The 56,812-nt window shown below is 47.7% G+C and carries 56 protein-coding genes and 1 other annotated feature (2 of these 57 cut by a window edge); of the genes, 15 read left to right on the top strand and 41 right to left on the bottom strand.

Annotated features, from left to right (window positions below; genetic code table 11):
* Positions 1–198 carry the final stretch of a sugar O-acetyltransferase gene (locus tag H8710_RS01120; RefSeq protein ID WP_249293547.1) on the top strand. 402 nt of this gene lie to the left of the window's left edge, so the window shows 198 of its 600 coding nt (coding positions 403–600); its start codon lies off the left edge, out of view; the stop codon is at positions 196–198.
* A 260-nt stretch (positions 199–458) separates the two neighbouring features.
* Positions 459–872, top strand: a complete 414-nt coding sequence (locus H8710_RS01115; RefSeq protein WP_249293546.1) for a bis(5'-nucleosyl)-tetraphosphatase — start codon at positions 459–461, stop codon at positions 870–872.
* 55 nt (positions 873–927) lie between these two features.
* Here H8710_RS01115 and H8710_RS01110 read toward each other — a convergent pair whose 3' ends face one another.
* Complete coding sequence (locus H8710_RS01110) at positions 928–1,089, bottom strand: hypothetical protein (RefSeq protein ID WP_249293545.1); 162 nt, start codon at positions 1,087–1,089, stop codon at positions 928–930.
* A gap of 176 nt (positions 1,090–1,265) precedes the next feature.
* On the opposite strand from H8710_RS01110, the gene H8710_RS01105 reads away from it, so the two are divergent.
* From H8710_RS01105 to lysA, 4 genes are all read left to right on the top strand, one after another.
* Positions 1,266–2,363 carry a mechanosensitive ion channel family protein gene (locus H8710_RS01105; RefSeq protein ID WP_249293544.1) on the top strand — a complete coding sequence of 366 codons (1,098 nt, stop codon included), beginning with the start codon at positions 1,266–1,268 and terminating at the stop codon, positions 2,361–2,363.
* Between the two features lie 482 nt (positions 2,364–2,845).
* On the top strand, positions 2,846–5,272 hold the full coding sequence (gene lon / locus H8710_RS01100; RefSeq protein ID WP_249293543.1) for an endopeptidase La: 2,427 nt from the start codon (positions 2,846–2,848) through the stop codon (positions 5,270–5,272).
* Between the two features lie 77 nt (positions 5,273–5,349).
* A complete protein-coding gene (gene yihA, locus H8710_RS01095; protein WP_249293542.1) occupies positions 5,350–5,982 on the top strand; it encodes a ribosome biogenesis GTP-binding protein YihA/YsxC in 633 nt (210 codons plus the stop codon).
* Entirely contained in the window at positions 5,969–7,759 is a 1,791-nt protein-coding gene (gene lysA, locus H8710_RS01085) for a diaminopimelate decarboxylase (protein WP_430413296.1), read from the top strand. Before yihA ends, lysA begins: the two co-directional genes overlap by 14 nt.
* 41 nt (positions 7,760–7,800) lie before the next feature.
* Here lysA and H8710_RS01080 read toward each other — a convergent pair whose 3' ends face one another.
* The 3 genes from H8710_RS01080 to H8710_RS01070 all read right to left on the bottom strand — a co-directional run bounded on the left by H8710_RS01080 (position 7,801) and on the right by H8710_RS01070 (position 11,874).
* Positions 7,801–8,970 (bottom strand): NAD(P)/FAD-dependent oxidoreductase, encoded by a 1,170-nt coding sequence (locus tag H8710_RS01080; RefSeq protein WP_249293541.1) that lies wholly within the window; start codon positions 8,968–8,970, stop codon positions 7,801–7,803.
* Between the two features lie 216 nt (positions 8,971–9,186).
* Positions 9,187–10,128, bottom strand: coding sequence for a tRNA modification radical SAM protein MnmL/YtqA (gene mnmL / locus H8710_RS01075; RefSeq protein ID WP_249293540.1), 942 nt, complete (start codon positions 10,126–10,128; stop codon positions 9,187–9,189).
* Between the two features lie 15 nt (positions 10,129–10,143).
* On the bottom strand, positions 10,144–11,874 hold the full coding sequence (locus tag H8710_RS01070; RefSeq protein ID WP_249293539.1) for an ABC transporter ATP-binding protein: 1,731 nt from the start codon (positions 11,872–11,874) through the stop codon (positions 10,144–10,146).
* Between the two features lie 288 nt (positions 11,875–12,162).
* Between H8710_RS01070 and H8710_RS01065 the strand changes: the two genes are divergently transcribed.
* Positions 12,163–12,369, top strand: a complete 207-nt coding sequence (locus tag H8710_RS01065) for a hypothetical protein (RefSeq protein WP_249293538.1) — start codon at positions 12,163–12,165, stop codon at positions 12,367–12,369.
* Between the two features lie 142 nt (positions 12,370–12,511).
* Here H8710_RS01065 and H8710_RS01060 read toward each other — a convergent pair whose 3' ends face one another.
* The 6 genes from H8710_RS01060 to H8710_RS01035 form a co-directional block, all read right to left on the bottom strand.
* A complete protein-coding gene (locus H8710_RS01060) occupies positions 12,512–13,411 on the bottom strand; it encodes a radical SAM protein (RefSeq protein WP_249293537.1) in 900 nt (299 codons plus the stop codon).
* A 112-nt stretch (positions 13,412–13,523) separates the two neighbouring features.
* Complete coding sequence (locus tag H8710_RS01055) at positions 13,524–14,111, bottom strand: dipicolinate synthase subunit B (protein ID WP_249293536.1); 588 nt, start codon at positions 14,109–14,111, stop codon at positions 13,524–13,526.
* Positions 14,108–14,998, bottom strand: coding sequence for a dipicolinate synthase subunit DpsA (locus H8710_RS01050; RefSeq protein ID WP_249293535.1), 891 nt, complete (start codon positions 14,996–14,998; stop codon positions 14,108–14,110). The genes H8710_RS01055 and H8710_RS01050 overlap by 4 nt, the downstream gene beginning before the upstream one ends.
* 192 nt (positions 14,999–15,190) lie before the next feature.
* Positions 15,191–15,415 carry a helix-turn-helix domain-containing protein gene (locus H8710_RS01045; RefSeq protein WP_249293534.1) on the bottom strand — a complete coding sequence of 75 codons (225 nt, stop codon included), beginning with the start codon at positions 15,413–15,415 and terminating at the stop codon, positions 15,191–15,193.
* Between the two features lie 446 nt (positions 15,416–15,861).
* Positions 15,862–19,077, bottom strand: coding sequence for a carbamoyl-phosphate synthase large subunit (gene carB / locus H8710_RS01040; protein WP_249293533.1), 3,216 nt, complete (start codon positions 19,075–19,077; stop codon positions 15,862–15,864).
* Positions 19,078–19,733: 656 nt separating this feature from the next.
* Positions 19,734–20,231: an SLOG family protein gene (locus H8710_RS01035; RefSeq protein WP_249293532.1), complete on the bottom strand. Its 498-nt coding sequence runs from the start codon at positions 20,229–20,231 to the stop codon at positions 19,734–19,736.
* 97 nt (positions 20,232–20,328) lie between these two features.
* Here H8710_RS01035 and alr point away from each other — a divergent pair, with 97 nt between their 5' ends.
* A complete protein-coding gene (alr, locus tag H8710_RS01030) occupies positions 20,329–21,510 on the top strand; it encodes an alanine racemase (protein ID WP_249293531.1) in 1,182 nt (393 codons plus the stop codon).
* A 147-nt stretch (positions 21,511–21,657) separates the two neighbouring features.
* Positions 21,658–22,812 carry an AraC family transcriptional regulator gene (locus H8710_RS01025; protein WP_249293530.1) on the top strand — a complete coding sequence of 385 codons (1,155 nt, stop codon included), beginning with the start codon at positions 21,658–21,660 and terminating at the stop codon, positions 22,810–22,812.
* Positions 22,813–23,020: 208 nt separating this feature from the next.
* Here the strand turns inward: H8710_RS01025 and H8710_RS01020 are convergent, their stop codons facing one another.
* Positions 23,021–24,907: a leucine-rich repeat domain-containing protein gene (locus H8710_RS01020; RefSeq protein ID WP_249293529.1), complete on the bottom strand. Its 1,887-nt coding sequence runs from the start codon at positions 24,905–24,907 to the stop codon at positions 23,021–23,023.
* 401 nt (positions 24,908–25,308) lie between these two features.
* Between H8710_RS01020 and H8710_RS01015 the strand changes: the two genes are divergently transcribed.
* Complete coding sequence (locus H8710_RS01015) at positions 25,309–26,688, top strand: glycine--tRNA ligase (RefSeq protein WP_249293528.1); 1,380 nt, start codon at positions 25,309–25,311, stop codon at positions 26,686–26,688.
* Positions 26,689–26,797: 109 nt separating this feature from the next.
* Here H8710_RS01015 and galT read toward each other — a convergent pair whose 3' ends face one another.
* Together galT and H8710_RS01005 are read right to left on the bottom strand one after the other, a co-directional pair.
* Complete coding sequence (gene galT, locus H8710_RS01010; protein ID WP_249293527.1) at positions 26,798–27,769, bottom strand: galactose-1-phosphate uridylyltransferase; 972 nt, start codon at positions 27,767–27,769, stop codon at positions 26,798–26,800.
* A gap of 20 nt (positions 27,770–27,789) precedes the next feature.
* Entirely contained in the window at positions 27,790–29,070 is a 1,281-nt protein-coding gene (locus tag H8710_RS01005; RefSeq protein WP_249293526.1) for a galactokinase, read from the bottom strand.
* 180 nt (positions 29,071–29,250) lie between these two features.
* Between H8710_RS01005 and H8710_RS01000 the strand changes: the two genes are divergently transcribed.
* Entirely contained in the window at positions 29,251–30,087 is an 837-nt protein-coding gene (locus H8710_RS01000) for an AraC family transcriptional regulator (protein ID WP_249293525.1), read from the top strand.
* Between the two features lie 119 nt (positions 30,088–30,206).
* Here H8710_RS01000 and H8710_RS00995 read toward each other — a convergent pair whose 3' ends face one another.
* The 9 genes from H8710_RS00995 to rpmG all read right to left on the bottom strand — a co-directional run bounded on the left by H8710_RS00995 (position 30,207) and on the right by rpmG (position 35,428).
* Positions 30,207–30,476, bottom strand: a complete 270-nt coding sequence (locus H8710_RS00995; RefSeq protein WP_249293524.1) for a hypothetical protein — start codon at positions 30,474–30,476, stop codon at positions 30,207–30,209.
* Positions 30,477–30,846: 370 nt separating this feature from the next.
* Positions 30,847–31,728, bottom strand: coding sequence for a DUF4358 domain-containing protein (locus tag H8710_RS00990; protein WP_249293523.1), 882 nt, complete (start codon positions 31,726–31,728; stop codon positions 30,847–30,849).
* Between the two features lie 245 nt (positions 31,729–31,973).
* Positions 31,974–32,351, bottom strand: a complete 378-nt coding sequence (gene rplL / locus H8710_RS00985) for a 50S ribosomal protein L7/L12 (RefSeq protein WP_249293522.1) — start codon at positions 32,349–32,351, stop codon at positions 31,974–31,976.
* Positions 32,352–32,408: 57 nt separating this feature from the next.
* The gene (rplJ, locus tag H8710_RS00980) at positions 32,409–32,912 is read right to left on the bottom strand and encodes a 50S ribosomal protein L10 (RefSeq protein WP_249293521.1); all 504 of its coding nucleotides are present in this window, start codon (positions 32,910–32,912) and stop codon (positions 32,409–32,411) included.
* A 23-nt stretch (positions 32,913–32,935) separates the two neighbouring features.
* Positions 32,936–33,087, bottom strand: a sequence feature (ribosomal protein L10 leader region).
* A 33-nt stretch (positions 33,088–33,120) separates the two neighbouring features.
* Entirely contained in the window at positions 33,121–33,813 is a 693-nt protein-coding gene (gene rplA, locus H8710_RS00975) for a 50S ribosomal protein L1 (RefSeq protein ID WP_249293520.1), read from the bottom strand.
* A gap of 59 nt (positions 33,814–33,872) precedes the next feature.
* Positions 33,873–34,298 carry a 50S ribosomal protein L11 gene (gene rplK / locus H8710_RS00970; protein ID WP_249293519.1) on the bottom strand — a complete coding sequence of 142 codons (426 nt, stop codon included), beginning with the start codon at positions 34,296–34,298 and terminating at the stop codon, positions 33,873–33,875.
* Positions 34,299–34,423: 125 nt separating this feature from the next.
* Positions 34,424–34,948 carry a transcription termination/antitermination protein NusG gene (nusG, locus tag H8710_RS00965; RefSeq protein WP_249293518.1) on the bottom strand — a complete coding sequence of 175 codons (525 nt, stop codon included), beginning with the start codon at positions 34,946–34,948 and terminating at the stop codon, positions 34,424–34,426.
* 37 nt (positions 34,949–34,985) lie between these two features.
* Positions 34,986–35,258 (bottom strand): preprotein translocase subunit SecE, encoded by a 273-nt coding sequence (gene secE, locus H8710_RS00960; RefSeq protein WP_249293517.1) that lies wholly within the window; start codon positions 35,256–35,258, stop codon positions 34,986–34,988.
* Positions 35,259–35,278: 20 nt separating this feature from the next.
* Entirely contained in the window at positions 35,279–35,428 is a 150-nt protein-coding gene (gene rpmG / locus H8710_RS00955) for a 50S ribosomal protein L33 (protein WP_038323165.1), read from the bottom strand.
* A gap of 429 nt (positions 35,429–35,857) precedes the next feature.
* Here rpmG and H8710_RS00950 point away from each other — a divergent pair, with 429 nt between their 5' ends.
* Positions 35,858–36,346, top strand: a complete 489-nt coding sequence (locus tag H8710_RS00950) for a GNAT family N-acetyltransferase (protein WP_249293516.1) — start codon at positions 35,858–35,860, stop codon at positions 36,344–36,346.
* A 57-nt stretch (positions 36,347–36,403) separates the two neighbouring features.
* Here H8710_RS00950 and pduL read toward each other — a convergent pair whose 3' ends face one another.
* From pduL to H8710_RS00910, 8 genes are all read right to left on the bottom strand, one after another.
* A complete protein-coding gene (gene pduL, locus H8710_RS00945) occupies positions 36,404–36,979 on the bottom strand; it encodes a phosphate propanoyltransferase (protein ID WP_249293515.1) in 576 nt (191 codons plus the stop codon).
* A 218-nt stretch (positions 36,980–37,197) separates the two neighbouring features.
* Entirely contained in the window at positions 37,198–37,458 is a 261-nt protein-coding gene (locus H8710_RS00940) for a stage V sporulation protein S (RefSeq protein WP_249293514.1), read from the bottom strand.
* A 213-nt stretch (positions 37,459–37,671) separates the two neighbouring features.
* Positions 37,672–38,439 (bottom strand): TIGR00282 family metallophosphoesterase, encoded by a 768-nt coding sequence (locus H8710_RS00935; RefSeq protein WP_249293513.1) that lies wholly within the window; start codon positions 38,437–38,439, stop codon positions 37,672–37,674.
* Positions 38,440–38,467: 28 nt separating this feature from the next.
* Positions 38,468–39,349, bottom strand: coding sequence for an Hsp33 family molecular chaperone HslO (hslO, locus tag H8710_RS00930; protein ID WP_249293512.1), 882 nt, complete (start codon positions 39,347–39,349; stop codon positions 38,468–38,470).
* 278 nt (positions 39,350–39,627) lie between these two features.
* Complete coding sequence (locus tag H8710_RS00925) at positions 39,628–40,380, bottom strand: class I SAM-dependent DNA methyltransferase (RefSeq protein WP_249293511.1); 753 nt, start codon at positions 40,378–40,380, stop codon at positions 39,628–39,630.
* Positions 40,373–40,666, bottom strand: coding sequence for a YerC/YecD family TrpR-related protein (locus H8710_RS00920; RefSeq protein WP_249293510.1), 294 nt, complete (start codon positions 40,664–40,666; stop codon positions 40,373–40,375). The genes H8710_RS00925 and H8710_RS00920 overlap by 8 nt, the downstream gene beginning before the upstream one ends.
* Positions 40,667–40,845: 179 nt before the next feature.
* Positions 40,846–41,526 carry a lactate utilization protein gene (locus tag H8710_RS00915; protein WP_249293509.1) on the bottom strand — a complete coding sequence of 227 codons (681 nt, stop codon included), beginning with the start codon at positions 41,524–41,526 and terminating at the stop codon, positions 40,846–40,848.
* Positions 41,527–41,543: 17 nt separating this feature from the next.
* Positions 41,544–42,089 carry a GNAT family N-acetyltransferase gene (locus tag H8710_RS00910; protein WP_249293508.1) on the bottom strand — a complete coding sequence of 182 codons (546 nt, stop codon included), beginning with the start codon at positions 42,087–42,089 and terminating at the stop codon, positions 41,544–41,546.
* A 230-nt stretch (positions 42,090–42,319) separates the two neighbouring features.
* On the opposite strand from H8710_RS00910, the gene H8710_RS00905 reads away from it, so the two are divergent.
* Positions 42,320–43,135, top strand: a complete 816-nt coding sequence (locus H8710_RS00905; protein ID WP_249293507.1) for a histidinol-phosphatase HisJ family protein — start codon at positions 42,320–42,322, stop codon at positions 43,133–43,135.
* Positions 43,136–43,251: 116 nt separating this feature from the next.
* On the opposite strand, the gene H8710_RS00900 is transcribed toward H8710_RS00905, so the two are convergent.
* The 4 genes from H8710_RS00900 to H8710_RS00885 form a co-directional block, all read right to left on the bottom strand.
* A complete protein-coding gene (locus H8710_RS00900) occupies positions 43,252–44,739 on the bottom strand; it encodes a DUF1846 domain-containing protein (RefSeq protein ID WP_249293506.1) in 1,488 nt (495 codons plus the stop codon).
* A gap of 147 nt (positions 44,740–44,886) precedes the next feature.
* Positions 44,887–45,099, bottom strand: a complete 213-nt coding sequence (locus tag H8710_RS00895; RefSeq protein ID WP_249293505.1) for a DUF896 domain-containing protein — start codon at positions 45,097–45,099, stop codon at positions 44,887–44,889.
* A complete protein-coding gene (locus tag H8710_RS00890; RefSeq protein ID WP_249293504.1) occupies positions 45,096–45,536 on the bottom strand; it encodes a YaiI/YqxD family protein in 441 nt (146 codons plus the stop codon). Before H8710_RS00890 ends, H8710_RS00895 begins: the two co-directional genes overlap by 4 nt.
* Complete coding sequence (locus tag H8710_RS00885; protein WP_249293503.1) at positions 45,533–45,859, bottom strand: cupin domain-containing protein; 327 nt, start codon at positions 45,857–45,859, stop codon at positions 45,533–45,535. Before H8710_RS00885 ends, H8710_RS00890 begins: the two co-directional genes overlap by 4 nt.
* A gap of 259 nt (positions 45,860–46,118) precedes the next feature.
* Here H8710_RS00885 and H8710_RS00880 point away from each other — a divergent pair, with 259 nt between their 5' ends.
* Together H8710_RS00880 and H8710_RS00875 are read left to right on the top strand one after the other, a co-directional pair.
* Positions 46,119–46,982, top strand: coding sequence for a MurR/RpiR family transcriptional regulator (locus H8710_RS00880; RefSeq protein ID WP_249293502.1), 864 nt, complete (start codon positions 46,119–46,121; stop codon positions 46,980–46,982).
* Complete coding sequence (locus H8710_RS00875; RefSeq protein ID WP_249293501.1) at positions 46,979–48,298, top strand: MFS transporter; 1,320 nt, start codon at positions 46,979–46,981, stop codon at positions 48,296–48,298. The genes H8710_RS00880 and H8710_RS00875 overlap by 4 nt, the downstream gene beginning before the upstream one ends.
* A 68-nt stretch (positions 48,299–48,366) precedes the next feature.
* Here the strand turns inward: H8710_RS00875 and H8710_RS00870 are convergent, their stop codons facing one another.
* The 7 genes from H8710_RS00870 to grpE form a co-directional block, all read right to left on the bottom strand.
* The gene (locus tag H8710_RS00870) at positions 48,367–49,500 is read right to left on the bottom strand and encodes an ABC transporter ATP-binding protein (protein ID WP_249293500.1); all 1,134 of its coding nucleotides are present in this window, start codon (positions 49,498–49,500) and stop codon (positions 48,367–48,369) included.
* A gap of 213 nt (positions 49,501–49,713) precedes the next feature.
* On the bottom strand, positions 49,714–50,178 hold the full coding sequence (locus H8710_RS00865) for a DUF4830 domain-containing protein (protein ID WP_249293499.1): 465 nt from the start codon (positions 50,176–50,178) through the stop codon (positions 49,714–49,716).
* 117 nt (positions 50,179–50,295) lie between these two features.
* Complete coding sequence (locus H8710_RS00860; protein ID WP_249293498.1) at positions 50,296–52,356, bottom strand: elongation factor G; 2,061 nt, start codon at positions 52,354–52,356, stop codon at positions 50,296–50,298.
* Between the two features lie 335 nt (positions 52,357–52,691).
* Entirely contained in the window at positions 52,692–53,312 is a 621-nt protein-coding gene (locus H8710_RS00855) for a hypothetical protein (RefSeq protein ID WP_249293497.1), read from the bottom strand.
* 212 nt (positions 53,313–53,524) lie between these two features.
* Complete coding sequence (gene dnaJ, locus H8710_RS00850; protein ID WP_249293496.1) at positions 53,525–54,685, bottom strand: molecular chaperone DnaJ; 1,161 nt, start codon at positions 54,683–54,685, stop codon at positions 53,525–53,527.
* A gap of 113 nt (positions 54,686–54,798) precedes the next feature.
* On the bottom strand, positions 54,799–56,658 hold the full coding sequence (gene dnaK, locus H8710_RS00845) for a molecular chaperone DnaK (RefSeq protein WP_249293495.1): 1,860 nt from the start codon (positions 56,656–56,658) through the stop codon (positions 54,799–54,801).
* Positions 56,659–56,717: 59 nt separating this feature from the next.
* A protein-coding gene (gene grpE, locus H8710_RS00840; protein WP_249293494.1) for a nucleotide exchange factor GrpE crosses the window boundary here: on the bottom strand, positions 56,718–56,812 show its final stretch. Its footprint extends 463 nt past the window's final position; only the last 95 of its 558 coding nucleotides appear in the window; its start codon lies beyond the right edge, outside the window; its stop codon occupies positions 56,718–56,720.

The raw sequence follows: 56,812 nt of genomic DNA, 5'->3' as shown, positions 1-56,812 counted from the left end.
GGCAATAATGTTTGGATTGGGGCAGGGTCGACGATTCTCGCAGGAGTCACTATCGGAGACCACTCGGTAATTGGGGCGGGAAGCGTAGTAACTAAACCCATCGCCAGCAATGTAGTTGCTGTGGGAGTGCCGTGCAGAGTGATGCGGCAAATCACAGAGGAGGATAAAAACCGCTACCCTGTCTACAAAGGCGATTGAAAACAAGATATACAATTGACGCTGGTGCAAGTTGTTTCTGCGAGTTTTAACGACTTTTTTTAGTCTTAGAATGGGACAGGAGCGTTTATCCGGTAGTCCTGACCCAGAATACAATTGTGATTACTTGACATTGTCCTTTCCCGCCAGATACATATCAAAAGGCAATTCATGTTTTTGTTAATTTACTATTAAAATTTTGATTTTTCCTTTTGTCTGTGATAAAATAACAGTAATTATAACGAGATGAAAGGAATACCGGAATGTCATATGAAAAATCATGTGGTGCCATCGTTTTTAGAAAGTACCACGGAAACACCGAACTTCTGCTGATCAAACATTCGGCGGGAGGGCATTGGTCTTTTCCGAAAGGACATGTGGAAGCGGACGAAACTGAACAGCAAACCGCCTTACGGGAGGTTATGGAAGAAACTCATATCGACGTGGATTTAGATCCTACTTTTCGGGAAGTAGTTACCTACTCGCCCAAGAGGGACGTAAAAAAAGACGTGATTTATTTTTTAGGCCGCGCCAAAAACTTTGATTACATCCCACAGGAAAAAGAAATCGCACAGATTAAATGGGTGGAAATCAATCTTGCTCATTCTTTTTTGTCCTATGACAATGACAAACAACTGGTCAACAAAGCAAAACCCATTATCAAGGACTTTTATTAACTGCCTAGAAGCCCCCAGCGCTAATTGAGCACTGGGGGCTTCGGTGTATATTGGTCTACAAGTCGTCAGCGTCCTGTACGGGAATTTCCCCATATTCGATGGGAAGTCCGGTATACATCCCGTTGGGATCCTCTTTGCTGGGTATCGGGTGTATGATAGAATTGAGAACGCTGCTTTGTTTTAGGACGCTTTTCTTCCGAGGTGTTTTATTATCCATAGGAAGCGCTCCTTTCTTTCGATAGACAGTGAATACTGCAAACACAATTGCTTGCAGCTTTATTATCTCCTTTTGCAGCATTGAAATTCCAAAACCACAATGGTATAATTTGTTTGAAACCAGTTATTTCGCTTTTTTTATTGATAAAATTAATTCCTTAAATGAAAGGGTTGCATATGTTGGAACAACTTTGGGAAATGATTTTGCACCTTTTGCAAAGTCTTACAAAATTTATTGTCCCCGCTGTCTTCGGGCTGGCGGTGCTATTAGCCGTTTTGGTTTTTCGTCGAAAGCTGGTGCGCCTTATCCTGTGCATTATCAAAAAGGTAACCGGCCGGTTCCAAGCGGCATCAGCAATTGCAGACAGCTTCGAAAGGCCCGCCGTTTTTTTTCTGACGGCTTTGTCTGTTTACTTTGGTATCGGTGTCTTTTTCTTCGCCGCAGGACTACGCGTCGAGGCGGCGGGCTTTCTCGTTTTTCTCACGAAACTGCTGAAAATCTGTGCCATCTGCGCCATTACCTGGGGCCTGATGAACGCCGCTCCGCCTATTGTAGAGGCCATCCAAGGCGGCGAAAAGGATGTTGACAAAACCCTTGTGGTATTTTTTTCAAAAATTGTTCGGGTGGTGCTCATCATCATTGCCGCCGTCATCGTCATCGCGGAAATTGGATACAACATTTCAGGGCTCATCACCGGCCTGGGCATCGGCGGCCTCACCGTTGCGCTGGCAGCCAAAGATTCTGCCAGCAATCTATTCGGGGGCCTTATCATCATTGCTGACAAACCCTTTGCCGTGGACGACTGGATCGAAACTCCTGACCTAGAAGGTGTCGTCACTGATATCACCCTCCGCAGCACCCGTATCCGCACCTTTAAAGATGCGGAAGTCATCGTCCCAAACTCCACCTTGGCCAATTCCCAGATCGTTAACTGGTCCCGAATGAAAAAGAGACGGGTTTCCTTTCACCTAGGGCTTACCTATGGCACCCCGAAAGAAAAACTGCAGCAGGCCACCGATGGGATTCGCTCCCTGCTGGAAAAACATCCCGATGTGGACCCGGACGTTATCGTTGTCACGTTTGATAAGTTTGGCGCATACAGTTTAGATTTACAGATCTACTATTTCGCCGTCAAAACCGCCTGGGGCGATTATATGAAGGTAAAGCAAGACGTAAACCTTCAGATTATGAGCTTTCTTAAATCCATCGATGTCGATATCGCCTTCCCCACTCACACCATCATCTCCGGAGATGCAAATAAATCCAGCGTTTAGGATTCTGTCTTAAGATAAGCAAAAATACCGCCCACGGGAATTTCCCGCGGGCGGTATTTATATCTAAACAGACGAAGTTTCCCCTGCGCAGCATGGTACCAAAGACAAAAAGGCTGTTCCTCGGGCTTGCGCCACCCTTTCCCTTCGTCTGTAACTGGATATCGTTTCGATACATCATCATATGCTGCCAGATGGAAAAGTGCCTCTTTTCAATAAAATCTTTTCTGTCCGCCCCATCGGCGAAAAATACCGGAATAAATAGAGAATATAGCCATTAAACCGTCTCTTTCTGCGTCCTAATAGAAAATTTTCCAGCACAGATGTTACAATGCTCTGTCAGTACCGAAAACTTCGGTAAATAGTACCAAAACCGTTTTGGATTTCCTGTATCTGTTTACAATTTAGCTATTGCATGGATAAAGAGCTTTTTGTATAATGGAATATGTATATTTTTATTCCCCGATAGAAAAGAAGGAGCTTTTATGAGCACTGCAAATAAATCGACAGTCACCACTTTTCCCGCCATTGCCATGCGCGGGATTGTCATGTTTCCATCCATGATCCTTCATTTTGACGTGGGACGGGAAAAATCCATCCTCGCCATTAAAGAAGCGATGAAAAAAGACCAGCTTATTTTTTTGGTGGCCCAAAAGGACTACACTGTTGAAGAGCCTCAAAAAGAGGATCTTTATAAAGTCGGCGTCGTGGCCAAAATCGTTCAGCTCTTAAACAGCGGCAGTAACGGCCTGCGCATTATGGTGGAAGGTGTTTACAAGGCTTCCATCACGGATATCACCTCTTTTTCCCCTTACATGGAATGCACTGTTAAGTCTCTTTCCGACTCTCAGCGGACCAACGTTCCCTCTGACGTGGAAGAGGCCATGGTTCGTGCTGTCACCGACTCTTTTGAGATTTACTGCGACCTCGTGCCGAAAATGCCCAAGGAGATTATTTCAAGCGTCCTTTCCCAGAAAACTGCAAAAGGACTGTTCGATAAAATCGTCCAGAACCTTTACCTACCAGTAGAGGATAAACAGGTTCTGCTGGAAGAAAAGAGCTTATATAACCGCCTCCAGATACTGGTGGAAATCCTTCAGCACGAAACCGCTGTCCTCACATGGGAACGGGACATCTACGACCAGGTCAAAGACCAAATGGACAAGAACCAGCGGGATTACTTTCTTCGTGAACAGATGCGGGTCATCTCTGAAGAGCTGGGCGAAGGTGACAATCCTCAGGAAGAGTCCAGCGAATATGCTGAAAAAATTGAGGGCTTTACCAATATGCCCGAAGAGACTAAGGAGAAGCTTTTAAAGGAATGCGAGCGGCTTTACCGCACTCCTTCCCAGTCTCAGGAAGGCCAGATTATCCGCACCTACATCGAAACCTGCATCGAACTGCCCTGGGATGAAATGTCCAAGGAGCAGGCTGACGTGGCTCGAGGCGAACGGATTCTCAACCGGGACCACTACGGCATGCAGAAGGTCAAAGAACGGATTCTGGAACTCATCGCCGTGCGCAAGCTGGCACCCGATATCAAAGGACAGATCCTCTGTCTGGCGGGCCCTCCCGGTGTGGGAAAAACCTCTATCGCCAAGTCGGTAGCTGCTGCTTTAAACCGCAAGTACGTCCGGATTTCTCTGGGCGGTGTGCGGGATGAAGCAGACATCCGCGGTCATCGTAAAACCTATCTCGGTTCCATGCCCGGACGCATTATCAACGCCATGAAACAGGCGGGCACCCGCAATCCGGTCATCCTACTGGACGAAATCGATAAAATGGGAGCGGACTACAAAGGCGACCCCTCCGCCGCCATGCTGGAAGTGCTGGACAGCGAGCAGAATTTTGCCTTCCGAGACCACTATATCGAAGTCCCCTTCGATTTGAGCGAAGTTCTTTTTATTACCACCGCCAACGATGCTTCCGCCATTCCCCGGCCCTTGCTGGACCGGATGGAAATTATCGAAATGGGCAGCTACACCCGGGAAGAAAAGTGGAACATCGCTAAAAAGCACCTTGTTCCCAAACAGCTCAAACGTCACGGCATCAGCGCCAAGGAGCTGAAATTCAGCAAGGACGGCCTCTACGCTCTCATCGATGGGTATACCAGGGAGGCGGGCGTCCGTACCCTAGAACGGGAGATCGCCCATATCTGCCGAAAAATCGCCAAAAAACTGGTGGAGGACGAAATCAAATCCTTTACCGTCACAGAAAAAAATATTACAGAAGTGATGGGAATTGTCCGCTACCTGAACGACGGCGTGCGCCAGGCGGACGAAGTCGGCGTCGTTACCGGCCTTGCCTGGACGTCTGTCGGCGGCGAGACGATGGAGATCGAGACCGCCGTCCTCCCCGGCACCGGAAAGGTACAAATCACCGGGCAGTTAGGCGACGTGATGAAGGAATCAGCCCAGATCGCCGTCAGCTATGTCCGCAGCATCGCGGAGGATTACGGCATCAGCACGGATTTCTATAAGAAAAAGGATATCCACATTCACGCACCGGAAGGCGCTGTTCCCAAAGACGGCCCCTCGGCGGGCGTCACCATGGTCACCGCCATCACTTCTGCTTTAAGTGGCATTCCTGTCCGTAAAGACGTGGCTATGACCGGCGAGGTGACCCTTCGCGGTCGCGTTTTGCCCATCGGCGGGCTCAAGGAAAAATCGATGGCCGCCTATCGCTACGGTGTAAAAACCGTCTTTATCCCAGAGGAAAACAAGAAAGACCTGGAAGAAGTGGACAATGTGGTCAAGGATCATATCACCTTTATACCCGTTTCCCATGTGAGCGACGTGTTAAAAGGCGCTTTGGCCCACTCCCCAAGCAGCAAACGGAAAAAGCCCACACCGCCTTCCACCGCTCCTATTGAGAACGCCCCGGTAAAAATCGACTCTATCTCCATCCAATAACCTTGAATAGTAAGACTTCCAAATAAGGAGTCTTTACCATTGCCGCTTAAAACGTCCAGAAAGGACTATTAATTTTTATGAATTACCACAAAGTATCATTTCTGGCGTCCTATGGGCTCCTGAAGCAGATTCCTCCGTCCTCAAAAATCGAGATTGCCTTTGCGGGGCGCTCTAATGTAGGGAAATCCTCCCTCATCAACAAGCTTTTTAACCGCAAAGGACTGGCGCGAGTCAGCGCGGTTCCCGGAAAGACGGCCACAATCAACTTCTACGATTTGGATGACACGGTTCATATCGTGGATCTGCCGGGCTATGGCTACGCCAAGGTAGCGAAAACCGAAAAGGTCCGCTGGGCCGAGCTGATCGAAGGATATCTGAACGATGAAAGCCGCAGTATGGAGCTCGTTGTGCTTCTGGTGGACAGCCGCCATCCCGCTACCCGACTGGACATTGACATGATCGATTATCTCATCGAAACGGAAAAGCCCTTCATTATCGCCCTCACCAAGATGGACAAGCTCAACAAAACCGAACGGCAAAACCGGCTTTCCTCCATCGCGGACGAAATTCCTTGCGGCGGCGATATCACCATCGTCCCCTTTTCCGCCGAAACTGGAGAAGGAGTAGAGGCTTTACGGGAAATCATCGAGGAAATCGCCTCCTACGACGGCGAAAACGGTGAAGGAGACGCCTCCGATGCTGAAGCTTAGGCATTTTAGAGAGGCGGACACCGACACGCTGATCGCTCTTTTTTACCAAACGGTCCACACCGTCAACGCCGCCCATTACAGTGAAAAACAGCTGGATGCCTGGGCACCGGAAAAACCTTTCCGCGACCATTGGGATGCCGTTTTTCACGGCCGCGCCTTTGTCGTTGCGGAAATTGACGGCGTGATTGCGGGCTTCGGCGATTTAAGCAACATCGGCGTTTTCGACCACCTGTTTGTCCACAAGGACTTTCAGAGACGGGGCGTCGCCTCCGCCATCACCTGCTGTATCGAGCAGATTGCCCTGCGGGAAGGGCTTACCACGCTTCAAACCGAAGCTTCTATTACAGCCAAGCCCTTTTTTGAACGAAAGGGCTACCATGTTATAACAGAACAGAAAAAGCCGTGCCGCGGGCAGGTTTTCCGTAATTACCTCATGGAAAAAACGCTTACGGACAAACGGTTATCCGAGAAAGGGAGATTCGCTATGGACAGAAACATTCAGATTTCCGCGGAAGGCCACCTGATGCTGGGAGGCGTGGACGCGGTTTCTCTTGTAAAAGAGTACCACACACCCCTCTACGTCATGGAAGAGGACGTCATACGCGACGCCATGAAATCCTACCGCAAATCCATCGACGAGTTTTACGGGGGCAAGGGCCTCGTCTGCTACGCGTCCAAGGCCTTCTCCTGCAAGGAAATCTATCGCATCGCCCAAGAGGAACAAATCGGCATCGATGTGGTCTCCGCCGGAGAGCTGTACACCGCCCTCTGCGTGGATTTTCCCATGGAAAAAGTCTGTTTTCACGGCAATAACAAAAGTCCCGAGGAACTTCGGATGGCCCTCGAGCATAATGTTGGCCGTATCGTCGTCGACAACCTGACAGAGCTCTCATCGTTGAGCACCATCGCCAGAGAAATGGGCAAAATCGCCCGGATTCTCCTGCGGGTCAAGCCCGGTGTCGATGCCCATACCCACTCCTTTATCCGCACCGGACAGATTGACTCAAAATTCGGCCTCGCACTGGAAACCGGCGAAGCCATGGAAGCGGTAAAAATCTCCCTGAAAACCGATCATATCGAGTTATTGGGCCTTCATTGCCACATCGGTTCTCAAATCCTCGATGTGGAACCCTTCGTCCACACAGCGGAAATTATGATGGGCTTTATGGCGGACATCCAAAAGGAAACCGGCGCAGTCCTCACCGACCTGAATCTGGGCGGAGGCTTTGGCATCCGCTACAGCGATGAGGATACCCCCGTCCCCTATGTGGAATATATGAAAGAAGTCTCAGCCATGATCCAAAAGAAAGCGGAAGAGCTCAGTTTTCCGCAACCCTTTATTCTCATAGAGCCCGGACGTTCCATCGTCGGAGAGGCGGGAACCACCCTCTACACTGTAGGTTCAATCAAAAAAATTCCCGGTATCCGCACTTATGTGGCGGTGGACGGCGGAATGTGCGACAATCCCCGTTATGCTCTCTATCAATCCAAATACGATATGCTGCTTGCCAACCGGGCGAACGCTCCCATCGCTGGAACCTTCACCGTAGCTGGCAAATGCTGCGAAAGCGGCGACCTGCTGGGTGAACATGTCCCCCTGCCTCAGGCGGAAGCGGGAGACGTTTTGGCGGTGCTCTCTACCGGGGCCTACAATTATTCCATGTCCTCCCACTATAACCGCAATTTGATTCCGCCCGTGGTGATGGTAAAAGACGGTAAGTCTCGGGTTATTATCAAAGGTGAAACGCTGGACGACATGGTCCGCAACGACATATAAAAACAGGCTGCAAGGGAATAACCTTGCAGCCTGTTTTCTGTTTACAAATTGATATGGAATAAATCGGATTTAAAAGGCTCGATGGATATTTTTTCTTCAATGATCTTCTGCCAGAGGGATGCTTTCATAATGTCCCGCTGCAAAATCGCCCCCAGCACAATGCCGTCCCGATGAAACGCCTTGATGGTATTCCTTCCTTCGTGCTGGATGACAATCTCCGCATCCGGGGCGCTCACGTCTCCCAGACTCACTGCCATCTCTCCGAAGTAGTTGAACATATTCCGCTGGGCAAAGCGGGTTTCGTAAACTGCTTCCCCACCGCTCATGTTGACGCCCGCCGCTTTGCCCTGGGCCATGGCATTCTGCCACACGCCAGAAAGACCGGTTACATCGCCCGCGGCATACACATGTGGGACTGAGGTCTCCATTTTATCGTTGACGGTGACTCCCCTGTTCACTTGAAGCCCAAGTTTCTCTGCCAAGGCGGTATTGGGCCGTACCCCCGCCGCCGCAACAATGACGTCGCAGGGAAGCGACGCCCCGTTGTCCAGCTCCACCGAATCGGCAAAATCGCAGTCCAGCACGACTTTTTCCACCTTTCGACCCAAATAGAATTTGGCTCCGGCGTTTTCAAACAGTTTTTGATATTCCTTCGCTGTATCAAAATCCAGCTGTAATCCCATAATGTGATCCATCATTTCGACCACCGCCACTGGAATTCCCCGTTTGCAAAAAGCATAGGCTGCGTCCAACCCCACCAAGCCTCCGCCGATGATGACAGCCTTGACATTTTGACCGCAATACCGGTTTAAGGCCTCTTCGTCCGGCAAATCCCGGAACGGGTGGACATTTTTCGCCTCCCGGAGGCCTGGAATCGGTGGAATCACAGCAAAAGCGCCTGTGGCCAGCAACAATTTGTCGTAGGAAAGCTCGGTGCCGTCATCCAGACGGATTTTTTTAGCTTCCGTATCCCCTCCGACCGCTTCCCGTCCCCGATACCACTGAACCCTATTCCTCTCTAAAAAGTCGTCCTTTTCAAACAAAATAGCCTTTTTGTCCATCTCCCCCGCCAGCAGGCGGTACATCATAATGCGGGAATAGGGGCAGTCATCTTTAGAGACGACAGTAATCTCCCCTTGCGGATCTTTTTCCAAAAGTGCCTTAACTGCAGACATCCCTGCGGCGCTGACACCAACGATAAGATATTTCATAGAATCCTCCTTCTCGCTCCCTTGAGAATCGTAAATCGATCTTATTCTTCCCACTCTCTAATCGAATAGTCACCATTTGGATTTTTATAGTTTAAGTGTCCAAATTTAGATTTATTCTATTATATCTTATTTTCCAATGGTTTCCATTATAAATAATGTACAAAAATACCTATAACTTTTTAGGCATCAATAAAAGGCGCGGTATTACCGCACCTTTTACTTCTGCTGATAACATTTTCCCTGCCAACTGTCCCGGCGGCGGAGTTCCTTGTCAATTTCGTTCATGACGACGAATTTTTTGAGGCTCCACTGGGGTGCAATGAGACTTTCTCGGAGACCGTCGCCCGTCACCCGCTGCACCACCACTTCCGGTGGCAGCAGTTCCAGCTGGTCGCAGACCGTTTCCACGTAGTCAGTGAGCGCCATCTCCTCAAATTCCCCACGCAGGAATTCTTCCGCCAGTTTCGTGCCCTTGATCACATGGAGCAAATGAATTTTGATGCAGTGGAGCGGTAACTGAGAAAGACGTCTCACCGTTTCTACCATCATCTCCCTGTTTTCTCCAGGCAGCCCGTTAATGATATGGACGCAGATGGGAATTCGCCTCTCTGAGAGCTTCTGTATTCCTTCCAAAAAGGCTTTGTAGTCGTGACCACGGTTGATACGCCCCGCTGTATCATCATGGGCACTCTGGAGCCCCAGCTCGACGATAAGATAGGTCTGCCTGTTGAGCTCTTCCAGATAGTTAAGCACTTCCTCCGGCAAAGCGTCCACCCGGGTGGCAATGCTTAACCCTACCACTCCCGGCTCCGCCAGAACCGCCTCGTACTTCTCCCGCAGCTCTGAAACCGGCGCGTAGGTGTTGGTGTTGGCCTGAAAGTAAGGAATATACTGCCGAGCCTCCGGCCATTTTCGGTGCAGCGCCTCCACTCCCTGCCGAAACTGGAGGGCCAAATCCCCGGCGCTCTGCCGTTTAAAAGAATAGGCGCAGTAGGTGCAGCCGCCCCTCCCCTTGGTTCCGTCGATATTGGGACAAGAGAATCCGCCGTCCAGCGACACTTTGAACACCTTCCCGCCGAATTTCTCCTTCAGGTGATAGTCCCAGGTGTGGTACCGCTTGTTGCTGAGGCTGTAGGGAAACGGGTTATTCTCGTTCATGAAACTTCCTTTCGGTCAATCGCGAAACTGGTACTGGTAAAGCCGGGCGTACATGCCGTTTTGCCGGAGCAGCTCCTCATGGGTGCCTCGTTCCTGGATGCCTTCGTCGGTCAAAACGATAATTTCATCGGCATTTTTGATGGTGGACAGCCGGTGGGCCACAATGATGGACGTCCTCCCTACTGACAGCTCTTCCAAAGCGTTTTGGATAAGCATTTCGGTTGCGTTATCCAAAGCGGAAGTCGCCTCGTCGAGGATGAGAATGGATGGGTTTTTCAGGAAAACCCGGGCAATGGAAATCCGCTGTTTCTGCCCTCCGGACAGCTTGACGCCCCGCTCGCCGATGTAGGTGTCATACCCTTCGTCCATGGTCATAATGTAGTCGTGGATGTTCGCTTTTTTGGCCGCTTCGATGATTTGTTCCTCGGTGGCGTCCAGGTTTCCGTAGGCGATGTTCTCCCGGATGGTTCCAGTAAACAAAAATACGTCCTGGGCCACCATGCCGATGTTTTTCCGCAGGGAATACCGGGAAAGCCCGGTGATATCGTACCCATCGATGCGGATGGCACCGCCTGTCACCTCGTAAAACCGGGGGATGAGATGACAAAGGGTTGTCTTTCCGCCACCGGAAGGCCCCACTAGTGCAACTGTCTTGCCCTTGTCGATGTGCATGGACAAATGGCTAATGACCATATCCTGCTCTTTGTCCCCGCTGCGGGATTCGTACTGGAAGCTCACGTCGTCAAAGTCGATAACGCCGTTGAGTTTGTCGATTTCTATGGCGTTGAGCGCCTCCGGCTCCTCTTGCTCCGCCATGATTTCCTCAAACCGTTTGAAGCCGGTCATACCGTTTTGGAACTGCTCGAAAAAGGCCACCAGCCGTTTGATGGGGTTTAAAAACATGTTGATGTAGAGAAGATAGGCTGCAAATTCGCCCACGTCAATCTTTCCGTAGAAGAAAAAGACGCCGCCCGCCACCAGCACCACCAGGTAAAGGATGTCCATAAACAGGTCCATGCCAGCGGAAAACAGCCCCATGACTTTGTAGGCGGCCGCCCGCGCCTTTTGGAAATTCTGGTTGTGGACCTCAAATTTTTTCTCTTCGTGTTCGCCGGAGGTATAAGCCCTCGATACTCGGATGCCGGCAATAGAGTTTTCGATACTGGCGTTAACTTCGGCTATTTCCTCTCGGGTCCGCATAAAGGCGTTTGACATTTTCCGCCGCATCTTCACCGCGAAAAACACGATGAAAGGAAGGAGCGTGAAAATAATCAGCGTGAGCGGCAGATTGATGGTGCTGAGCATGACAAAGGAGCCGATCAGCAGTACAATAGATAAAAATAGGTCCTCCGGGCCGTGGTGGGCAAGCTCCGAAATGTCCATCAAATCGTTGACGATCCGGGACATGATGGTTCCCGTCTTGTTTTCGTCGAAGAAGGAAAACGGCAGCTTTTGAAGGCGCTTGAACACGTCCCGCCGCATATCCGCCTGCATCCTCACCCCGACGATATGGCCGTAGTACTGGATAAAGTAGTTGAGTCCCGCTTTGATGCAATAAATCGCTAGCAACGTCCCTCCCCAAACGAGCAAAAGTCTGAGGTTTTTGTTGGGAACATAGTCGTTTATCATATTTTTGGCGATGATCGGGTAAAAAAGATCGGCCACCGCCACCAAAAAAGCGCAGAACATATCGGCGCAGAACAATTTCCAATGAGGTCTATAATAACTGATAAACCGTTTGAGCATACTGTTTTTTCACTCTCCCGTTTGATTCAAAAAGAGAAAAGACCTGGCTTTTCTCTTTTTATTATTCTAACACAAAAAAACAGCCAAGTAAACTTTGACGTATTAACACAAAAATATGCTGAATCGCTGAAATTTTGTACAGTTGTGATAAAATCCGTTCCTGTTAAACATTTCACGTGAAATTCATAATTTCCTCGACAAACTTCGTTTTTATTCTCAAAGGACCTGAGGTAAAATAAAGTTGCTCAGGAGGAACCTGTGTAAAAAGCAAAGGAGTGAACGAAAATCATGAAACAAATCAAAAAAATCATCTACCCTTATTTGATCGAACAGAAATGGAACAGCATCCGTCACAAAAGACAGGCCATCAAGGCGTCCTTAGCGGAAGGCACTCCCACTACCTCGGAAAAGGTGCTGAAACTGGGCCAGGACATAACGAGCCTCGGTAGGCAAGCCTTCCGCTTACAGTCGGAGTACGAAAGTTTCCGCGCATAGAGAGAGAATTACATAACCTATTCCATCGGGTCTGTCGATATTCTAAGGGGTTTTAAGCCGCCGTGAGAATATCCGGCGGCCTTTTTTTCTTGCCAAAATTTGCTCTGCCATATAAAATTTTGTATGTTAAAAAATGCTGTTCCTATATTCCTTCGTTGTCAAAAGGCGGAATAAAGCTCTCCTCCGCGGTGCCGCCTTGCTGCATAAATCCGTTTTCCACCCCTAAATCTACTGCGAAATCAATGAGCGCCTCATACTCCTCATCCGTCACCCTGCGCCTGAGCTCCGGATATGCGTCATTTCCACTCACCGGGGTGTACTGGTTCATCAAGCTGTAGAAAATCCGGTTCCCATAGGTTTCAAACAGGTAGCGGACGACGTTTTTAGAGTCGGAAAGACAGCCGGGAAGCAGCAAATGCCGGACGATGACACCCTTTTGCATCATGCCGTCGCCGTCAAATACGGCCTCTCCCGCCTGTTCCACCATCTCTTTGAGAGCCTTCTTCGCCCACTTGGCATAATCGGGCGCGCCGGAATATCTCCCTGAAAGCCCCTCGTCCATGTACTTGAAATCCGTTAGGTAAATATCGATGACTCCGCGGAGCAGGGCGATGCTTTCCGCTTTTTCATACCCGCTGGTGTTATAGACCATGGGCAGTAAAAGCCCCTGCTTTTTCGCCTGTTCCACAGCCGCCGCGATCTGCGGGATATAGTGGGTGGGCGTCACCAAATTGATGTTGTGGGCGCCCTTGTGCTCAAGCTCCAAAAAAATCTCCGCAAGCCTCTCCGTCGATATTTCTTTCCCCGCCTGCCCCCTGCTGATGGCGCGGTTTTGGCAGTAGACACATTGTAAGCCGCAGTAGGAGAAAAATACCGTCCCCGATCCCCTATCTCCCGAAATACAGGGTTCCTCCCAGAAATGAAGGGCCGCCCGGGCGGCCTTGACGTGTTCGCCCGCTCCGCAAACGCCGCGTCTCCCTCCGGTTCGGTCAATTCCGCAGTTTCTGGGGCACAACATACAGTTTTTCAGTAGCTCGTCCATTTTTACCCTCGCAATCATTGAGCGAATATTCATGTTTTGATTCATTATATCTCATTTTCCCATATTCCGCAAACAAATTGCCCGCCCCGAATATTTCCGGGACGGGCATGTTTTATTTTTGCTTGCGTTCCAGCATAATAGGCTGGATCTGGGTGTTTTGCAGGGCTTCTTCCAGCGTATCAGGAATCAAACTAAAATCCGCCACAATGGACGTAGGCTTCCCCTCCGGGTTATCCTGCCGCATGGGAACAAAATAGTAATTTTTCAGGTTCAAAAGAGCGCCGATGTTTTTGGCGCTGCCGCTCAAAGCGTCATTGGTCGAAACGGCGATGACCACCGGTTTATTGTTTCGCAGATGGCTCTTGACCGCCATGGTGACACTGGTGTCAACGATAGAGTTTGCAAGCTTTGCCAGCGTGTTCCCCGTGCAGGGCGACACCAGCATGATGTCAGTCATGTGGGTGGGCCCGATGGGCTCGGCGTCGTTAATAGTGTTGATGATTTTCTTTCCGCAGATGTCTTCCACCTGCCAGATAAAATCTTCCGCCTTGCCAAAACGGGTGTCGATGGAAGAAGCGTTTTGAGACATAATGGGAACCAGATCATAACCTAAGTCCCTGCATTTTTCCATCATCCGCAAAACCGGCTGAAAGGTGCAAAAGGATCCGCACATAGCAAATCCCAGTTTTATTTTACTCACAGTACTACCCCCTTCTCGCATTCCTTGATGCAGTTCTGCAAGGTCGTTTCCAGTATGGAAGCAGCAGTGAGGGGAGCAGTTTTACCGGGCAGCGACAGCGCCCAGATGACTTTCCTTTCCATCGCGGCGGCCGCAGCGAAATCAACCCCGCCCGGACGGGACGCCAAATCGATAATCAGACAATCCGGCTTGATTTCTCGAAGTTGTTCTTCCCCGAAAATCATAGCCGGAACGGTATTCAGTATCACGTCGTATTCATGAAGCGTGCCGCCGAAATCTCTGACCGCCACCGTATCGGCGCCGTAGATTTCCGCCCACACCAGGTCTTTGTACTTCCGCGCCGCAACCGTCACCTTGGCGTCCAGGGCGAGGAAATCCTTTAAGAGGATTTTCGCGATCCGGCCAAAGCCTGTTATCAGCACTTTTTTTCCCATAATCACCGTGGGGAGCTCCTCCAGCACGATCTGAAGGGTTCCTTCCGCCGTGGGAACGGCGTTCATGACGGCGAACTCCTCCCGGTCTAGGTAATCGGCGAAGCGGAGTTCCCTTTTTTCTAATTCCTCCTTGACTTTGGGCGTTATCTTTCCGCCGAGGATCAGGGTGTCCCGATGGCACAGGTCGAGAATGTAGGACAGCTGGATGGTATCTTTCGTTAAGAGCGGTGCGTTGAGCACCACTCCGTCGGTGGTCACCGGCATCGGTAAGATGACATAATCAGGCTGCCGCTTCAATTCGCTGATGTTTTTGAGCAGCGTCACGTCAGGTGGAAAATCATCCCCGCTGTCAAAACCGATCATATAAACCTTGCCCTTTTTCGCAAGCAGAGCCGACAGATGGATAAACCGCATGTCGCCGCCCGCGATAAGATAGATTTTTTCTATATTCATAGGCAACCCCCAATACAGTTCTTAAAACATTGATGAAGGATACTGTATCTTATGAAATCGCCCGCCCGTTGGTGCATAGGAGCCATAAAACAAATAAGGACAAGTAAGGAAATTTTATATTCATTTAAAAAGAGCCACGGAACAATATGTTCCGTGGCTCTTTCCGTCTGAAAAAGCTGTCACCGGGTTTTGCTATTTGTTCACTTGTTTTTTGTCTGTTCTCCCAACTAAATAGTCAATCGAAACATCGAAAATATCCGCAATTTTCCGCAAAATTTCCAATTTGGGCTCCCGCGTCATAAGCTCATAATTTTGATATGCCTTTTCGGTAATATCACAGTAAATTGCCACTTCATTCTGGGTCAATCTCTTTTCTTTCCGGCATTGTTTTAAACGCTTAGCCAAAATATCCCTCATGTTATATCACCTACAATTGTTCTTGACATAACAAGTATATGGGAATAAAATATAAGATATACCAACAATTGTTCGTAAAAGGAATCAAGGTGATCTTATGGCAGAATTTTGCTTAAAATGCTGGAACGAAATAAATGGAACAAATGACTCTCCAAACGAATATATTCTCTCGCATGATTTAGAATTATGCGAAAAATGCGGTAAAACTACTCAAGTAATTATTATAGAACGAAAACAATATTATAAAACAAATTTCGCTTTGTAATCTATCCTGTCAAAATTGTTTGTGCAATTCTATTATTTTTATTGAGAGCTCTTACTTTACCTTATTTAATCTATAAACAAAAGAAAAATCAGAAAGACCATTATCCAAAATAACGGTCTTTCTGATGCCTATCCAAATCATTTTCCAATGCGTCCAGTCAAGACTTTTAGGCCATAAACATTTAGTCTTTTTGAAACTCCTGCAAGGATTTGACCTTACGGGAAGCGCCGCTCTTTACGGCACGAATGCCCTTCACCGCCGCTTGAGCCGCCGCCAGGGTAGTCATGTAGCAGAGCTTGTGCTTGATAGCCGCCTTGCGGATGTAACTGTCATCCGCCGCCGACTGCTTACCCACAGGGGTGTTAATAATAAGCTGGATTTTTTTGTCCTGAATGCAGTCTCCGATATGAGGCGTGCCCTCAAAAATTTTGTTGACCTTCCGGGCCTTGACCCCGTTCTTAGAAAGCATCTCATAGGTGCCGTCCGTTGCCAGAACGGTGAAGCCCAGTTCCGCGAAATCTTTCGCAACTTCCAGCGCCTCCGGCTTGTCTCCGTCGTTAACGCTGAGCAAAACGGTTCCTTCTAAGGGCAGTTCCAAGCCAGTAGCCTCCTGGGACTTATAAAACGCCTCGCCGAAATCGTCGGACAGGCCCAGCACCTCGCCGGTAGAGCGCATCTCCGGCCCTAAGACGGGGTCGACCTCCTGGAACATGTTGAAAGGCAGCACCGCCTCCTTGACACCGAAATGGTGGAAAGGCTTGCGCTCCATCTGAGCCACAGGGGATTTTGTGCCTTCCAGCGCCGCGACGATGACTTCCGTCGCCGCCTTGACCATGTTGATGCCGCAGACCTTGGACACCAGCGGAACTGTCCGGCTGGCACGGGGATTTGCCTCAATCACGTAAACTTTCCCGTCAGCGATGGCAAACTGCATGTTCATCAGGCCGCAGACGTCAAGGGAAAGAGCAATCTTCTTGGTGTATTCCTCGATGGTCGCTTGTTCTTGCTGCGAGAGGGACACCGGCGGCAGCACACAGGCCGAATCGCCGGAGTGGATGCCGGCCAGCTCGATGTGCTGCATAATGCTGGGCACAAAGCAGTCTGTGCCGTCGCAGACCGCATCGGCTTCCACCTCGGTGGCGTGCATCAAAAACCGGTCGATGAGGATAGGCCGGTCGGGTGTCACGCCGATGGCGCCTTCCATGTAAAAACTGAGCTCATCGTCAGAGTGGACCACTTCCATTCCCCGACCGCCCAATACATAGGAAGGGCGCACCATAAGCGGATAACCGATTTCTTTGGCGATGGCAAGCGCCTCGTTAGTATTAACCGCCATACCGGATTTGGGCATGGGGATATTGAGCTTCTCCATCATTTCCCGGAATTGATCCCGGTCTTCCGCCAAATCAATGGCCGCAGGAGAGGTGCCGAGAATCCTCGCCCCCGCGTTCTGCAAAGAGCGAGCCAAATTCAGAGGAGTCTGACCCCCGAACTGGGCGATGATACCCACCGGCTTTTCTGCCCGGTAGATGCTCATGACGTCCTCAAAGGTCAGCGGCTCGAAATAGAGCTTGTCAGAGGTGTCGTAGTCGGTGGAAACCGTCTCCGGGTTGCAGTTGACCATGATGGTTTCATAGCCCAGCTTGCGCAGCGCCAGCGCACAGTGGACGCAGCAGTAATCGAACTCGATGCCCTGCCCGATCCGGTTGGGGCCGCCGCCTAAAATCATCACCTTTTTAGGGTTGTCAGAGATATGCTTCGGCTCCTGAATAGAATGATAGGTGGAATAATAGTAGCCTTCACTGGGGGTTCCGCTGACGTGTACTTTGTCCCAGTGTTCCAGAATTCCAGCTTCCAGCCGTTTGTCGGCCACAGCGGTTTCGTCGCAGTGGAGCAGCATGCCGAGGTATCGATCGGAGAAGCCGTTCTCTTTCACCTGTCTCAGCAGGTCTGATGGCAGTTTCTCCACTGTATAGCCGCTGACCGCCTCTTCCTCGGCAATCAAGTCCTTGATATCATTTAAAAACTCTACCTTGATTTTGGTGAGGGCTTCCACTTCTTCCACAGAAGCGCCTTTTTTCAAGGCCTCATAGATGATGAACTGCCGCTCACTAGTGGGAATTTCCAAGGCTTTGAGCAGTTCTTCCCGGCTCATATTCTGGAACTTCGGCACCTGTCCCAGCCCATACCGGCCGATTTCCAATGAGCGGATCGCCTTGAGATAGGCTTCCTTGAAGGTTTTACCGATGCTCATGACCTCGCCCACAGCCCGCATCTGGGTGCCCAGCTTGTCCTCGGCCCCCTTGAATTTCTCGAAGGCCCAGCGGGCGAATTTGATGACCACATAGTCGCCGTCCGGCTTGTAGTTTGCAAGATTGCCGTATTTGCCGCAGGGGATCTCATCCAGCGTGAGCCCCGCTGCCAACATGGCGGATACCAGCGCGATGGGAAAGCCAGTGGCCTTGGAGGCCAGCGCCGAGGAGCGGGAAGTACGAGGATTGATTTCAATTACCACGATCCGGTCGGTTTTGGGATCGTGAGCAAATTGGACGTTGGTCCCGCCTATGACCTTGACCGCATCGACGATGCGCCAAGCCTGCTCCTGTAAACGGTCCTGTACCTCTTTTGAGATTGTGAGCATGGGGGCGGCACAGAAACTGTCGCCGGTATGTACACCCAACGGGTCGATGTTCTCGATGAAGCAGACGGTAATCATCTGCCCTTTGCTGTCTCGGACGACCTCCAGCTCCAGCTCTTCCCAGCCGAGGATGGATTCCTCGATGAGCACCTGGCCGATCATGCTGGCCTGAATGCCGCGGCCGGCGATGACTTCCAGCTGTGCTTCATCGTACACCAGTCCACCGCCAGCGCCTCCCATGGTAAAGGCCGGACGGACCACTACGGGGTAATGAAGCTCTTCCGCGATCTTTTTCGCCTCTTCCACGGAATAAGCCGGAGCGCTGCGAGCCATTTCGATGCCCAGTGAATTCATCGTCTCCTTAAAGGCAATCCGGTCTTCACCCCGCTCGATGGAATCAATGTGTACGCCGATGACTTCCACACCGTATTCTGCCAAAACCCCCGCTTTGTTCAGCTCTAAGCAGAGATTCAGCCCCGTCTGTCCGCCAAGGTTGGGCAAAACGGCGTCAGGGCGCTCTTTTGCAATAATCTCGGTCAGCCTCTTCACGTTGAGAGGCTCAATGTAGGTGACATCCGCCGTATCAGGATCGGTCATGATGGTAGCGGGGTTAGAGTTTACGAGGACGATTTCATAACCCAGCTTGCGGAGTGCCTTGCAGGCCTGGGTACCGGAGTAATCGAATTCGCAGGCTTGTCCAATCACAATGGGCCCGGAACCGATAATCAAAATTTTGTGGATATCCTCACGTTTTGGCATTGTACTCAATCCTTTCCATACACATCGTATCTCTTCTATATAAATTATAATAAGGATACAACTTTATGTAAAAAAATGCAAGATAAAATCATTTCTCTCCTATAAAATTCATATTTTAGCAATATTTATGCAGTGGATTTAGTTCTGCTAAAAGAGTTTTTGCAGGAATCCAATTCTCGTAATATGCACAGTACAATTTTCTCTTTCCCACCACAACATATTGTGTCAACCCCCTCGTGAGAAGCCACATTTTTTTGTTCACACCCAAAATGTGAAGAATAAGTATTTAAAATGCCCTACCTACCATGGTTATTCTGCGGACATGTGGAATATGTGGAAAATCCTTTAAAACTTTTTATACTTGTGGAAAATCCAGTGGAAACTGTGGAAAACTTGTTATTTTTGTCTAGAAATTACAGTTTGTAATATCTTGTTTCCAAAAAGTCGCTAAAAATGGGAATGGCTACAAAAAAGGTAGTAATTCAGCAGAACCAAACAACTTTCCACAATCTGTTCACCACTGAAAAAGAAAAAATTTTTTATGTGGATTATTTTCTTGAAAACAATGTCTAAATATAGTATAGTAGAAGTTACTGAAGCATCCGGCTGGATGAAAAAATCAGGACGGCCGTACCGTCCTGATTTTTGTTGAATATTCAGATTGCTATCATATCCACATCAACTTGCTGCTGCCGGGCGTATCGTACTGTATAGGCAGTTCCACCCTTCTTCTCCTGATTATACACCGCGACCAGCCGGGCCGAATAATCTACCAGATACCGATTACGGGCAAAAAAGCTGTCCGAATCGTAATGTTCGGAGATCATGACCACTTCGTCGGTTTTTTCCAGCAAATTGCGGAAACGGATGCGCCACTCCTGAGGCCAGGTATTAGCCTGCTGCGGAAAGGGTACCACCGCGATTAGTTTTAGATTTTTAAACTGACGTCTCAGCCCCAGTACGATCTCACCAGCCCAAATATCAACGCCCATTGCCATGCCGCATAAAAAGGTGGTATACCCGTCGTCTATGGCGCGTACGATAGCGTTGTGAAGCTCCAGCTTAATAGCGTTGACCTCTTCGGAGTTTTCCACAAAGGGTGAAATGATTTTTTCCGGCCGATGTCCGGTAAACGAAACAGACTGCTCCCGCATACGACATCCTCCCAAGATTGATTATTTTATTATTGTAACTTATAATTATGAAAAAAATATGAATTTTTGAACATTTGTTTGAAAGGTTGCCTGTACCATGGATTTTTTAAAAAGAACCTGGGCCGAAATTGATTTAGACCACCTGGCCTTTAACGTAAAACAGATCCAAAAATGCCTCCCAAAAGACACAAGAATGATGGGGGTCGTTAAAGCCGATGCCTACGGACACGGAGATCGTTATATCGCAAAGGAAATGGAAAATCTGGGACTTCAAAACTTTGGTGTATCCAATCTGGAAGAAGCCTTATCCCTTCGGGAAAGCGGTGTAGAAAGTGACATTTTGATTTTAGGCGTCACCCCCGCTTCTGCCGTGCAAAAGCTGTCAGATTACCACATTACACAGACAGTTTATTCTCTAGAGTATGCGCAAAAGCTGAGTGACGCGGCGGTCCGGACAGGAGTCCGTGTAGACTGTCACATAAAATTGGATACTGGTATGGGGCGAATTGGCTTCCACGCGGGAGACGATTATATTGCCACAGAGCAAATCATCTCGGCGTATCGCTTACCAAACCTTGATTTTACCGGCATTTTTTCTCATTTCTCTTCGTCAGACGACATCAGTAATGAAGGTATCGCCTACACCAAAAAACAAAAGGAGCATTTTGACCAGACAGTCGCGGCTTTAGAACAAAAGGGATTATATTTTAAGGTAAAGCACCTGCAAAATTCTGCCGGCGTCCTGAATTATCGGTCCTGCCACTATGATCTGGCTCGGGTAGGCATTATTCTCTATGGCCTGCCACTGGATACTCTGCCCGATTGTGACATTCCCCTCAAGCCAGTCATGTCCATCCGTTCCGCTGTTTCTATGATAAAGACGGTTCAGAAGGGCGACTGTATCAGTTATTCCCGCCGGTTCACTGCGGACAAAGAAATGCGCCTTGCTACTGTGCCTATTGGCTATGCGGATGGATACCTCCGGGCTTTTGCGGACAAAGGTAGGATGATCGTCCGCGGACAATATGCAAAAATCGTCGGATCCATCTGTATGGACCAGCTGATGCTGGATGTCACAGATATTCCCGGTGTTCAGGCAGGTGATGTCGTCACCGTCGTCGGATCGGAAGGCAGCTGCCAGGTTACCTTGGGAGAATTGGCGGGTATTGCCGGCACCATTCACTATGAATTAGCCTGCTTAGTAAGCCGAAGAGTTCCAAGAATTTACCAAAAGGGAGGAAAAACGGTGGGAATCGTCGACTATATCGTGGAAGAATAAAATAAAACGCACGCATTTTTAAAAGTTTGCCTATTGTCAGATTTATCTGAATTTCCATCTAAAATTCATGGTTTTTTCCTTGACATTGGTACAAAAAATGCGGTAGTATGAAAAAAAGAATGATGATAACAGCAAGGAGGAATTGAGATGCTGCTAAAAGAAATTAACCGGGCAACCTTTAAGCAATTTGGAACGCCGCTCCGCTCTCTGGAACCCTATGAGCAATGGCAGCAGACCCTTTACGAAGAGGATATCCGCGCTACCTCCTATCTGTGGCATTTTAATACCGAGATTGTCATTGCCCCAATCAGCGGCGTAGGGCTGCTTTATATCCGGACTGAAGACAGTATTACACAGAAGTTTTTGCTGGATCAGCCGATCCTCATCCGCCCTAATGTCCAGTTTGCCATCCTGCCTTACGATGAAGTCCGGCTGAAATACTATATCTACAGCCAAAGCCCAAAAATTATTACTCCTACGGCCAGTACCTTGACCGGAACGGGTTTTGTCCCCAATGTCAACGTCAAGACGATGTATACCATTCTCTATCAGGAAAAAAACAAAGAATTTTCTTTTCGGGGAGAAAAACACGTCTTTTGGGAGTTTACCTATGTGAACAAAGGTACTATGATCTGTTCTGTTGACAACGTGAGCTATGAACTAAAACAGGGACAGATGATGTTTTTTGCGCCGCATCAGTTCCATGAGCAGCGTTCTGACGGAAAAGCACCTCTCAGTTTTCTGACCGTTACCTTTGACGGCGACATTGTCCATCCCGAAAGCATCTCCAATCGAGTGCTCACCGCCGACGATAACTGTCTGCACATCATCCGCAGCATTATCGGTGAGGAGAGGGAAAACCGTTTGTATAGTGACGATATGATTGCCTGTGAAATGACAAAGCTCATTATCACCGTTGTACGCAATATTCTGACGGATTCTACTTCTGCCAAAACGCCGACCACACTGAAAGTATCGGTGGACAACAAATATATCGACACCTGTATGGAAGTGATTCACGAGAACATTACTTCTCCCATCACCCTTCCATGGCTTGCACAGCAGTTAAATTTGAGTTCTTCATATCTGTCCAGTCTGTTCAAACAAAAAGTAGGGCGAAGTATTTCGGAATATATCCGCTTGGTACGGTTGGAAAAGGTAAAGGAAATGATTCGGGAGGGACGTTATACCATCGCCCAGATTTCTGATATGATGGGCTACTGTTCCCCCACCTATCTTTCCACCGAATTCAAAAGAGAATATGATATGTCTCCCAAAGAATACGCTAAAATGATTGAATAACCAATGCTGAAACAACAAATGTATACACGTCAAAAAAGCTTCCCGCCACTTAGCAGGAAGCTTTTTTTCATCCACTACAAAAGAGGCGGTAAAATCACCGCCTCTTTTTCATTTTACTATACCATAGAAACCCAGTTTTGTTGCTTTAGCAGCAAAATTGAGGATAAAATCCTCAAAGGGGTTGGCAATAAATGCAGCTTTATTGCATCTATTGCACCCAAACGCCGTTTTCGTCAACTTTATATCCGTCTATTACCTTGTTGCGGTCCAATTTTCCATATTGACTGAAATGATAGGTCTTTCCGTCAATTTTGTTCCATCCCAATACACAGTAGCCATTACTGGACTGCATGTAGTAGGTATCACCGCCGATAGTGTTCCATCCAGTAGCCATAACGCCGTCGTCTTTCAGGTAGCACCAGGTTTTTCCGTCATGGGTTTTGATCCAGTAGTTACGCTTCATGTATCCGTCTTTATCAAAATAGTACCAATCATTTCCGACCTGTACCCAACCCACAGCCATGCCGCCGGACGATTTCAGGTAATACCAAGTGGACTTGTCCGGGGTAAGAAGCCATTGACTCGATACCATACTGCCGTCAGCGTTAAAGTAGTACCACGTGTTGCCGTCCTTGCACCAGCCGACGGCCATACCGCCCCAGTCCTTCAGATAATACCAGACACCGCTCAGCTGGAGCCAGCCGGTCTGCATCTCACCGCTGCCCGGTTTCATATAGTACCAGGCGGTGTCGTATTTCTGCCAGCCTGTCAGCATCTTTCCGCTGGAATGAAGATAATAATAAGTTCCATTCAAATTGAGCCAACCGGTTTTCATAGCCCCGTCGGAAGGAGCCAAATAATACCATTCCCCATTAATTTTCTGCCATCCGGTGGCATAATTCCCATCTGTCTTCTGGAAGTAGTATATACCATTTTTCAGTACCCATTTGCCGTTTAAATCCTCTGTGGGCGTAGAAGGCGTTTCGGGAACAGGATCGGTATTTCCGTTTTCAGAATAGCGGCCTTGACTGTCAAAGGTATAGGTTTTCCCGTCAATTTCCTGGGTTCCGGTTGCAAAAGTGCCCTTGTTATCTAAGAAATAATAGTAGTAACTTCCCTCTTGCTGCCAGCCTTTCACCATCTGGGGAACAGTTGTCAGCGTGTTACCGTCAGCTTTCAAATCCGATAAAATAGTTTTCTGTGCGCTGGCATTCATATCAATACTGTTATAGGTAAGCCCGATTACGCACTTGGATAATGCCGGTATGCCCGTTAGGTCGCTGAGCTTATTCTCATCCAGATAAAGAGTCTTGAGTCTCTTAAGATTTTCCAAACCAGAGATGTCTGTGATGCTGTTCTGGCTCAAATCCAGATAAGTGAGAGTTCTTAGCCGCTCCATACCCGAGAGAGAGCTCAGAGCGTTGTTGCGCATGCTCAAAGTAGTCATACTGGTGGGGAGGTTTCCTACCCTAGCTATGTTGTTGCTGTCCAACACCAGATTATCCAAACTTTCCAGCGTAGATAAATCGGAAGTAAAGCTTAGGTTGTTGTAGCTGAGATCCAATGTCTCCAAGCCGTCCAAGCCAGAAAGCGCTTCCACATCATCCAAACTGTTGTGACTCAGGTTCAGTTCCTTCAGCTTATCCAAATCGGCAAGTCCGTCTACCGACACGATTTTATTCTGCGCAAGGTTCAGATAATTGAGCCGGCTTAAGCCTTCCAGCGCATCGGTGTTGCGCAGTGAATTTTCCGAAGCATCCAGAGAGGTAAGCTTTTTCAACTGAGAAATGCCTTTGAGAGAGGTCATTCCCTGTCCGCTGACATCCAAGCGTGATATACCGTTGAGTTCGTCTACGTTAAGCTTACCATCTCCGTTTAAATCTGCCATTTTGAGGAGAATATTGTAGAGTTTGGAGTCGAATTCCGAGGGGGAAACCACTTGGAACGCATCATCTGCTGTAGCAGCTGTAACTGGTTCTCCAAAAAAGGTAGACCCTGCCGCTCCCATACTTAAAACCATCGCAGCAGCCAAAGCGGCGGCCGCTGTTCGTTTACTAATATTTCCTGACAGGGACAATTTCTTTTTCTGTTTCATACAAATCACCATTCCTTTTCAAATTTGTTGCAAACAGCAACAAATTTCGGTGTGAAAAACTTGTTTTTCACACGACCTTCATTTGCTAAATCATCAGGATTTTTCTGAAACCGCCCATTCCCCCAGAAAGAACAGCCGGTTATCGTTTCTATGTACCTACCGAATAGTATACCACACTTACCCAAAGAGGTAAAGAAAATCCTATATTTTGCAGCTAAAATGCTTTTGATTTAATAGTGTGTTCAAAAAGGCAAATTGATGCACTCCCGCGAAATATTCCCACGTCTTTAAAAGTCTTTGAAATACCGCTATTCTGACCCTGTACCCGGAAAGAAATTACTTGACTTCTACCTCTATTTTCTTTACAATGGAAAGTAGTATTAATTCGGAGGTAATCAGGAATGCTGAAAAATAGCGAAAAGACCATGAATCAAATCGTTACCCTCTGTAAAGGCAGAGGTTTCGTCTACCCCGGAAGTGAGATTTATGGCGGCCTTTCCAACACTTGGGACTACGGCCCCCTTGGTGTGGAGTTTAAAAACAACGTCAAACGTGCCTGGTGGAAAAAATTTATCCAGCAGTCCCCCTATAATGTCGGTATCGATGCTGCTTTGCTCATGAATCCGCAGGTTTGGGTCGCATCCGGCCATGTGGGCGGATTTTCCGATCCCCTGATGGATTGTAAGGAGTGCAAGACCCGCCACCGGGCTGACCAGCTTATCGAAGACCAGACCGGCACTGTCCCCAACGGCTGGAGCGATGAACAGATGATGAAGTTCATCGAGGAAAACGATGTAAAATGTCCCAATTGCGGCAAAAAGAACTTCACTGACATTCGAAAATTCAATCTGATGTTTAAAACCTATCAGGGTGTCACCGAAGACGCAAAAAATGAGATTTATCTGCGCCCCGAAACCGCTCAGGGCATTTTTGTAAACTTCCCCAGTGTACAGCGCACTACCCGTAAAAAAATCCCCTTCGGCATTGGACAGATCGGTAAATCCTTCCGAAATGAAATCACCCCCGGTAACTTCACCTTCCGCACACGGGAATTCGAGCAGATGGAACTGGAATTTTTCTGCAAACCCGGTACCGACTTAGAGTGGTTTGCTTACTGGAAGGACTATTGCAAAAACTGGCTCTTGTCTCTGGGAATCAGAGAAGAAAACATTAAGCTCCGCGACCACGAACAAGAAGAGCTTTCCCATTATTCCAACGCTACTACCGACATCGAATTTATGTTCCCCTTTGGTTGGGGCGAACTCTGGGGTATCGCAGATCGCACCGACTTTGACTTGACCCAACATCAAACCCATTCTACCAAGTCGATGGAGTACTTCGACCAGGAAGCAAATGAGCGCTATATTCCCTACGTAATCGAGCCGTCCTTGGGCGCCGACCGTGTGGCTTTGGCTTTCCTCTGTGAGGCTTTCGACATCGAACAGCTCAGCGACGGCACCGAGCGGACTGTCATGCACCTGCATCCGGCTCTGGCCCCTTTCAAAGTTGCTGTGCTTCCTCTTTCGAAAAAACTTTCCGGAGACGCCCAGAGGGTTTACGAGCTACTGTCCGATCGCTTTATGGTAGACTTTGACGATGCAGGCGCTATCGGCAAGCGTTACCGCCGCCAAGATGAAATCGGTACTCCCTACTGTGTCACCTTTGACTTCGAGTCGCTGGAAGACAACGCCGTTACCGTCCGTGACCGGGATACCATGGAGCAGGTTCGCCTTCCTATCGCTGAACTGATAAGTTATATTGAAGAAAAAATTCACTTTTAAATAAAGAAAACGGGGTTGGAAAACATCCAATCCCGTTTTTTATTGAAAAAGCCTCCCGCAGAATTTGCGGGAGGCTTTTTCAGGTATATAAAGAGAAAGTTGATAGCTTTTATTTGGTTTCCTGATACCTACGATACGCTTGACGCAGTTCTTCCGCCTTTTCCTCCGGACGAGTCGGGTTACACCAGGCCCATGCCCCTGTTTCTGAAGAAGCAAAAAACTGCTGCTTATCGGCGGCGCGCATGGGGGGATAATACTCGATGTGAAAGTGAAACTCCGGATGCTCCCCATCGTTTACCGGCGCGTTATGCATACACATCATATAGGGGAATGGCATTTCGAACAGGCTGTCGTACATGCCGGCACAATCGCGTACCACTTCTCCGAGGGAAAAAAGCTCTTTTTCAGTCATCTGGGACAAGTCGGCCAAGTGGCGTTTGGCTGTCACCTGTACGCCATAAGTAACGGGCTCAAAAAAAGGCAGGTAGACGATAAAATGCTCATTTTCAAAGATGATTCTCCGCCCGTCTCTGATTTCTTCCCGCATCAGGGCGCAAAAAAGGCATTCTTCGTGCTCTTCCCTATACTCTTTTGCAGAAGCTACTTCCTCTCTGAGCCGTTTCGGTACAAAGGAATAGCCGTACGCCTGACCGTGCGGATGGGGCATGGTAACCCCTACCACATCGCCCCTGTTCTCAAACAGAAATACGTATTTGATTTGGTCATCCTTTTGGAAATCCAAAAAACACTCCTGCCAAAGACGGGCCAACTCGTGGGTATGCTCGTCGCTCAAATCCTTTAAAAACGCCCTGTGATGGTCAGAATACAAAATGACCTCACAGCGACCATAGGCGGGACGCACCTGAAACAGATCTGTAGCAACATCATCCGGCTCCGGTGGATTTTGAGACAGGGCCGGAAAGTCATTTGGATACCGGAGCACCGAAAATCCCTCGTCCGGTACTTTTCCTGAGCCAGGACAGAAGGGGCACCAGTCCTTGGGCATCTGGGGACGATTCTGCCGATGAGAAGCCACCATCGTCCAGTCTCTTGTCAGCGGATTATATCTGAGTTCAGCCATATTTTTTTCTCCTCATACCATTAATTGGCAATTTCTACGCCGCCCACCGGGCGGATGGACAGAATGTGGCAGCAGCCTTTGCCGAAAACGCCTTCCATCATTGTGCGGAAATCGTCAACTCGGTCAAGAGGCACAAAATTCTGAGTGGTTCCCCCAAACCCGCCTCCGTGAACCCGGCAGGCCCCCTGTCCATTCAAAAAACGTTCAGCTAAAAACAGCGCTACTGAGAGTCCCTGCTCCTCTGGGGCTCCATTGGCGTAAACATTCTGCAAATACCGAAATGAGGAGTTCCCAGACTTGGTGATAAACTCCAGGAAACAGGAGTAATCCTCCGCTTCCAGCGCAACTACAATACCATCTACCCTGTCATTTTCAGCAAGGAAGTGTAAGGCCCTCAGCAATGCCCTATCGCCGCATTTTTTTCTTACTTCTCCCGCCTTTTGAAGCAACTCGTCCATGGAAATCCCACGGAGAGTCTGCCTTCCGAAAACAGCGGCTACCTTCTTCATCTCCCCAGGAATCGCGGCGTACTCATGGGTCAAATCCGCGTGATTGCCGCCGGTGTCCACAATGCAGAGGGCACAGCCAAGCGCCTCAAAGTCAAATTTAACCTGCCGGATTACCGGATTTTCAGTATCAGCAAAATCAATGGCAATCATGCCGCCTACCGAGGAGGCCATCTGATCCATCAGACCACTGGGTTTCCCGAAATAGACGTTTTCTGCGTATTGGGCACATTGGGCAATTTCTATAGAATCCACCGAGCCTTCGTTGAATAAATAGCTCATCATTGTCCCCACCAGCACTTCAAAAGCCGCAGATGAGCTCAGGCCGGAGCCTTTTAAAACGTCAGATGTAGTATAGGCGTCAAAACCGCCGATTCGATGTCCCTCCAAGGTAAACTTTTTGGCCATTCCACGGATCAAAGAAGCGGAATGGTTGATTTCTTCCCGCTTCATCTCTAAATCGCTGAGCGAGATCGTATCCATAGGATAGCCTTTCGACTGCAGACGTACCGTATTATCGCTGTTGATGGAGGCAATCGCAATCACGTCCAAATTGACACTGGCCGCCAAAACTTTTCCGTTGTTGTGGTCAGTATGGTTGCCAGAAACCTCGGTTCGTCCGGGGGCGGAGTAAATTCTCACGTCCCGGTCCTCTCCAAAAATTTCAGAAAACCGGTCCAGTGCTTCGCAGTAACGCCGCCGCTGGTCCGAAACCTGTTCTTGGCTGTACAGACGGACAAACCATTGATCCAATCCGCCGTCCAGTATTTTTTGTTTCAACGCAAAAGATTTCATCGGACAGCCTCCTTGTTTTAGTAATCTAAGTTAAGAATACAACATACCGCAATAAATTTCCATTTTTATATATATCACAAATATGGATTTATCTTGCATTTTTAGCTATAATTCGTTAAAATAAAGAAAAGGAATCATTCTCGTAAACACTTGCTTTGTTTTAAAAGGAGGGGATTTCCCTTGAGCAATAACTCTTTCAAATACTCCTATAAATCTTCCCATCAGGAAAACCTATCGCTCAGCGTCTACAATGTGGGGTACCAGCGATGCGAGCCGGAGTATTCCTGGGGACCCGGTATGCGCGATCACTACCTGTTTCATTACGTCACCGAGGGGAAAGGAAGCCTACAAGCACCAGAAGGCACCTACGACATTGAAACAGGGTGTCTTTTTCTAATCCGTCCGTCTGAAGTCGTCTCCTACACCTCGGATAAAAATGACCCTTGGGAATATTATTGGGTTGGGTTCAACGGAACAGAGGCCCATCGCCTTATGAACCTCACACCCTTCTCTTTTGCAAAAAGAGTACTCCATCTGGAGGACGAAAGCCTCCGCTCTCTGCTGGTACAGATATACAACTCCAGAGGCAACAGTTCTGCCAGCGAGGCAAAAATGCTGGGCGCACTCTATCAGTTTCTCGGCGTCTTGATCGAAAAATCCGATCAAAATGGGAGCAAAAAAACTCCCACAAAACAATATGTCGAGCAAGCCATCAAATTTATCAGCCGGAATTATAGCAGTGAAATTTCAATTGATGACGTGGCAAACGCTGTGCGCATCAGTCCGAGTCATCTTTACCGAATCTTTTCTTCGGAGCTCGGGATGCCTCCAGCTCAATTCCTCATCCGCTACCGTATCAATGAAGCTTGCAGTATCTTAAAAAACAGTGATCTTTCCATTAGTGAAGTCGCCGTTTCTACGGGCTTCAGCGATCCGCTATATTTTTCTCGAGCCTTTAAAAAAGTCAAAGGGCTCTCCCCTCGCGCTTACCTCAAAGAGGTACAACAGAGAAAATAGCTGAATAAATCAACCATTTGATACTATATATTGTTGTTTGAATTCATACTCATTCCTTCTACCATATTAAAAAGCCGCCATCTATAAAAGATGGCGGCTTTTTAGTGTTCTGCTTTTAATTATTCTGCTGCGGGGGAGAGAGAGCTATCCTCAGAACCGGCATCAGGAGTAGACTCGCTTAGAGAGGAATCTTGAGAAGACTCAGAGGACTCCGGAGTGGACTCAGAAGACTCTAATGAGGAATCGGAAGGAGTAGACTCGCTGCCCTGGCTGTCGCTGATAGAAGAATTGCTGGGCTCGCCGTTAGAGGAACTGTCTCCACCGTTGGAACAGGATACAAGACTCAAAGCCATTACTGCAGACAATGCAACTACTAAAATCTTTTTCATTTTCATAAACCCCTTTTGTATCGTTAAGTAATAATCACAAAGCATCCTATTTCTTCCATTTTTGCTTTGCATAACATATTATAGCATTACAGAAAAGAGTATGATAAACTATTTTTGCCCATTTTATGTCTATAGTACAAACAATATCAAGTTTGCAACTCGTCCATTTTTAATTTATGAATGATTTGAACCTTATATTTTAATAATATGTGATATATTCCAATATAAATATATATTTATTATACAATGTCGAAGTTTGTAAATTGTTTATATTGACTACATTAATTCATTTTCATATACTTAAAATCCTATATTAGGATTGAAAATTATATAAAAAACAGCCGCGTCAAAAGACACAGCTGTTTTACACTTATTTTTTCAATGCATTGGTAAAGGCGGAATTGGCTGCGCTTACATCCCCTGCACAGTCGTAGTTTTCTTCACCGTCCCCTATGATGCCTACAATAATAAGAGCAACAAAATTACCGTTGCTCACCACCTTGGACGCATCCAAACGTTCGATGTTTCCCATGACACCATAATGTTCAAATTGCTTTTTCTGAGCAGCCTGCTTGTCCTGGAGCGCCTTTTTCACGGCGTCCACTTTACCGTCTTTGGCCTCGACAACCAACATAATATCACAGTTGGTCATAGAGCCGGCATAAACTCCTTTATAACCTACAACATCGCTCACCGAAACACCAAACATATCGGACAAGGTGCTATCGTCTATCGACATAGGCATATTCATAATGGCAGCATCAATTCCTTCGTGACGTGCCGCCACTGCACTATCCATAGCGTCATACACGGCGGAAGCGCTGATCGAGGTACTGGGCTTGGATGTAGAGGAAGAGTTGCTATTAGAAGACTCTGGCTTGGGAATGGGAGGCTTTTGAGTTGTACCAGAAGAAGGCTGGCTCTCCGGCTTACTATTCTCTGTAGGTTTACTGGAGCTAGCCGGTTTGCTGGAAGTGGATGGTTTGTTCTGAGCCGGCTTGCTTTCCGGAACAGAAGCAGAGCTACTCTCCTGTTCACTGGAGTTTTCTGAAGAGGGAACTTCTTCTGAAGAAGAGCTTTCCGGTTCAGAAGCATTCTCCGAATCGTCTAAGCTACTGTCAATACTGGATTCGGAACTTTCCAGAGAAGAAAGAGAGGATTCACTGCCGCTTTCAGACCCGCTGTCGTTACCACAGGATGTCATGGCCAACATAAGTGCTGCCGCCAATAACAAGCTGACTAATTTTTTCATAAATAAACTCCTTTTATGTTCTGCGCTAAAAGCGCTGTAGTAGTCAAACTTCCAATGGGCTTTCTTTTTTAATAACCACCCGAAGGGGAATATCTGCCGCGTGCTGCGACTGCCCATAAATGGAAAGTTCATTTAATTAGTAATGAAAAAGCCGCTTTCTGTTGCATACAATCGCCGTGTTTTACAATTCTTAACCAAAACAACAAAAAAGCCGTCCTGACGGACGGCTTTTCCAAGAAGCAAAATTATTTGAGCTCGACTTTTGCGCCAGCGTCTTCCAATTTCTTCTTCATCTCTTCAGCGTCAGCTTTGGAGACACCTTCTTTGACAGCCTTAGGAGCATTGTCAACGATTTCTTTGGATTCTTTCAGGCCGAGACCAGTAATCTCTTTAACAGCCTTGATTACGCCGGTCTTAGAAGCGCCAGCTTCAACCAGAACAACGTCAAACTCGGATTTTTCTTCAGCAGCAGCGCCGCCAGCAGCGGGAGCAGCAACCGCAACGGTAGCAGCAGCGGCAGAAACGCCAAACTCCTCTTCCAGTGCTTTTACAAGGTCAGCAAGCTCCAAAACGGTCAGAGCTTTTACCTCTTCGATCATAGCTAATACTTTCTCAGAAGCCATTTTAATATACCTCCATTAATTTCATTTAAATAAGTTTCAGCAACAAAAATTCTGTTACTAGCAAGCCTCTTTCTGCTCTCTGATCTGATCCAGAACAACGGCGAGGTTGCGAATGGTACCGTTCAGGCCACACAGTACCTGGGAAATAAGAACTTCTTTAGAAGGAATGCTTGCAAGATGGTCCACGCCTGCTGCATCCAGCAAATCTTCTTCAACGAAACCGGCTTTGATGTTGAAGCCTTCTTTGTTATCCTTAGCGTATTTCGCAATGATTCTGGCAGGAGCGGTCATATCGCCTTCTGTCAGAGCTACTGCGGTTGTACCATCCAGATGCTTAGTAAAGTCGGCAAATTTGGAATCGGCAACTGCAAAACGAATAACAGAGTTCTTGTAAACAGAGTACTCTACTCCGGCCTCACGAAGCTCTTTACGGAGCTTGGTGTCGTCAGCGACGTTGATACCTTTGTAGTCGACTAAAACACCGGCGACAGCACTTTCGAATTTTGCTTTCAAATCAGCTACAGCTTGTTGTTTTTCGAGTAAAACTTTCTCACTTGGCAAAGTTTTTCACCTCCGTAAATTAAGGTAGTAACTAAAAAGCCCTTTCCCCGCATACGAGGAAAGGGCAAAACAAGCCTAAAGCTTACATTTTACGTCTTCCTCGGCAGGTGGAGAACCCTTTACGCAGCGGAAAATCCGCCGCACCTACTGTCTTAGGATTACATCTTTTTAATTATAGCACAAGCAAGGTTGCTTGTCAATAACTAAATTATACACCGTATTTAGCGGTGGAAACTTTGATGCCGGGGCCCATGGTGGAAGCGACCACGCAGGACTTGATATACTGGCCTTTCGCAGAAGCGGGTTTCGCTTTCACGATAGCGCCCATCAGGGTCTCAAAGTTTTCGGAGAGTTTCTCTGCGCCAAAGGAAGCTTTTCCGATAGGGCAGTGAATGATGTTGGTCTTATCGAGACGGTACTCGATTTTACCGGCTTTTGCCTCAGTCACAGCCTTGGCAACATCAGGGGTAACCGTACCAGCCTTGGGGGACGGCATCAAGCCGCGGGGGCCGAGCACTTTACCCAGACGGCCGACAACGCCCATCATGTCAGGGGTTGCGATGACCACATCGAAGTCCATCCAGCCTTCGGACTGGATTTTCTGTACATATTCCTCACCAGCGTAGTCCGCGCCGGCTTCTTCAGCGGCTTTGACATTGTCGCCTTTACAAATAACCAGGATTTTTACCGATTTACCGGTACCGTTGGGCAAAACGACTGCGCCACGGACCTGCTGGTCAGCGTGACGGGAGTCGACGCCCAGACGGATATGAGCTTCGATGGTTTCATCGAACTTTGCTTTTGCACTTTTAACAGCCATGTCCAAAGCTTCGGTAGCATCCATAGAAGTGTTGCGATCGAAAGCTTTGAGGCTATCTGTATATTTTTTTCCGTGTTTCATACTAATATCCTCCCTGTTAAGTGGTTGATAGCGGAAAGTTCCTCCCACACAGCGGGCGGTTAATCCACAACCTCAATACCCATAGAACGTGCGGTACCTGCAATCATGCGCATTGCAGATTCAACATTTGCAGCATTAAGGTCGGGCATTTTTTGCTCAGCGATCTTCTGTACCTGCTCTTTGGTGATCTTTGCAACTTTCTTTTTGTTCGGTTCGCCGGATGCGCTCTCCAATCCGCAAGCCTTTTTGATAAGAACTGCTGCGGGGGGAGTTTTGGTGATAAAGGTAAAGGAACGATCGGCGTAAACGGTGATGACAACCGGAATGATCATGCCGATGTCATTTTTGGTACGCTCGTTGAATTCCTTGGTGAAGCCCATAATATTAACACCGTGCTGACCGAGTGCCGGACCAACCGGGGGTGCAGGTGTTGCTTTACCTGCGGGAATCTGTAGCTTAATGTAACCTACTACTTTTTGAGCCATTGATAAGCACCTCCAAAATAACGTGGTAAGGCGGAAAAAGTCTCTGCTTCTTCCTCCCACATTCAGAATAGAACATTATATTCTAATCTGAAAGCCGCCTTAATAGGCGTCAGACTGTTTTCTTCTTAATCCTTTGACAGTTCAACCTGGCCGAGCTGCAGTTCCACCAGAGTGTCTCTTCCGAACATGGAAACAGTCACTTTGACCATATCCTTGTCCACATCAAGTTCCTCAACTTTTCCAACAAAGCCTTCCAGCGGGCCGTGGACGATTTTAACCCCACTTCCGACTTGGTAATCCACTTCCACCGTTTTGACTTCCACACCCAAGTCCTCAATTTCCTTTTCAGTCAACGGGATGGGTTTGGTGCTGGGGCCGACAAAGCCGGTCACGCCTCTGATATTTCTGACAACGTACCAAGAATCATCCGTCAAAATCATTTTGACCAAGACATATCCTGGAAAAATTTTCCGTTCTACCTCGCGCTTTTTGTCGTCTTTGTATTCTACAACTGTCTCCGTGGGTACTCTTACCTCGAAAATGAGGTCCTGGAAACCTTGATTTTCCACAACCTTCTCTATATTTTGTGCAACTTTGTTTTCATACCCGGAATACGTGTGAATGACATACCATTTTGGTGTTTCTGACATAATCAGACCTCCGACAAATTAAAGCGTTCTAAGCAGTTTATTTTGGGAAAATTTCGAGTCCCAGGGACAATGCCCTCAGTGCGCCAAGCGCAAAGTCGATGATCCAGATCGCGACACCGACGACGCCCATCGCAACAAAAACCACGATGGTGTTGTTGACGACCTGCTTTTTAGTAGGCCATACGATCTTTTTGACTTCACTGCGGAAATCCTTGAAGAAATGGGAGACTTTTTTCCAAAAGCCGTTTTTCTTTTCCTTTTTTTCCTTCTTGGCTTTTTCAGGAGCTTTTTCAGCAATTTTATCTGCCATGACTAATCTCCTCTCCCCGCTTACTTGGTTTCCCTGTGAAGCGTGTGTTTTTTGCAGAAACGACAATACTTGTTCATTTCCAGCCTGTCCGGATCGTTCTTCTTGTTTTTCATTGTGTTGTAATTACGCTGTTTGCACTCCGTGCAAGCTAAGGTAATCTTAACCCTCATCTTCGGCACCTCCTGTATAGTCGGACTGTGTTTGCCTCCCTCAAAAAGGAGAACTTTCTCAAAAGTTCCATCGAACTTCTGTGGAATGGGTGGGCAGAATGCCCTTTAGAAACGGTAGTTTCTAAATTTTTGCACAAAAAAATAAACCCTTTTAGAGGTATAACAATTGTAACACAGCAGAAATTGCTTGTCAACCTTATAAAGTTAAAATCTTTATTATCCGGATAAATTCCCCATTGACGTCAGATTAAGAAGGGAAATGCGCTCTTATCTTGTTCATCTTGCTGTTATTTTGCGGCTTTTTCGGTAAGGTGATCTACCTGTGGCGCAGATGGAAAAAGTGCTCTACTCCTATATGACAGCTCTTGAACTTTAGCGGTTCTTTGTGCTAAAATAATCTTATCAATCAACGTCAAAGGGGTCTTTTGCATGAATATCACCATTAAAAACGTTTCTTCTCCGGAGGATATTGCCCTCATTGCAGATTTGGGGCGAGAAATCTGGCATGAGCACTACGACAGCCTCATCGGGCCGGATCAGGTTGACTACATGCTGGAACATTTCCAAAGCGTTCCCGCCATCACCGATCAAATCGCCCATGGCACCGTTTATCTGCTGGCATTCTGGGACGGTGAGCCGGCCGGATACTGCGCCTTTAAGCCGGAAGAAGCCAAAATGTTTTTATCCAAAATCTATGTGCGCGGCGCTTTCCGCAAACGGGGAATCGCCTCGGCCCTTTTCGACCAGGTGCAAAAGGCATCCAGCGGCAAATCCTGCATTTATCTCACCGTCAATAAGTACAACAGCGGTTCCATCGAAGTGTACAAAAAGTTAGGCTTTACCATTGCGAAAGAAGCGGTCACCGACATCGGCGGCGGCTATGTGATGGACGATTACATCATGGAAAAGGTGCTTTGATTCGCCGATATAATGGAAAAAGGCCGGAGTATTCTCCGGCCTTTTTCCATTGTGTAGCTACAGCTTAACGATTTCGCCGTATACTTCGCCCGAGCATCCGGCAGCGTTTGCCTCATCGGTGTCCAGATGCATAGCAGCGGCAAATTTGTCGCTGACGCGGACGACAACGTCCCCGAAAATTAGTTTTCTTTCGGGAGTGTCCACCCGAACCCAAACAATGTCTTTGTCTTTGACGTCCTGCTCAGCAGCGTCGGCAGGTGTGAAATGGATGTGGCGCTTTGCGATAATAACGCCTTCCTTCAATTCCACCTCTCCGCAGGGGCCCACCAGCTTGCAGCCCGCGGAACCAGCTACGTCGCCAGACTCGCGGATAGGAGCGGTGACGCCCAAAGTGCGGGCGTCGGAAGCGCTGATTTCCACCTGAGTCGCATTTCTCTCAGGTCCGAGAATAGAGGCGTTAAACTGTCCTTTTGGCCCCACAATGGTCACTTTTTCGGCACAGGCGAACTGGCCGGGTTGGGAAAGGTCTTTTTTATTGGTGAGTTTGGCGTCTGCTCCAAAAAGGGTTGCCAAATCTTCTTTTGTCACATGCAGATGTCTTGCCGACGTTTCTACGATAAATTTTTTTGCCATATTAAAATCCTCCATTTTAATAACTTTTACCGCAATTATTATATGCCTTTTTAAAGGATAGGTCAAGGAAAAAATAGCCCTCAACCAAAAATTTACCGAAGCATCCTCATTTTATTTTTTGCTTTCCTATTTATAAACTTACCCTCTACAGCGTGCGGTTTCAATCGCTGCACAAAAAAAGGACGGATTTCCCGTCCTTTTTTCCAATTTATTAAAATCTATCGCGGTTCTACGATCAATTTGATTGCCGTTCGCTCCGCACCGTCAATTTCCACATTCGCAAAAGCAGGTATGCAAACTAAATCAACGCCGGTAGGAGCAAGGTATCCCCTCGCAATCGCCACCGATTTAATGGCCTGATTCGCAGCTCCTGCGCCGACCGCCTGGATTTCCACCGCGCCTTTCTCTCGAATAACGCCTGCAATAGCGCCTGCAACCGAATTTGGGATGGATTTTGCGGAAACTTTTAGAATATCCATTTTGTTGTCCTCCTGAAATGAATCCTGTTAGAATTCTGAAATAAGGCGCTGAGCGCCTTTATTCAACGCCGCGGTGGTAAATTGTATCACCGGACAAAGCAAGCGGAACCCTTCGTCTCAGAAATAGGCCGTACATGCTTTGAGCTATAATTCGCTATAGAAATTATATTATATATTAACAGTTTTTTCAAGAGTTTTTGAAATATTTGTAAATTACACAAGTCTTTCTCGTCGAATTTTGTTACATTTGCCAGTTTGTTTGGTTAAATCAAGGACGATACCTTCCAATTTACAGGCCGTATCCGGCACGGTAAAGCGCGTGGGGAGATGTGTAGTCATTTTTCGGATAATATTTTCGGGATTGACTCCCAGAATAGAGAGAATCGGGCCAGTCATCCCCAAATCGGAAATATAGCCAGTTCCCTTGGGCAATATCTGCTCGTCAGCTGTCTGAACATGGGTGTGGGTTCCTACCACAGCCGACACTCTTCCATCCAGATAATACGCCAGCGCCATTTTTTCACCGGTTGCCTCGGCGTGAAAGTCGACGATGTAAAAATCCGCTTCCACCTCCGATAGAATCCGGTCGCAGGTGCGAAAGGGACATTCCAGCGCGTCCATAAACACCTGGCCTTGAACATTAATGACGCAGAGCCGCCAGTTTCCGCCATCTAGCAGGTAATACCCATTTCCATAGCAGCCCTCAGGATAATTAGCGGGACGGATTAGGTTGGGATGCTCATCCAAGTATTCCTGAATCTCCCAGCGTTTAAAGACGTGGTTGCCAGTAGTGATAACATCTACCCCACTATCGAACAAAAAGTTGGCGGAATGAGGCAAAATGCCGTTTCCTACCGCAGAATTTTCTCCGTTTGCGATTACAGCGTCTATTTGATTTTCTCGTTTAAATGCGGGCAGCTTTTCCCGCAAAAAATCGCACCCCTGTTGGCTGATGACGTCCCCAATTAAAAATACTCTCATGATCGGTTCCTTTCTGGCAGAGCGAGTGTTACTTGGATGCGTTGTCCAGCAGACGTGTGAGCTCATCCTCGCTGTATCGATACTTTTTCTCACAGAAATGACAGCAGACCTCCGTACCATGATCCTCTGTGATCAGTTCATTGAGCTGCTCCCGGCCCATGCTGAGCAAAGCCCGCTCGACCCTCTCTTTATTGCAATCGCAGCGGTAGAGAGGAGTCCGCTCCTCCAAAATCTCCGGTTCAAGGCCGGCAAGAAGCAGCTTACAGATATCAGGAGGAGTCATCCCTTCGTCAATCATAGTTGAGACCGGCTTAATGCCATTTATATTTTGCTCGATGGTTTCAATGGCTTTTTCGTCAGCAAAGGGCAGCAACTGAACCAGAAATCCTCCCGCTGCTCTCACCGTCAAGTCTGGATTAACAAGTACGCCCAAAGCACATACTGTGGGAACCTGTTCGCTGACGGCATAATAGTTGGTGATATCTTCAGCAATTTCACCGGATACGATGGGGGTTTGCCCGACATAGGGCTCCTTTAGGCCAAGATCGCGGATGACGCTCAAATATCCGTCAGTCCCCACTGCCCCCGCTACGTCCAGCTTTCCTTTGCTGTTTAGCGGAAGTTCGACTACTGGATTTACCGGATAGGCCTTGACGTTGCCTTTGCTGTCCGAAACGGCGATAACAGAGCCCACTGGGCCCTTGCCATTGAGTCGTAAGGTCAGGCTGTCGTTTTCACCTTTTAAAAGGCATCCCATCATGGAGGCCGCAGTCGCAAGCCGTCCCGTAGCTGCCGTCACTACTGCTGAAGTCTTGTGTATCTGTTCGATTCTAGCTGCAATGTCAGTGGAGTCAATAGCCATGGCCATAACCGATCCATCTGCCGAAAGCGCTCTTGTCAATCTTGCCATATTCATAAAATCCTTTCTTTTTCCATAAGAGTATTATTCCATAGATTTTATAAATTTGCAAGTTAAGAAAAAAACTAATCCCCAGATTTGAGTGAGGATTGGTTTTACAAAAAAGAAATCGGAAGGATGACGAAAGCGGTCATCCTCCCGATATAATGTTTTATATGACAAAAGTTATCCCGTTGCTTTCTCTCTTTTGGTAGGCCGTTCAGAGTTCATTGTAACTATAAAAGGTTGTTGAGTGTTGTCAACAGTCTTTTATTTGTATAGTATAACAGTCATTTTTTCTTGCAGTGCTTCACCACATATATGAGACGCTGCTCGTCTTCCTGGGGCGGTTCAAAAGTGTCCTCCCCATAAATAGCCTGAATCTCAAGTCCCGCCTTTCGGAGTGCTTCCCCGATTTGTTTCTCGCTATACGCCCGCTCGGCAAAGTGGTCCTCCATCCGCAGATAATTCTCCCCGTCCTCAGACACAAAGATATCCAAGTCCATCTGGATGACATCGTTTTCCCTGTGGCTGTTCTGCCAGGCACAGTAAACGTCTCCATAGTCGTATACGAAGGTGTTGTCCGCCAGAATCTCCCGATGCTTGTAGCAGGTGTTCACATCAAAGACAAAGACCCCGTCCGGGTGCAAAAACAAAGAAACCTTCTCTAAAGCAGTACAAAAATCATCGTAATCGGTCAAATGGTTCAAACTGTCTAATGCTGAAACCGCCGCGTCGACGGTACCGTACAGGTCGAGTTCCATCATGTCCTGGTTGAGATAGATGATGTCCCTACCGCTTCGGAGTTTTTTCTCCAAAGCCGCCGACAGCATCTCCTCCGAGTTGTCCACCCCGATCACATCATACCCCAATTTGCTCAATTCCTCACTGAGCTTTCCGGTACCACATCCAAGATCCAGCAAAATCCCGTGGAAACCTCCGTGCCGCAAAATCGCCTGGTCAAAATACTCAGCACGCTTCTCATAATCGATTTCCGAGGTTAGAAGATCGTAAACGCAGGCGAAATCCCCGTAATCACTCATCTTGTTTCAGCCGGTCAAAAACCACTGAATAGCCGTCGCAGCCGTAATGAAGAGACCGGTTGACCCGGCTTATGGTGGCGGTACTTGCACCAGTTTCATTGACGATATCGCTGTATACCTTGTTTTCGCTGAGCATCTTGGCTACCTGAAGCCGCTGAGCCAGCGCTTTCAGTTCCTGTACAGTGCAGAGGTCTTCAAAAAATTTATAGCATTCGTCCATGTTTTCCAATTTGAGAATCGCCTTAAATAAAAATTCCACGTTGAATTCTTTCAGCTTTTCGTTCATTTCAGCACCCCACCCATTCCATTTATCTGGTTATCGTGACGGCAAAACCACTTGCGTCTTATAGTTTGATTTTAGCACGCCACAGTGAGAAAGTCAACACTGCAGGCTGTCCTTCTCAAAATATTTGCCGGAAAATGGGAAAAGGAACGGCGGTTTGCCTCCGTCCCTTTTATATTATTTTAATATCCCAAATCCTGCCCCACCAGCAATACCTTGATCCTGTTTTTCTGCCGCTGGCGCGCACTGATGACGTAATTACAACAGATCCGGGCGTCGGTGTGACAGCCGGCACAAATTTCCACGCCGGACTTTTTCCCTTCCAGAGAGGCACAATATCCTTTTTCGCTACAGAAAGTGCCGCATCTAAGGCGCAGAGCATTAGCTGGCGCTGAGACAGTCTTGACCCTCAGAACGGCTTCGTCCAAATTGCGGACGATTTTGTTAATGCCTACCACCATAATCACCGACTTGGGGCCGTACAGGATAGCCGCCGTACGGTTGGAGTTGCCGTCTACGTTATAGAGCTCCCCGTTTTCAGTGACGGCGTTGCTGCTGCACAGGTAGACGTCTGAGGAAAAGGCCTGACGAAAAATCGCTTCCCTGTCTTCCTTGCTGAGGCCCTCTCTGTCTCGGTCGAGGAAGCAGTAGGGTCCATCCCGCAGAAAGTCGATGACGCCGCACTGGTAAAGGGACACCGAGCCGCCACAGGTGACGGTTGAGCCCGCAGAAATCATTTCACTCAGCCGCGGGACGACATCCTCTTTGTCCGGGACAAAAAACGCCTCCATGTTATTTCTTTCCAAATTTTCCATGGTCCGTTCAATCCGCTTTTTTAAGATTTCCGCTTTAAATCCATCCATATAGATTCGTCCTTTCCTTACAGCAGTTCATTTCTGATTTCATATATGGGGCAGGTGAAAAAGCCCTTTTCAGTATTTAGAAAAACTTCTTCTCCACTTTTGGGACACATACCCGCCTTTTGCATCACCCGCATGGAGGCGATATTTCCCTCGGCGTATTTCGCCTCGATTCTTCGGCACCGCACTTCCTGAAAGAAAAACCGAATGACCGCCTGAAGTGCCTCCAACGCCAGTCCTTGCCCCCACCATTGCTTACCGATGCAGTAACCCACTTCAAAGGTCTGCCGTCCTGAAATCTGCACCGCTCCAATAGAGCCGATGGGTTCTCCAGCCTCTTTCAGCTCGATAGCCCATTCATAGAAGTTCTTTTTACGGTACTGTTTGCACCATTTTCCTAGAAGCTGCCGGCTCTCATCCTCCGACTGATGGGCATCCCAAGTCAAATATTTCGTCACCGCCGGATGTCCTGCCCAATTGCGGAACATCGCCTTACTGTCATCGACCTCAAACCGTCGGAGCCTCAGCCTCTCTGTCTCGATTGGGACCGTTCCCTGCTGTCTCATCGTCTTCCCGTCCTTTGCCGCATAGAGTCCTTGCACCCTACCGCAGGATATGCTATACTAATTGCGGCCTTCGATCTTATCATTGTATATCACAGATTCTTTTGCTAAAAACTGCCTTATGGGTAATTTTCCCCATAATATAACGCTAACAATTGGTACAAACTCGTTGTATGAGTATATTATAGCACTATTTGAAGGAAAAAAATACTATTTTCTTGGGAGATGCTTTTATGTATTCACTAATTGATTGCCATAATCATTCCATCTACAGCTTTGATGCAGTGGACACAGTTGAAGCCATGTGCCTCCGGGCGGAAGAACTGGGCCTCACGGCATTTGCCCTCACTGACCACAGTGATTTAAATGGAAAAAACCTGACAGAATGTATCGAAACGGTCGGCCAGTCAGTGGACAAAGTAGAACAATTTCGTAGTACCCATTCACTTCAATGCGAGCTGCTGACCGGACTGGAACTTGGCGAGGCAGTTGATTACCCAAAAGACGCCAAAGTCATGGTGAAACTTCGTTCCTACGATGTCATCATCGGCTCTTATCACAACAGCCCAAACGGCGAGGACTATTATTATATAGATGTGCAAAAGATGTCCGATATGGAAATCCGCACTTCACTGCAAGGCTATTTCCAAAAGCTCATTGAGACGGTCCAGAACACCGAATTGGACGTTCTGGCACATATAACCTATCCGTTGCGGTATGTCGTAGGTGACCAGGGCCGCCGTATTTTTTTAAGCGACTATGAGGAACAGCTCCATCTACTCTTAACCAGTATTATTAACAGAGGAATTGCATTGGAAGTAAACACCAGTGGACTCCGCCAAAAAATTGGGGAACCGCTTCCCAATAAAACAATTCTTCAGAAATACCGAGAACTGGGTGGAACCATGGTTTCGTTGGGATCTGATTCCCACAACACCAGGGACCTCGCAAAAGGAATCAAAGAGTGCACGCAGCTACTTTCTGAGCTGGGGTTTACAAATATCACTTATTTCCGTCAACGTCAGCCGGTCTTTGTTCCCATTGGATAAACATAAAACCCCGTTTTTTAATAAAACGGGGTTTTGTTATCCGATAATGAAAAATTTCTGAGTCAACAATAAATCGCTTACAAAGTACATTTCACAGTTAGGCAAAGCGCTTGTTTTTACTTATGGTACAGCTTCTTTGTCTGATATTGGGGTTCACAGGTGAGATTCATCCCCAATTTTTTGTAAACCGAATCGTCCACTTGGGAAAGGATGACTGACGAATGGGCCTCGCAGCCTTTTAGCTTCTCCAGCTGCTTCATGGCAAGCTCCGCCGTGGGGTTAGTAGCCGCCGCCATGGCCAGCGCGATCAACGTTTCGTCCATGTGAAGGCGGGGGTTGTTGTTGCCCAGATGATTAACCTTCAAGTCTTGAATTGGCTCGATGATAATGGGAGAAATCAGGTGAACGTTGTCGCGGATGCCGCCCAGCTGTTTCAAGGCATTGAGCAGCGCCGCCGAGGATGCGCCCAGCAGCGATGAGGTCTTCCCAGTGACAATGGTTCCATCAGGAAGCTCAATAGCCGCTCCGGGATGGCCGGTTTCCTCTGCAATTCCGTTGGCGGCGGCGGCAACCCCGCGAATATCGGTATCGATTCCCGCCTGCTTCATCAGAAGCTCTACTTTGACGACGGTTTCCTCGCTGCCTCTTCCCTGTCGCCGATCGCACATAGCTTGATAATACCGACGGACAATCTCCTGCTTGGAAGCCTGACGGACCGCCTCGTCATCGGTAATACAGTTTCCAACCATATTGACGCCCATATCAGTAGGAGATTTATAGGGGCTTTCCCCACCGGTTATTTTTTCAAAAATAGCATTGAGAACTGGAAAAATCTCCACATCCCGGTTGTAGTTGACGGTGGTTTCCCCATAAGCCTCTAGGTGGAATGGATCGATCATGTTTACATCATTTAAATCTGCAGTCGCCGCCTCGTAAGCCAGGTTCACCGGATGCTTCAGTGGCAGATTCCAGATAGGGAAAGTCTCAAACTTTGCGTAGCCCGCTTTGGTGCCTCTGCGGTATTCGTGGTAGAGCTGGGACAGGCAGGTGGCCATCTTACCGCTGCCAGGGCCGGGCGCCGTAATGACCACCAAGGGACGGGTCGTCTCAATATATTCGTTTTTCCCGTAGCCTTCATCACTGACGATCAGCGGAATATTGGCAGGATAACCAGCGATGGAATAGTGACGGTACACCTTAATACCCAAACCTTCGAGTTTTTTCTGAAAATGCTCGGCTGCCGCCTGACCGGCATATTGACTCACCACTACACTCCCTACATAGAGGCCAATCTCACGGAAAGCATCAATGAGCCGCAGCACATCAGTGTCGTAGGTAATTCCTAAATCGCCGCGAACTTTATTTTTCTCGATATCCGAAGCGTTGATAACGATGACTATCTCAGCGTCGTCTTTGAGCTGGGACAGCATTTTGATTTTACTGTCGGGGGCAAATCCGGGAAGTACTCTGGATGCGTGGTAATCGTCGAACAGTTTTCCACCAAACTCCAGATACAGTTTATTGTCAAACTGCGAAATTCTTTCCATGATATGTTCCGACTGCATCTTCAGGTATTTATCGTTATCAAATCCAATCAAGTTCATCTTAAACTTCCCCTTACTTGCTCTAATCCATACTCTTATTATTATAAAGAAATTACCGGCACTTTACAACCCATATCGACAAGTTTTTGAATTTCTGCGCCTTGCACAAAAATCAGCCGGAGAAATCATTCTTTTCTCCGGTTGATTTTAGTTTTTCCTTTTTTTGAGGGGACGTCGGGTACCATCTGGTTCAACAATCACCGTTTGCTCCAGGGTAGAGCGCAGATTCTCCCGATATGCAGCGACATAAGCGTCCCTCAGCTTTTTCTGCTCCACTTTTTCCTCGTCGGTTAGTCCCTCATTCTTTGCCTTTTTCGCAAGTTCGTTGATTCTACCGATAGTTTGGTTCGTTATCTTCATGTTCTTTTCCTTTCCAGCATCACAATAAGTTTTTCTTCAAAAGCGCGGTCATCCGCTTGGGTGCGTTTTTGGGCCCCTTTTGTATGCCGTCCTCTTCGGCGAACTTCTTTTCCCACATGCCGCTCAAATAGGAGCTTGTCCATATTCTGCTGGCTGTATTCCATCCCGTTTTGGTTAAGCGCCAGTGCCCTCTTACCCAAAGCCATAGCTGCAACGCCAAAATCCTGAGTAACCACCAAGTCTCCTGATTTAGTCAGATTGATGAGTTTAACGTCCGCGCTGTCCGCCCCTTTGTCCACCATAACTACTTCACTGTAGCCGTCGTTCAGTTGGTGGCTGGTATCGACGACCATTGTCACAGGAATGCCCCTCTTTTTTGCCTCCCGGACGATAATTGTTTTCACCGGACAGGCATCCGCGTCCACAAGTATTCTCATTTGTTGACTTCCTTTCCGCTGAACACACAGAGCCAAATGCAGGGAGGATTTTGACTGGTATAAGAAACACGGTGCCGCTTGCCTGCCGGCAGTAAAATACAGTCTCCCGTACGCAGAACCGCTTCGTTTCCCTTTTCATACTGAATACGGCCCTCTCCTTGCAGGACTAAAACCCATTCATCCTCGTCCTGTTCATACCAAAAACCCCCCGGAGACACCTGTCCGCTCGATACAATACGCTCAACACGGGCATGCGCATTCCGATACATGATGTCTACTTTTTCTTCCTCTGTATTAGGGTCTAAATGAGCAAATAAATTCATAAACACTCCTATTTCTTCCAATTACGCTTTCTAACTAGCCTATTTGACTTGATGAGAGATATTTTAACATATTTTTTAGAAAAAATCACGAAAAATCTTTGCAAAATGGAATATTTTGCCGTATAATATTAATAAGATTATGCTTATTAAATTATAAATTTATATTTTTCTTGAGCAAAAACCATTTGACAAATCCAAAATATGTGATATACTCATCGTAGAGGACTACGAATGAGCAATTTTCAACGGAGGTATTTCTATGATTGAAAATATGAATGTCCTCAGCCAAATTGAAAAGGATTTTCTTTCTATGTCAGAAGTGGAAAAGAAAATCGGCGGCTATATCCTGCATTATCCAGAGAAGGTCATCAATACGACCATGCGTGTCTTATCTCAAGAAATTGAAGTGTCGGAGGGAAGCATTGTAAACTTTTCCAACAAATTGGGGTTTGACGGATTCACCAGGTTGAAAATCGGCATAGCTCAGTCCTTGGGTAAACATAAATATCATCTCCTAGAAGAAGTAGACGAGAAAGACTCACCCAAAGACGCCATGAAAAAGACAATGGATAACGCCATAGCGTCTTTCCAATCCACCTACAACGCAATTTGTCCGGATGAATTGCAAAAAGCAATCGATTTGATTATGAACACCAAAAAACGGATTGAGTTTTATGGAATATCAACTTCAGCTATTCTGGCAAACGATGCGTATTATCGTTTTAGGTACTTGGGATTGCAGAGTGCTGCGGTAACCGACGCCTTTATGCTCCCCGTATCCGCCTCTATGCTGGATGAAGATTGCCTGGCGGTGGCTTTTTCCCACACCGGCCGCACCGATGAAATCGTGGATTCTATGAAAATCGCCAAATACCGGGGTGCCAAAACCATGTGCATTACCAGCTATTCCAGCGGTGCATTGGCCAAACTGTGCGATGTGAGCCTAGTCGCTATTTCTAACGAGGCAACACAAATCGACCGTCTGCCCGTCTCTTCTCGACTGACACATCTATTGCTGATGGATACTTTGTGTGCCTATATTAATGCGAAACAGGAGGACACTATGTTGGAAAAACACTCCATCACTAACGAAATTGTGGAGCGGCACTATCAGCGTTATTGATTTTCTGGGTCTTGCTGGCGTCTTCTTTTCAATTGGCAAAATTTTACGGAAAAGTAGGATTTGTCATGGACGAACCGCGTATGTCTACAACAGGCGTCCTTTCTCTGGGCGCCATTTGCTTTCTTTCGTATAATGCCTGTTATGCCGGCAGGAGCATTCTCAGTGCCATCATGCCGGAGATGATGAAGGAGACCGGATTTTCCAGTGCGACGCTGGGATTATGGGGCTCCATGTTCTTTTTCACCTACGGCATCGGTCAGGTTATCAACGGCTTAATCGGTGATCGTATCAAAGCGAAATGGATGGTTTCAGCAGGACTGCTTTTTTCCGGCATCGTAATCGTCCTTTCCTCCTGCACTGGTTCCTCCATCATTGGAGGTGTGTGCTGGGCGGCATGTGGGTTTCTCCTCTCAATGCTATGGGGCCCGCTTGCCAAAGTGATTGCGGAAAATACAACTGCCCAAACCGGCCGCCTTCTGATGACTGCCTTGAGTGCCGCATCCATCATTGGCACTATGGTGGCCTATTTGATTGCATCGGCAACATCTGCTCAACACCGCTGGAAATGGTCTTTTTATATTACAGGAATTATTCTCGTCCTTACGGCGATATTATGGTTTGTTGTATTACATATCTGGGAACAAAAAAAACACCTTCGCGCGATTCACTCGGCAGCGGCTCCGGTCCAAGGCATTATCCCCCTCCTGTCCCTATTGCGCAGACATCAGCTTTTTCCCATTATCCTCATGACCATTATTAATGGTATCGTCCGGAATGCAGTCGCTTTCTGGATCCCTACTTACATTGCAGAGCAATTTCAAGTACTGCCTGCCACCGCGTCTGGCATTACCAGTGTTCTTCCGCTCTTCAACCTAGCAGGTACTTTTATTGGGCTTCGTTTGCTAAAAAAGTGTAAGGAAAATGAGTATAAAACCTCAATCATACTTTTTGCAGTCTCCGTGGCGATGTTCTTAACTATGTCACTAATGCGTGGCAACTTTTTTGTACTTACGGTAATTGCTCTGTTTTTGGCAAATGCAGCTATGGCCAGTGCCTGTAACATGGTTTTCAGCGTGTATTGCCTGAAATTTCGCGATACAGGACGGGTATCGGCTATCACCGGCTGCCTGGATGCCGTCAGCTACCTATTCGCGGCGCTGGCAAGCCCAATTTTTTCTGCCATCGTATCTGGAACCAGTTGGAACACTACTGTTTTCATATGGAGTGTCTTGAGTGCCGTTGGGATGGCCGCTGCAATATTCGCTTATAAAAGCGATAAGAAAGGCGCCACAACAGAATTGCAGCGCTGCAGATAGGTCATTCAGTTAAATGTTATCAAAAAGCCCGCAGATTATAAAATCTGCGGGCTTTAGTTATTTTACAATTAGTCGAGAACCACTCTCTCGGTTTCTTTGTCAAACAGATGGATCTTATTGACATCGATAGCCATCTTAATAGAATCTCCGGCTTTCGCAGTCGATCTGGGGGATACACGAGCAATCATATTTCTGCCGGCGCAAGTTACATACAAGAAGGTTTCAGCACCCATCAACTCGGTTACATCCACTGTGCATTCAACAAGGCCAGTAGAAGCAGCGGAAAGGAACATTTCCTCATCCTTGAGGTCTTCGGGGCGAATACCCAAAATCATGCCCTTACCGATATAAGCTTCAAGTTCAGGAGTTCTCTTTCCTTCGGGGATTTCGATTTCATAGCCATTATTCTCGGCGCCTTCAACATCGTCAAAAACAACAACCAATTTACCATTTTTATCATGAAGGGTAACATCAATGAAGTTCATCTGAGGAGAACCAATAAATCCTGCAACAAATACGTTAACAGGTTTGGAGTAGAGGTTCTGAGGAGTGTCTACCTGCTGGATAAAACCATCTTTCATAACAACGATTCTGGTACCCATCGTCATTGCTTCGGTCTGGTCATGAGTTACGTAAATAAAGGTAGTGCCAAGACGGAGGTGGAGCTTAGAGAGCTCGGTTCTCATCTGCGCACGGAGTTTTGCATCCAAGTTGGACAGAGGCTCATCCAGAAGGAACACCTGGGGCTCACGGACGATAGCACGGCCCAAGGCAACACGCTGACGCTGACCACCAGACAAAGCCTTAGGTTTACGGTCCAGCAAATGGGTGATGTCTAGGATACGGGCAGCTTCGTCAACACGGCGTTTGATTTCGTCTTTCGGGGTTTTGCGAAGTTTCAAACCGAAAGCCATGTTGTCAAAAACAGTCATGTGAGGATACAGAGCATAGTTCTGGAAAACCATTGCGATATCGCGGTCTTTGGGGGCGATGTCGTTAACCAGTCTGTCGCCAATGTAAAGCTCACCTTCCGAAATTTCTTCCAGACCGGCAATCATTCTCAGAGTAGTAGATTTACCACAACCGGAAGGGCCTACCAAGATGATAAACTCTTTATCTTCGATGTCCAAGTTAAAATCGGAAACAGCGGTTACGCCACCGGCGTATTTTTTATAGATACCTTTCAGTGTTACGCTTGCCATAAAACGGACCTCCTATTTTTTGACGTATGATGTTGGATTTGTTATTAATACTATATCAAATTTTTTTCCCGATAGATAGCTCTTTATTGTCCAAAGATTAAAAAATCAATTTGTGTAGATTGCCCAATACTTTGTAATATAGCGTAAAACTAAGAGAATTACATCGAAAACAAGTGATTTTTATAGGTATTAATCACAGATAAACAAATATATCTATTTTTTCTTGAATTCATGCATAAATCCTGGTTCAGATAGCGAGCAAATGTCACCTCCGATGATTTTCCCTTCAGAAATCAGCAGATTTGCACGAATATCATCCGGATAGTTTGGATAATTCGTTACGATATAACAAAAACGTTTGACCCTCTTTCCTGCATATTTTTTCAAATCAAAGTTTTGCTTTTTCTGAATGTCGTTATATTGCTCATAAATGTCATTAAAAACCGGTGGAATTTGTACTTCCACAATTTCGCAGGGTTCCGGCTCAACCTGCCATCCAAAACTTTCTAGATAAGCAATTCGTTCTTCATTGCTATCGCCTGCAACTGCTGCTTTTGCTCCTGTGGGTACTGCCCGCTCACCCGAAAACAAAAAAACAGCGGCAACGCAAAGAACGAGTACGACAAAAGAAAGTATGGCCCATTTTTTCTTTGGCATTCTCATTGAAAGTACAAACATGTAACTTCCCCCTATAAAACAATCTAAAATTTCCCTGCATGTGGGAATTTATTCCTGTTCTATAGGTATGCCAAATTTAAATGGGCCATACCGTTTTTTACTTATTTAAGTGTAAAATCATTCTTCTTTCGCTTTTGAATTTTCAATTACTGCTGCTTCCAGATTGGAAGGCAACGGGTCGTACCGCTCAAATACAAAGCTAAAGCTTCCGCTTCCCTGGGTCATCTGGCGCACCAGAGTCGCAAAATCCTGCATCTCACTCATAGGAGCTTCCGCTTCGATCTCAGTCATACCGTCCTCTGCAGCGTTCATACCCAGCACACGTCCACGGCGTTTATTTAGCTCTCCCATCATATCTCCGGTGGTGTTGTCGGGGACGAGAACGCTTAGCTTGCCGATGGGCTCAAGAATAATAGGAGAAGCCTGGGGAAGACCCGCCTTATATGCCAACGAGGCTGCCATCTTAAAGGACATTTCCGAAGAATCCACCGGATGGTAAGAACCGTCTACCAAGACTGCTTTCAATCCCACAACTGGGTATCCCGCCAATGTGCCGTGCTTGACACAGTCGCGGAGGCCTTTTTCAACAGCTGGGAAGAAGTTTCGGGGGACAGCACCGCCGAACACCTTCTCCTCAAAGACCATCTCTTCACCATCGCAGGGCTCAAATTCGATCCAAACGTCGCCGTACTGGCCGTGGCCACCGCTCTGCTTCTTATGCTTGCCCTGGACTTTGACCTTCTTGCGGATCGTCTCACGGTAAGCGACAGTAGGCGGTTCCAGGGTGACATCCACGCCGAATTTAGACTTGAGTTTAGCCACTGTCACGTCCAAATGCTGTTCACCAAGGCCGCTTAACACCTGCTCATGTGTCTCGTTATCAATGACAAAGGACAAAGTGGGGTCCTCTTCCAATAGTCGGGTGATCCCCTGGGAAATCTTACTTTCATCGCCCTTACCCACTGGCTTAATCGCCATAGAGTAGCATGGAGCAGGAAACTCAGTCTTGGTCAAAACTACTGGTTTTTTAGGCGAACACAGAGTATCACCGGTATTGGCGCTCAGCTTGCTGATGGCACAGATGTCTCCGGCCTTGATTTGTTTTATTTCTTCCTGCTTTTTACCGCGGATAAAGAGAAGTTTTCCGATTTTCTCCGGCTGTCCTGTGGTCATATTGACAAGCTCTGTATCGGGAGCCAATTTTCCAGAAATTACTTTTACATAAGAAAGCTTGCCAACAAATGGGTCGGCGATGGTCTTAAAGACATAAGCCACCGGATCGCCGCTTTCATCACAGGGGACTTCGACGATGTCGTCGCCGGAAATTCCCTCTTCCCCGCCTTTTTCGCCAGCGGAGGGGAGCATTTCCACCATATCCTCCATCAACAGGTCAATGCCTTCCATCGTAAAAGATGAACCGCAGAACACAGGGGTGATGGTACCGTCAAACACACCCTTGTGGATACCTTGAATCATCTCCTCGTGGGTGTACTTTTCACCGGAAAAATATTTATCAAAAAGCACCTCATCTGTTTCAGCTACAGCCTCGCTAATAGCGTTGACGAGACCCTCGATGCGATGCTCCGAATCCGGCATCGGCACTTCTTTCCGGCTGCCGTTTTCGTATGTATAAGCCTTCATTTCAACAAGGTCGATATAGCACTGGACTTTGGAATCCTGCACAAAAGGGACGACCAGTGGACAGATAGACGGACCAAAATTTGCTTTCAGCCCTTCCAACACCTTGTAAAAATCCGCATGTTCCTGATCCATTTTGGTGACAAAAATCATACGGGATTTCTCCATTTTTTCTGCCATTTTATAGGCTTTCCTGGCACCTACGGTGACGCCGGATTTGCCGGAAACGGCAATGAGAACGCTTCCTGCCGCACGAATGCCCTCACTCATTCCCAAAGCAAAATCAAAGAGGCCAGGGGTGTCCAACAAATTGATTTTTGTGTTCTGAAACTCTACAGGATCGATTGAAAGGCTCAAAGACGCCCTTCTCTTAATTTCTTCTGTATCATAATCGGAAACGGTATTTCCGTCGGCAACTTTTCCCAGCCTGTCGGTGCAGCCCGCTTTAAACAGCATCGCCTCTACAAGACTGGTTTTGCCGCTTCCGCCGTGTCCGACGACTGCAACGTTTTTAATGTTGTTGGCACTGTAATCTTTCATAACTTACCGCTCCTTATTTATGTTATTTTGATTTTTGCAGATTGAAAGCCTAATCTTTTGCTGCAAATTGACATCAAACTTCCAAATTATACAATATATATAAAAAGGATTGTTTGAATGAAATTATTATAGCATAATTTACTATGGCGCACAAGAAGAAAAACAGAAAAAACCGCAAAACTTTACCGTCAGATGTAAAAGTTTTTACGGTTTTTCTGTTAATAGTGCCTATTTAAAGTGCAAATGATACAGCTGATATTTAAAACTTCTTGAAGGCAGGAAAAACTAAAAAAGCGCCGAACTATTCACGGCGCTTTTTTATAAATCACTAAAGATTATGCGATTTTCAAAGAATCGACAATTGCTTTGACTGTAGCATCATCAATTGTGGGTTCCACGCCTGCAGGAGCGCTGTAGCTCACAGCAACCAGCTTAGTACCATTTAAAATGTGGTACTGAACCATGGTCATATCCATTCCCTGAAGGGTTCCGGTCAGAGAGAATACAGCAGTGTCTTTCTGAGTGCCGTCATATTCTTCACCAGTTACCTCAGCATCAGCATACTGCGCCTGGAGCATGGGAAGAGTCGCGTTAATGTAGTCCTTTACAGCGGGAACCTTAGTGCCCAAATCCTGTACCATAACTGCAACGCTGTCACCAGCAGAATCTTCCGGCATTACTACGATAGTATCACCGGCAGCGGTGTTGGTGTTGGTTTTCATCCAAGAAGAGGGATAAGAAAATTCCAGGCCGTTATCATTATAAACCGTTAAATCACCAGCAGACTCGCCGCTCTGCTCATCGGAAGAGCTAGAATCGCCAGAGTCGCTGCTGTCTGAAACGCTGACAGAGCTGCTGGAATTATCATTGTCGGGTTTGTCGGAGCCGCAGCCAGCCAATGTAAGCGCCAAAACTGCAGCGCACAGGGTCATTGCAAGAAAAGTTTTCTTTTTCATGAATAAATCCTCCTATTTTCCGTCGAAAAGACGATTTATCTATAGGGTATCACTTCATTACAGTGAAGTCAATCAGCTATTTAAAAATTCGGTAAATTAAAATAGAAAGTAAATATTTTTAGGTCAAATTGTTGTGAAAATAATAAAAATTTTGTTTTCTTTAAAAAATATATAGAATAAAAATCAGCGGCCGTAATTGGCCGCCGAAAAAGTTATTTATTCTCAAACATATCTTTTAGCTTCTCAGAAAATGATTTTTTCTTTTGTGTCTGCTTTTCAGTGAGCGATTCCTCAAAGGCCTTCAGTTTGTCCTTCTGCGTTTTAGAAAGGTTTTTAGGCACATCAATAGTGATAGTCACAAACTGGTCGCCCCTTCCCCTGCCGTTGAGGCGCTGAACACCCTTCCCACGGAGGCGGAAGGTGGTTCCGGGCTGGGTTCCCTCCGGCAAAGTGTATTTCACATTGCCGTCGATGGTGGGCACCACCAGCTCGTCGCCGGTGACTGCCTGGTAATAGCTGACCGGCATCTCACAGTAAATGTCATATTCCTTACGTTTAAACAGCGCATCGGGCCGCACTGCAATCAGCACCAGCAAATCGCCGTTGGGGCCGCCGTTTGTGCCTGAGTTGCCCTGTCCACGAATGGAAAGAGTCTGCCCGTCGTCAATGCCCGCAGGAATCTGAATTTCCACCTTTTTGGTGTTGCTGACCGAGCCGCGCCCTGCACATTTGGGGCAGGATTTCTCGATAATCTTGCCCTTTCCCTGGCATTTATCACAAGCCCGCTGACTGCTGATCACCCCGAAAGGAGTCCGCTGCTGATACCGCACCTGTCCAGTACCGTTACAGTCGGAACAGGTCTTCATGGCGGTGCCGTTTTCCGCACCGGTGCCGTGGCAGTCAGGGCAGGATTCAGAACGGTTGACGCTGACCGTCTTGCTGACACCTTTGCAGGCCTCGAAGAAGGAAATCGCCACTTGGATACGAATATCGGTGCCTCTGCGAGGGGCATTTGGGTTCTGACGTCTAGACGATCCCCCGAAACCACCGCCGAAAAAGCCTTCAAAAATATCGCCGATATCGCCCATATCGAAGCCAAAGCCACCGGAGCCGTAAGCTCCGCCTGCACCGCCACCGAAGGAAGGATCCACCCCAGCGTGGCCAAACTGGTCATAGCGGGAACGCTTCTGGGGATCGGACAGGACTTCATACGCCTCGTTGACCTCTTTAAACTTTGCCTCCGCTTCCTTGTCGTCGGGATGCAAGTCGGGGTGATATTTTTTCGCCATTTGGCGGTATGCTTTTTTCAGTTCGTCCTCAGAGCATCCTTTTTGCACCCCGAGCACTTCGTAATAATCTCTTTTGTCAGCCAATGGCATTACCTCCCAGTATGTAGGGCAAGGCGGACGCCGCCCTATCGGTTAGACAGTACCATAGGGCAGACTGAGTTGAGCCCGCCCCATGACACCTATCTATTGTATTGCAATTATTTGTTGTCGTCAACTTCTTTAAAGTCCGCATCTACTACGTTGGGATCGGCATTGGTGCTACCGGCGTTCGCGGCGCCGCCCATATCGGGACCGGGGCCAGCCTGCGCGCCCTGAGCTGCCTGAGCCTGCGCCTGGTAAAGCTTCTCGGAAACTGCGTAGAACACCTTCTGAAGCTCATCCTGTTTTGCTTTGATGGCTTCAATGTCAGTGCCTTTGAGCGCCTCTTTCAAAGCGTCGATCTTGGCCTGCAGATCAGCCTTCTCGGAAGCGTCAATCTTGTCGCCAATCTCGCCCAAAGTTTTTTCAGACTGGAAGACCATCTGATCGGCGTTGTTGCGGATATCGACGTTTTCACGGGCCTTTTTATCCTCAGCTGCAAAAGCTTCTGCTTCTTTAACCGCCTTGTCGATGTCGTCCTTGCTCATGTTGGTGGAAGAAGTGATGGTGATCTGCTGCTCCTTGCCGGTGCCCAGATCTTTGGCGGATACGTGGACGATACCGTTTGCGTCAATGTCAAAGGTAACTTCAATCTGAGGAACGCCGCGGGGAGCTGCCGGGATGCCATCCAAGTGGAACATGCCCAGGGACTTATTGTCTTTCGCAAATTCTCTCTCGCCCTGAAGAACGTGGATTTCAACAGAGGTCTGGCCATCGGCAGCAGTGGAGAAAATCTGAGATTTCTTGGTGGGAATGGTGGTGTTTCTCTCGATAATCTTGGTGAAAACACCGCCCAAAGTCTCAAGACCCAAGGACAACGGAGTGACGTCCAGGAGCAGCAAGCCCTTGACCTCGCCGCCCAGCACGCCGCCCTGGATGGCAGCGCCAACCGCGACGCACTCGTCAGGATTCAGGTTTTTGGAGGGCTCTTTGCCGGTCGCCTTGGAAACGGCCTCCTGCACGGCGATAATTCTGGTGGAACCACCTACCAACAGGATTTTATTCAAATCGGAAGCGGACAGTCCCGCATCGGACAGAGCCTGTTTGACCGGGCCCATAGTAGCTTCTACCAAGTCTGCGGTCAATTCATTGAATTTCGCACGAGTCAGGGTCATATCAAGGTGTTTCGGGCCGGTTGCGTCTGCGGTGATGAAGGGCAGGTTGATTTGAGAAGTGGTCACGCCGGAAAGCTCGATTTTTGCCTTTTCGGCAGCTTCTTTCAAGCGCTGCATCGCCATTTTGTCGTTGCGGAGGTCAACGCCCTGGTCCTTTTTGAATTCGTCCGCCATCCAATCGATGATGCGCTGGTCGAAGTCGTCGCCGCCCAGATGGTTGTTGCCGGCGGTGGCCAGAACTTCCTGCACGCCTTCGCCCATCTCGATGATGGACACATCAAAGGTACCGCCGCCCAAGTCGTAGACCATGACTTTCTGGTCGCCCTCTTTATCCATGCCATAGGCCAGAGCCGCAGCTGTGGGCTCGTTGATGATGCGTTTAACATCCAATCCGGCAATTTTACCGGCGTCTTTGGTGGCTTGACGTTGTGCGTCGGTAAAATATGCCGGAACGGTGATGACCGCTTCGGTAATTTTTTCACCCAGATAACCTTCCGCGTCGGTTTTCAGTTTCTGCAGGATCATTGCTGAGATTTCCTGGGGGCTGTAGGATTTGCTGTCGATGGTGACCTTATAATCCGATCCCATATGCCGTTTGATGGAACTGATGGTCCGGTCCGGGTTGGTGATAGCCTGGCGTTTTGCCACCTGGCCAACCATTCTTTCACCGTCTTTAGAAAATGCTACGACCGAAGGAGTGGTTCTCGCGCCTTCATGGTTTGCAATGACGACGGGCTCTCCGCCTTCCATAACTGCTACACAGGAGTTTGTTGTACCTAAGTCAATACCAATGATTTTTCCCATAATAATTTCCTCCTAAATCAATCTATTTGTTTTCAGAATTTACGATATATTCAAAAGTTCTACGGATTAGCGACAGCTACCATAGCGTGGCGGATCACTTTTTCACCCATTTTGTAGCCTTTTTGCAGCACGTTTGCAACAATGTTTTCTCCCA

The organism is Fumia xinanensis, assembly GCF_014384905.1.
GTDB lineage: Bacteria > Bacillota > Clostridia > Oscillospirales > Ruminococcaceae > Fumia > Fumia xinanensis.
This window is presented reverse-complemented; position numbering and strand designations above follow the sequence as displayed.

Excerpts from the sequence above, each read along its gene's own strand:
- H8710_RS00935 (WP_249293513.1), bottom strand. The coding sequence starts at position 38,439 with ATGAGAGTATTTTTAATTGGGGACGTCATCAGCCAACAGGGGTGCGAT.
- nusG (WP_249293518.1), bottom strand. The coding sequence starts at position 34,948 with ATGTCAGAAACACCAAAATGGTATGTCATTCACACGTATTCCGGGTAT.
- H8710_RS01015 (WP_249293528.1), top strand. The coding sequence starts at position 25,309 with ATGCTGAAAAATAGCGAAAAGACCATGAATCAAATCGTTACCCTCTGT.
- H8710_RS01025 (WP_249293530.1), top strand. The coding sequence starts at position 21,658 with ATGCTGCTAAAAGAAATTAACCGGGCAACCTTTAAGCAATTTGGAACG.
- rplK (WP_249293519.1), bottom strand. The coding sequence starts at position 34,298 with ATGGCTCAAAAAGTAGTAGGTTACATTAAGCTACAGATTCCCGCAGGT.
- H8710_RS01020 (WP_249293529.1), bottom strand. The coding sequence starts at position 24,907 with ATGAAACAGAAAAAGAAATTGTCCCTGTCAGGAAATATTAGTAAACGA.
- carB (WP_249293533.1), bottom strand. The coding sequence starts at position 19,077 with ATGCCAAAACGTGAGGATATCCACAAAATTTTGATTATCGGTTCCGGG.
- H8710_RS00995 (WP_249293524.1), bottom strand. The coding sequence starts at position 30,476 with ATGAAAAAGATTTTAGTAGTTGCATTGTCTGCAGTAATGGCTTTGAGT.
- H8710_RS01005 (WP_249293526.1), bottom strand. The coding sequence starts at position 29,070 with ATGAAATCTTTTGCGTTGAAACAAAAAATACTGGACGGCGGATTGGAT.
- H8710_RS01065 (WP_249293538.1), top strand. The coding sequence starts at position 12,163 with ATGAAACAAATCAAAAAAATCATCTACCCTTATTTGATCGAACAGAAA.
- H8710_RS01060 (WP_249293537.1), bottom strand. The coding sequence starts at position 13,411 with ATGGACGAGCTACTGAAAAACTGTATGTTGTGCCCCAGAAACTGCGGA.
- hslO (WP_249293512.1), bottom strand. The coding sequence starts at position 39,349 with ATGGCAAGATTGACAAGAGCGCTTTCGGCAGATGGATCGGTTATGGCC.
- H8710_RS00885 (WP_249293503.1), bottom strand. The coding sequence starts at position 45,859 with ATGAATTTATTTGCTCATTTAGACCCTAATACAGAGGAAGAAAAAGTA.
- H8710_RS00900 (WP_249293506.1), bottom strand. The coding sequence starts at position 44,739 with ATGAACTTGATTGGATTTGATAACGATAAATACCTGAAGATGCAGTCG.
- lysA (WP_430413296.1), top strand. The coding sequence starts at position 5,969 with ATGCTGAAGCTTAGGCATTTTAGAGAGGCGGACACCGACACGCTGATC.
- H8710_RS00870 (WP_249293500.1), bottom strand. The coding sequence starts at position 49,500 with ATGGCAAGCGTAACACTGAAAGGTATCTATAAAAAATACGCCGGTGGC.
- H8710_RS01045 (WP_249293534.1), bottom strand. The coding sequence starts at position 15,415 with ATGAGGGATATTTTGGCTAAGCGTTTAAAACAATGCCGGAAAGAAAAG.
- rpmG (WP_038323165.1), bottom strand. The coding sequence starts at position 35,428 with ATGAGGGTTAAGATTACCTTAGCTTGCACGGAGTGCAAACAGCGTAAT.
- H8710_RS00940 (WP_249293514.1), bottom strand. The coding sequence starts at position 37,458 with ATGGATATTCTAAAAGTTTCCGCAAAATCCATCCCAAATTCGGTTGCA.
- secE (WP_249293517.1), bottom strand. The coding sequence starts at position 35,258 with ATGGCAGATAAAATTGCTGAAAAAGCTCCTGAAAAAGCCAAGAAGGAA.
- H8710_RS00895 (WP_249293505.1), bottom strand. The coding sequence starts at position 45,099 with ATGAAGATAACGAACCAAACTATCGGTAGAATCAACGAACTTGCGAAA.
- H8710_RS00915 (WP_249293509.1), bottom strand. The coding sequence starts at position 41,526 with ATGGATGGATTTAAAGCGGAAATCTTAAAAAAGCGGATTGAACGGACC.
- H8710_RS01105 (WP_249293544.1), top strand. The coding sequence starts at position 1,266 with ATGTTGGAACAACTTTGGGAAATGATTTTGCACCTTTTGCAAAGTCTT.
- H8710_RS01110 (WP_249293545.1), bottom strand. The coding sequence starts at position 1,089 with ATGGATAATAAAACACCTCGGAAGAAAAGCGTCCTAAAACAAAGCAGC.
- H8710_RS00855 (WP_249293497.1), bottom strand. The coding sequence starts at position 53,312 with ATGAAAAAGAAAACTTTTCTTGCAATGACCCTGTGCGCTGCAGTTTTG.
- H8710_RS00905 (WP_249293507.1), top strand. The coding sequence starts at position 42,320 with ATGTATTCACTAATTGATTGCCATAATCATTCCATCTACAGCTTTGAT.
- H8710_RS00890 (WP_249293504.1), bottom strand. The coding sequence starts at position 45,536 with ATGAGAATACTTGTGGACGCGGATGCCTGTCCGGTGAAAACAATTATC.
- H8710_RS00920 (WP_249293510.1), bottom strand. The coding sequence starts at position 40,666 with ATGAACGAAAAGCTGAAAGAATTCAACGTGGAATTTTTATTTAAGGCG.
- H8710_RS00925 (WP_249293511.1), bottom strand. The coding sequence starts at position 40,380 with ATGAGTGATTACGGGGATTTCGCCTGCGTTTACGATCTTCTAACCTCG.
- H8710_RS00990 (WP_249293523.1), bottom strand. The coding sequence starts at position 31,728 with ATGAAAAAATTAGTCAGCTTGTTATTGGCGGCAGCACTTATGTTGGCC.
- H8710_RS00910 (WP_249293508.1), bottom strand. The coding sequence starts at position 42,089 with ATGAGACAGCAGGGAACGGTCCCAATCGAGACAGAGAGGCTGAGGCTC.
- H8710_RS00880 (WP_249293502.1), top strand. The coding sequence starts at position 46,119 with ATGATTGAAAATATGAATGTCCTCAGCCAAATTGAAAAGGATTTTCTT.
- mnmL (WP_249293540.1), bottom strand. The coding sequence starts at position 10,128 with ATGAACGAGAATAACCCGTTTCCCTACAGCCTCAGCAACAAGCGGTAC.
- H8710_RS01080 (WP_249293541.1), bottom strand. The coding sequence starts at position 8,970 with ATGAAATATCTTATCGTTGGTGTCAGCGCCGCAGGGATGTCTGCAGTT.
- rplL (WP_249293522.1), bottom strand. The coding sequence starts at position 32,351 with ATGGCTTCTGAGAAAGTATTAGCTATGATCGAAGAGGTAAAAGCTCTG.
- H8710_RS00860 (WP_249293498.1), bottom strand. The coding sequence starts at position 52,356 with ATGAAAGATTACAGTGCCAACAACATTAAAAACGTTGCAGTCGTCGGA.
- yihA (WP_249293542.1), top strand. The coding sequence starts at position 5,350 with ATGAATTACCACAAAGTATCATTTCTGGCGTCCTATGGGCTCCTGAAG.
- dnaK (WP_249293495.1), bottom strand. The coding sequence starts at position 56,658 with ATGGGAAAAATCATTGGTATTGACTTAGGTACAACAAACTCCTGTGTA.
- H8710_RS00865 (WP_249293499.1), bottom strand. The coding sequence starts at position 50,178 with ATGTTTGTACTTTCAATGAGAATGCCAAAGAAAAAATGGGCCATACTT.
- alr (WP_249293531.1), top strand. The coding sequence starts at position 20,329 with ATGGATTTTTTAAAAAGAACCTGGGCCGAAATTGATTTAGACCACCTG.
- rplA (WP_249293520.1), bottom strand. The coding sequence starts at position 33,813 with ATGAAACACGGAAAAAAATATACAGATAGCCTCAAAGCTTTCGATCGC.
- lon (WP_249293543.1), top strand. The coding sequence starts at position 2,846 with ATGAGCACTGCAAATAAATCGACAGTCACCACTTTTCCCGCCATTGCC.
- H8710_RS01050 (WP_249293535.1), bottom strand. The coding sequence starts at position 14,998 with ATGAATATAGAAAAAATCTATCTTATCGCGGGCGGCGACATGCGGTTT.
- H8710_RS00950 (WP_249293516.1), top strand. The coding sequence starts at position 35,858 with ATGAATATCACCATTAAAAACGTTTCTTCTCCGGAGGATATTGCCCTC.
- H8710_RS01035 (WP_249293532.1), bottom strand. The coding sequence starts at position 20,231 with ATGCGGGAGCAGTCTGTTTCGTTTACCGGACATCGGCCGGAAAAAATC.
- galT (WP_249293527.1), bottom strand. The coding sequence starts at position 27,769 with ATGGCTGAACTCAGATATAATCCGCTGACAAGAGACTGGACGATGGTG.
- pduL (WP_249293515.1), bottom strand. The coding sequence starts at position 36,979 with ATGGCAAAAAAATTTATCGTAGAAACGTCGGCAAGACATCTGCATGTG.
- H8710_RS01115 (WP_249293546.1), top strand. The coding sequence starts at position 459 with ATGTCATATGAAAAATCATGTGGTGCCATCGTTTTTAGAAAGTACCAC.
- H8710_RS01070 (WP_249293539.1), bottom strand. The coding sequence starts at position 11,874 with ATGCTCAAACGGTTTATCAGTTATTATAGACCTCATTGGAAATTGTTC.